The following is a 40802-nucleotide window of genomic DNA, read 5'->3' on the forward strand; positions in this document are numbered from 1 at the left end:
TATGATAAATGGGGGATTTTAAATTGGAAGTTTCATCTGATATAGCTCCTTCATCAACAGATAAATCTTGGGGGATTTGGATTTATCAAGATTTTGATAACTTATTATAAATCATAAATTATAGAAATTTAATTTAGTAGATGTTTCAGTCTTAAACAATAGGCTCGTTTCTTACACAGCACAGCTTCCAGCAAAAGGGAGGTTGCTCTCGTGCCCGTTTAAATAAAAAAGACATGAGAATGATCTCTCGTATCTTTTATATCTTTCCTAAACAATCGCGCTCTATAGCTTAAGATTATTAACCAAGTTTTATTGAAACTTTTTAGGATTTTCGACCTTCATTGAAGTTACTTCACCACATTTTTTACATATGGTAAGTATTAAGCGCGAACTTCCTAAAACCTTATTGGCAGGAGTAATACTTGTAAAACCATTACCCAATATTCCTTCAGAAAATGTATTATTTCCACAAACTTTACAATTTTTTGTTGTTGCCACTAATATCACCTCATTTTTTAATATTGTTTTTCAATCTAGTCAGCAACTGCGCCCGTTAGTTGAACACTTCCTAGTCTTTCATGGAGTAAGTTAACTAGTCTGTTTTAAGACTGTATTTTATAACTTCGTTTTTATCATTGAAGAAAAGAATCAACCATTCACTATCGATACTAATTAATCCTCTTTCATCTCCGAGATAGTACACAATGTTATTTTCTTCCTTAAAGTATTCAGTTTGGGTTGGATTTCCCAATAACTTATCTACCTCTTCACTCGTCATTCCATTTAACTTATAATGTTCTAACAAGTCATCTACCATATATACTCTTTCCTCGGGTTTATTTAACCATCTTTCAGTTGAAAAATTTGATTTATACTCATTTAAACCAAGCATAATACCACACCAAAGTGGTAAAATAGAACATAGTAAGGAAAGGGGTTTAAATTGAATTTTGGCCTTCTCTTTAATCTTAGTACGCTTATAAAGGAACAATTGAAACAACAACAAAAAAATGAATGGTAGAAGTATTGCTGATAAACTCACAATATTATATGTAGGACGAATCCAATAAATATATAAAAGATATCCCGAATAAAGAAATAAATACAAGACAATATACAAACTAAAAAACTTTCTAGCTACCATTCAACCACTCCTTATTACAACTAAAAAATTTGGTGCTTTTCTTCGAGATTGGGGCGCTAATCCTCCTTCTAGAAAAGCGCCCGTTTAGTGAAAATGTTAGAAATGACCAGATTGCTTAGTTGGAGATTTCAACGCAGAAAGCAGTTTGACGCACAAGCCTGCCAACAGTGAAAGTAATGTGTACAATATTAACCAAAACCAAAGAAGTGAATGCAGTATCGTTAGGTTTGCTATAATAGAAATTAGTGCTACCAAAATTGGCGCCAAATAAATATTTTTAAAGATAAAGTATCCGATTATTCCAATCAAAATTGAAGCCACTGGAAACGTAAACATAACTAATGTAATAAACAAACCCACTTTTATCCTCTCCCTTCACTACCTAAATTTATATACAGTAGCAAGAAATGCATTTTGTTAAATAATTGCATCCATTCTTGTTCAACAATCTGACCGTTTGTGTAATAAAAAGTATTATAAATTGAACTTTTAAACCAACTTTAATATACATTTAAATGGTTCACTCCCAAAAAGGTCATTCATTTATTTTTTATACTATATATGGTATTGGAACAGTGGAATAATTACTATATATTGTGTTTTTTGAATTCCCCTTTTTAGAAAACTTCCTTTTTGGGGACTAACCATTTAAATTAATTTTAATTCTACACGATAATTCGGGGACTTAAAATATAAATTATATAAATATGACTTCTCTTAGTCACGACTTAGCTTTCTATTCCGCATTTCATACTATTAGTAAAGTACTAGTTTTCTAATATTGCAAAGATGTGTTAATATAAGAGACAAGTAGGAAACGTTGCAAGGAGGGAAATCAAATGACTAGTAAAAATCCTTCAAAAGAAATCATTTCATCCATATTAAATTCGTCCAAAACAATTGCTGTCGTAGGACTTTCAAACAACCCAGAACGGACTTCTTATCAAATTTCTAAAGCAATGCAGGATGCAGGGTATAAAATCATTCCCGTTAATCCGAATGTCAACGAAGTTCTTGGAGAAAAATCTTATCCTTCTTTAAGTGACATTGAAGAAAAGATAGATATTATCAATGTCTTTAGACGATCTGAATTTTTACCGGCTATTGCTAAAGAAGCTACCAACATCGATTGTAATGTGTTTTGGGCGCAACAAGGCGTAACCAACGATGAGGCATATGAAATTTTGACAGAACGAGGATACACGGTAATTATGGATTTATGTATAAAAGTTGCACAAGCCGTCTTAGTATAAAATATAATCCAATTTGTTATGATAATGGGATGACATTTTTAGTCATCTCTTTTTATCGTGAAGAATGGAATTGACAAAAGTAATTGATTATTGATGATATAAGCGTATAATATTTTAGAAGATGAGAAAGTTGAATACTTTCTACCCGCTCACTAGCTACGAAGCTGGGGGTTTTGGAACTGAATGTTTTTCTCACCTCTAGATTTATTGGGCAGTTAATGAAAGTCACATCTTGTAGTTGTAAGTGCAAATTTAGTTCCGACTAAGGCTTGGGTGATGCCTTAGTTATCAAATACAAATGTATGATTGTTTTTTTATTGTTTTAATTAAAGGAGTCGATGATCGATTGGTTGATGCTTCATTAAATTACACAGAAGAGTCGATTCAAGTACTAGAAGGTCTTGAAGCGGTAAGGAAAAGACCTGCAATGTACATTGGTTCGACTGATATAAAAGGTCTACATCATTTAGCATATGAAATAATTGATAACGCAGTTGACGAAGCGCTTGCTGGATATGGAAATGAAATACATGTTAAATTACATAAAGATAATAGTATTTCTATTAGTGATAATGGGAGGGGTATCCCAACAGGAATTCATGAAACAGGAAAACCGACTACAGAAGTTATTTTTACGGTTCTCCATGCAGGTGGGAAGTTTGGACAAGGTGGATATAAAGCAAGTGGTGGATTACATGGTGTCGGTGCTGCAGTAGTTAATGCATTATCTGAATGGCTTGAAGTAACAACGTACCGTAATGGTGAAAAATATTACCAGCATTTTAAAGATGGCGGAAAACCTTCTACCACATTGGAAAAAAAAGGTGACACAAAAAAATCGGGTACAACTATTCGATTTAAACCTGATCCGAAAATTTTTTCGGTAACTGAATTTAAAACAGAAACAATTGCAGAAAGGTTGAGGGAATCAGCTTTCCTCTTTCAAGGATTAAAAATTACGTTAACGGATGAACGCACAAATAAAGAGGAAGTTTTTGACTTTGATGAAGGGTTAGTCTCTTTTATCCATTATTTAAACGAGGGAAAAGATGCATTCCATGATGTAATATCATTTAGTGGTGAGCAGAACGGAATTGAACTTGATTTTGCATTTCAATTTAGTGATAGTTATGTAGAAAATATGCACTCCTTCGTGAATCATGTCCGTACAAAAGATGGTGGTACCCATGAAGTAGGTGCCCGTGCAGCTATAACAAGGACATTTAATGAATATGCAAGAAGGAACGAATTTCTTAAAGAAAAAGATAAGAATTTAGACGGGAATGATATTCGTGAAGGCTTAACTGCTATTGTGTCTGTGAGAGTACCTGAAGAATTATTACAATTTGAAGGACAGACAAAAGGTAGACTTGGTACAACGGAGGTAAGATCCGTTGTAGATGCGATTGTCTCTGAAAAATTAGCATATTTTTTAGAGGAAAACGGTGATACTGCTAAGAAACTACTTGATAATGCTCTTCGGGCAAAAGATGCTCGTGAAGCCGCTCAAAAGGCTAGAGAAAATGCTAGAAATGGAAAGAAAAGAAAACGAAGCGAAACATTATTAAGCGGGAAATTAACACCCGCGCAATCACGTGATACGTCTAAAAATGAACTGTATTTAGTAGAGGGAGATTCAGCAGGTGGTTCTGCAAAACAAGGTAGAGACCGTGTGTTCCAAGCAATTCTTCCACTAAGGGGGAAAGTAATTAATACAGAAAAAGCAAAACTGGATGATGTCATGAAAAATGAAGAAATCTCTACAATTATTCATACCATTGGAGCTGGAGTAGGCGCTGACTTTAACGTAGAGGACGCTAGATATGATAAAGTGATTATTATGACAGATGCTGATACAGACGGTGCACATATTCAGGTATTATTACTGACGTTTTTTTACCGTTATATGCGTCCGCTTATTGAGGCGGGGAAAGTTTATATTGCATTACCACCACTATATAAAATTTCCAAAGGTAAAGGGAAAAAAGAACAAATTGTCTATGCCTGGGAAGAAAGTGAAATGGAAGAAGCAGTAAAGAAATTCAAAAATGGCTATACGATTCAACGTTATAAAGGACTAGGAGAAATGAATGCGGATCAGCTGTGGGACACAACAATGAACCCTGAAACGAGAACATTAATTCGAGTGACACTAGATAATGTTGCACAAGCAGAAAGAAGAGTAACAACATTAATGGGAGATAAAGTATCTCCGCGTAGAACTTGGATTGAAGAAAATGTAGAGTTTGGCTTAGAAGAAGATGAAAATATACTGGAAAAGTAAGACGAGAAGTTGTAAAGGAGAATTTTTATGTCTCAATTGAAGCAATATGTTGATTTACCGCTGGAGGACGTTATTGGTGATCGTTTTGGAAGATACAGTAAATATATTATCCAAGACCGAGCGATACCAGATGTACGAGATGGGCTTAAACCAGTACAACGTCGTATATTGTATGCAATGCACGTAGATAAAAATACACATGAAAATAATTTCAGAAAAGCAGCCAAAACCGTTGGAACCGTTATTGGTAACTATCACCCACATGGAGATACATCTGTTTATGATGCAATGGTACGCTTAAGTCAAGATTGGAAAATGCGTTACGAATTAGTAGAAATGCATGGAAATAACGGAAGTATTGATGGAGATCCTCCTGCAGCGATGCGTTATACTGAGGCAAGACTTTCAAAAATTACAGGTGAGTTACTTGACGACATCGAAAAGGATACAGTTGACTTTATTCCTAACTTTGATGATACAAATAAAGAGCCACTTGTTTTTCCAGCTAAACTTCCTAATCTCTTATTGAATGGTTCCACCGGTATATCTGCTGGCTATGCTACAAATATTCCACCACATAATATCCAGGAAGTTATCGATGCTGTTATTATGAAAATTGATAAACCAACCGTAACTTTAGATGATCTTATGACTAAAATTAAAGGACCAGACTTCCCTACAGGTGGAATTGTTCAAGGTCTTGATGGAATAAAACAAGCTTTTGAGACTGGAAAAGGTCGAGTAGTTGTTCGAGGTAGAGCAACAACTAAAAAAATGCGGGGCAATCGAGAACAGATTGTCATTGAAGAAATTCCTTATGAAGTAAATAAAGCAAATCTTGTCCGAAAAATAGATGAATTACATGCAGAACGAAAAGTGGAAGGGATTGCGGAAGTAAGGGACGAAACGGATCGTTCAGGCTTGCGTATTGTTATCGAGTTGAAAAAAGATGCTGATAGCAAGGGGATACTAAACTATTTATATAAAAATACGGACCTACAAATTATCTATCACTATAATATGGTAGCTATTCAGGATAAAACTCCGAAATTATTGCCGTTGACTGAAATTTTGGATGCATATATAACACACCAAAAAGAAGTAGTAACACGTCAAACAAGATACGATCTTAATAAAGCAAATGACCGTGTTCATATTGTAAATGGATTAATTAAAGCTATTTCTATTTTAGATGAACTTATCCAAACCATTCGTAACTCTAAAAATAAGGCTGATGCGAAACAAAATATCATTCGACAATATGAATTTTCGGATTCTCAAGCTGAAGCAATTTTAGCATTACAACTATACAGATTAACGAACACAGATATCACAATCCTTAAGGAAGAAAAAGTAGAATTAGAAGAAAAAATTAAAAAGTATGAAGAAGTTTTAGCAAAACCTAAAGTGTTGTTAAATGAAATAAAAAAAGAGTTGCGAAGAATTAAACGTACGTATGGGGATGAAAGAAGAACAACTATCGAAGAGGAAATTGAAGAAATTAAAATCAATATCGAAGTAACGGTACCGAGTGAAACTGTACTTGTTTCCATTACTAAAGAGGGGTATATTAAACGAACAAGTTTGCGATCATATGCCGCTTCAAACAAAGACGATTTAACAATTAAGTCATCTGATAATCTTGTAAGATTATTGGAAATGGATACAACCGACTATGTATTAATCTTTACGAATACGGGGAAATATATTTCAGTTCCAGTTCACGAATTACCTGATATAAGATGGAAAGATACCGGGGTACACTTATCCAATTTAACAACTTTTGGTTCAGATGAACGTATTGTTCAATGTATTCCTGTTCGCGAGTTTACAAACGATAAATATTTATTATTTTTAACAAAACAAGGAATGATTAAAAAGACAGAATTAGAGGTTTATCAATCACCCAGATACTCTAGAAGTTTAATTGCCCTAAATTTGAGAGAAGACGATGAAGTAGTCAATATATTTGAAACAAATGGAAAGCAAGATATCTTTATTGCGACAAATCGAGGGTATGGATTATGGTTTAATGAATCCGAAGTTTCACCGGTTGGTCAGAGGGCTTTAGGAGTAATTGCCATCCAATTAAAAGAGTCAGACTATGTTGTAAACGGACAAATCATCGATGAAACAATTTCTGATTTATTTCTTGTTACACAGCGTGGTGCATGTAAACGAATGAAAATTAATGCGTTTGAGAAAACTGCAAGAGCAAGGCGTGGTGTTCATATGCTACGAGAATTAAAAGCAAAGCCTCATCGGATTGTAGGATTTTATACGATTTCTCAGGAAGAGGAAATAAGTTTAGTAACAGATAAGGAAAAAAGGATCGAAGTAGTACCATATGGTTTACCAATCAGTGATCGAAACAGCAATGGCTCCTTTATAATCGATGCAGATGAAGAAGGAATCGTTCAATATACAATAATAGAAGCAGAATATGATATTCCATTTAACGAATAATAATAGGCTATTCTGAAAGTATGCCAAGAAAAGGTAGGGGAAGAATTAAAGAATATTTCATCTCTTACCTTTCATTTATTTCTTTAATGTTTATATGCATGACTGTGGAGTGATAATAGAGTTGTCCCTTTAAAATGCTAGATTGTGATTAATTTGTAAATGCGAACTTGTGATGGTTATTAAAATTACCAGTATCTAAAATAAAAAAGAATAAAGGTAAATAAAATAATCGGTGCCTACGTAAATAGGCTCTTTTTTATGTAATAAAAAGGGATTGAGAAACGACCTTTATTGATTAGAGCCGGTAGTTATTGGAAATACTTGTGATAAGATCACACGGAAATGAGTTGAGCAACTCCATGTCTTTTTTTAAAAAAAATAAAGGAATGCCGTCCTTTGTTAATAAAGGTATCAATCCCCTTTTTCCTTCGCTTGAGGATAACATTAAATATATATGTGAAGCTTTTAACAATACAGATGATTTAAAAATGAGGAAAGTGACTTTCCATGAAAAACAGGGAAAATTGTTCTATTTAGAGGCAATGACCGATCCAAAGATAATTGAACACAGCTTTCTAATTCCATTGACAGAGGCTGATGAGTGTGATGATCTAAGAAACGTTATTACAAATGTTGGATTTAATACATCGACCAACTTAAATGATGCAGTTTCTGCACTGTTAATGGGAAGCTGTGCCCTTGTATTAGAAGGGGAAAAAGAGACTTATTTATTCAACACACCTCAGATGAATACTCGTGCGCCCGATGAACCTGAAAATGAAAAAGTTGTGAGAGGTTCCCATTTAGGTTTTGTAGAAAGTCTCGATATTAATATGAATCTGATCAGGCAACGGGTTAAAAATCGCCAGCTCATGATTAAATATTATGAGTTAGGGATGGAATCAAATAGAAAAATGGCGATTGTTTACATGAATCAACTGGCGAATCCTTCATTGGTTGAGGAAATAGAAAAGAGAATCCTGTCCATTTCAATGGATTCAATTATCGCTCCTGGGTATATTGAAGAATGCATAGAAGAACATCCAATGTCACCGTTTCCGCAAAACCTCTATACCGAACGACCTGATCGTTTGGAGGCTCACTTGATGGAGGGAAGGGTAGCCATTATGACTGAGGGAAGTACGGATGCAATTATAATGCCTGTCACATTTTTTTCTTTTTTTCAGTCCCCGGATGATTTCAATAACAGATTTTACGAAGGTTCCGTTTTTCGCCTGTTAAGATTATTCAGTTTTTGGGGGACGCTTACCTTTCCACCTTTATACATCGCGGTGGTCGGTTTTCACTTTGAAATTATTCCGTATGATATGGTAGTCATTGTGAAAGGTTCGATAGAAAATGTCCCGTTTCCACCCTTTGTTGAAGCACTAGTCATGGTTATTACGATTGAATTAATACGCGAGGCGGGACTTAGGCTTCCAACACCGATAGGCCAGACGATCGGTATCGTCGGAGGTCTGATTATCGGTGAAGCAGTAGTCAACGCAGGTTTGGTATCGAACGTGATGGTTATTGTCATTGCTCTAACTGCGATCATGTCATTTACCATTCCTGCCTATGAGATGGGGAACACCATACGAATATTATTATTTCCAACCATGATTGCGGCAGCAACGCTCGGATTTGTCGGAATTGTAGTTTCTCTTATGTTCATTATCATCCATATGTGTAAATTGCAATCCTTTGGGACGCCATATATTACGCCTTTAGCCCCTTTGAATATAAAGGGGTTAAAGGATGCTTTAGTCCGTTTTCCAATCTGGTCAATGAACAAACATTCTAAAGATGTACATGCGCAGCTACCCCTTAAACAAAGATCATCAAGGGAGTGGGATAAGAATGATCGGTAATAAAGAAATCACCCAGTTTCAATTGCTATTTGTATTAATCCACTGCCAAATCGGAGTAGGTATTATTACTTTACCTAATGAAATATTTTTGAAGGCAAAGGGAGACAGTTGGATGTCAGTCTTGTTGGCGGGTATCATTATTCAAATTACAATCTTTATTTTCGGAGCCTTAATGAAGCGTTTTCCATCAAGTAATTTGTATGGCATCATCCAATTTCTTTTTGGAAAAGGCTTCGGAAAAATGATTGTCATTCTGTATAGTATATACTTTATGATTCTTGGAGGATTTTTCTTGGCAAAGTTTGCCGTTATTCTTAGGGCCTGGATGATGCCAACGACACCCAAATGGTTATTGGTCGGTCTGATAGTGATGATAGCGGTTTATATCGTTAAAGAAAATCTTCAGATAATGGCTCGTTTCTTATTTATTTCCTCTATTACTCTCATAGGTTTTATAGGGTTCTCTATATACTCCTTAAAAGAGGCAAACTTTACATATATATTACCAATTGGAAATACGGGGGTGGTGCCTATTATGAAGGGAATTCCAACTACTTTATTTTCATATCAAGGATTTGAATTTTTGCTTCTCATCTACCCTTTTGTTCAATCGGATCAAAAGGGATTGGTGAAAGTGGCAACGATAACCAATATTATTGTTACACTTTTTTACACATTCATAGTTATGATAAGCCTGCTTTTTTTTAGTCCGAACGAATTGAAAATTGTACCTGAACCAATGTTATACTTAGTCAAAGCATTCACTTTCAAAATCATTGAAAGACCGGACTTGCTTTTCACATCGATGTGGATTGTACTGGTGGCTACAACAATTATTATCGTACTTTACGCCTCCTCCCTTGGGTTATCATTCGTCATGAACTCAAATAAAAGGAGTATTTACGTTTTCATTGTCGCGGGAATAAGCTTTTTTTTGGCAATGAGCGTTTATGGGGTTTATGAGATTGATTCTGTATCCAGGATTTTTAATCCATTTATCATTCTTTTCGCTATTGGCTTCCCGATCTTACTTCTTCTCATTGCAATCATTTTCAACAAGAAGGAGGTGGAAAACAGCGGATGATTGGTCGATTACCTTTTATATGGGCTACTTTTTTAGCAGTAATACTCGCCGGATGCTGGGATGAGCGCTTATTAAAAGAACATAGTTTAGTCTTATCCATTGGATATGACTTGGGAACCGACGAAACAATAATTAAAACGGTTACCTTTCCACAAGAAAGTAGTGGAGACCCACAGCAAAATTCACCTGCAACTCAAAGTAATGTGATAACGACAACCGGCGACACGGTGAAAGATGCTGAAAATCAATTAGATCGGCTCATTCCTGAAAAATTTGACAGATCGAAAGCAAAAGTTATATTATTAGGTGAAAGTTTAGCGGCCAATGGAATATTTTCAACTTTGGATTCAATCTATCGTGATTTAAGAGGCCCATTAAATGCTTCGGTGGCTATCGTTAAAGGAACGGCAAAAGATGCCTCGAATTTAAAGGTAAATTACTCCCGTCCTATTAGTGATTTTTATTCAGAGCTTCTCATTAGTGCCGGGGAAAGCGGTCTTACAAAGAATGAAAATGTACAATCAATTTGCCCGATTATTTTATCGGATGTTAAAGATATAGTGGTGCCTTACATCCGTGTTACAGAAAATAGTAACATGGCAATAGTGGATGGAGTGGCATTATTTTCCGGTGATAAAATGACTGGAAAATTAAATATAAAGGAAAGTTCCATGTTACTTATTTTAGCCGATCAAACGGCAAAAGGAACAAAAATGAATTTGAAAGTCAGTAGCGATAAGGAAAAACACGATAAAAATTTTGTGGACTTTGTTATACGAAAAACGAAAAGAAAACTCAACGTATACACAGATAACGATGAGATTAAAGCGAATATAGACTTGACCCTCCAAGTGGAAATTGATGAATTTTCAAGTGATCAGTTGTATAGTGAAAAAAAAGCGAAAGCCTTATCCAAAGAAATAGAAAAAAAGCTAAATGAACTTGCAGTAAAGACAATAGCAAGCATACAAGAGGCAAACAATGATTCACTCGGTTTGGGCGAGAAAGTGAAAGCTTATCATCATTCCATATGGGAAAAAATTGACTGGGGTGAATCTTATCCGAAGGTTCCTATTGAAACAACATTTAATGTTGAAATCCTGAAGCATGGTATTCTTAATTAGAAAATACAATTCAGGCCTTAAATAAGCCGATGTATGTAGGCGAACTGTTAGGTCATTTTTTCTTTAGTAAAAGTTCAGATTATGATTATCTGAACTTTTTTGGCAGGTAGGAAAGTATAAAACTTTCTTGACTCGCATAAGTGCAACTAAGGCTTGGCGATAAGCCAAGTTTTCTAATCTTCTTTTGTTATTTCCTCGATAATTTTTCGTCATATATATAAATACTTTTACTTTATCATATAGTAAAGAAGTTGGAGGGAAAAAGTACCATATTATAAATAAGATCACAAGATTTCCTATTTGTTATGTATTTCATTATGTTTCGCGCTGGGGCGCTATTCAACCCCTCTTAACTTAATTGCTTTATTTACTTCTCTTTTTAAAATCTAATAAACTTCTTCTTATTCTCGTTCTCGATTTACATCGTTTTTGAAAAAGACTTAACGAGTTGATGGCAACTCAATGTAAGCACTTTTTTATATGATGAAAATATGATACGCTAAATTTATAGATTTAGTTCTTAAATGTTTTTCATACAAAAATATATTATTTTTGTGAAATGATGTAACTTAAATTTTAATGAATAATGTCTAAGGAGTGATAATGTGAATTTTGAACTTTCAAAAGAACAAGAAATGATCCGAAATATGGTGAGAGATTTTGCAGAAAACGTAATTAAACCACGAGCAATTGAAATTGATACGGAAGCCAAATTTCCGGAAGACATTTTTAAGCAAATGGGAGAACTAGGTTTAATGGGTATTCCCTTTCCTGAAAAGTATGGTGGAGCGGGCGGAGATACGATTTCTTATGCACTTGCTGCAGAAGAAATTGCCAGAGTCTGTGGCAGTACTGGTTTAAGTTATGCTGCAGCTGTTTCACTGGGGGCAAGTCCACTTTATATGTTCGGTACCGAAGAACAAAAACAACAATATTTGGTACCTCTTGCAGAAGGTCGTGCACTTGGAGCCTTTGGTCTTACAGAACCTAATGCTGGATCAGATGCCGGTGGTACAATGACTACTGCAGTAGAAGATGGAGATTATTATGTTATTAATGGGGAAAAATGCTTCATCACAAATGCAAGCTTTGCTAAAAACTTAATTATTACAGCTGTAACAGGTAAAAATGAAAAAGGACGTTCTATTATATCCTCTATCATCGTTCCGACAAACACGGAAGGTGTTACGATAACTAGTAATTATGACAAAATGGGGGTTCGAGGATCTGATACGGCTGAAATTGTATTAGACAATGTTCGGGTACCAAAAACAAATCTATTAGGTGATCCAAAAGATGGATTCAAACAATTTTTATCAACCTTGGATGGGGGACGCATTTCTATCGGTGCTCTTGGTGTTGGAATTGCCCAAGCATCATTAGATAAAGCGTTAAATTATGCAAAAGAAAGAAAACAATTTGGTAAACCAATCTCTTCCTTTCAAGCAATTCAATTTAAATTGGCTGATATGGCAATGGAAGTGGAACTCTCCAGAAACATGGTATTAAAAGCAGCTTGGTTAAAAGATAATAATAAACCGTTTTCTAAAGAAGCGGCTTATGCTAAATTATTTGCCACAGAAACAGCCGTTCGTGCGGCGGATCAAGCGATTCAAATTCATGGTGGTTACGGATATATGCGCGAATATGAAGTTGAACGATATTTACGTGATGCCAAATTACTTGTTATCGGTGAAGGAACATCCGAAATCCAACGATTAGTAATTGCTAGGCACTTAGGCTGTTAATTTTTATTTGAAGAGGTTGGGATATTTATAATACGATCAACTTTGGCTACGTAAGTGATGTCGATTTCCAAAGCGCATGCTAGGTACTTGCTATAAGTGCGTGTTCAAAATGGACCAAGAAGTTCGAGGCGGCGCAGTTTCGAGCAGCGGAATGTATGCATTTAGATACATAAGTAGCGGAGAAACAAGCATTCGTGCGAAATTCGCGGTGTCATTTTTACCGGATTTTTTGAACATCCTCTATAATCAAATTTCTTAGATAAATACATTTATCCCACCTCTTAATTATTATTGTTAAATATTAGGAACAGGAGAGCGTATATGATAAAGAAAATACTCATTGCAAATCGGGGAGAAATTGCTGCTCGAATTATCCGGACATGTAAAAAAATGGCCATAGCGACTGTTGCTATATATTCAGAAGCGGATGAATTTGCTCCATATGTAAAAATGGCAGATGAAGGATATCTGATAGGTCCTCCACGTGTTAATGAAAGTTATATGAATATGGAAAAAATAATACAAATAGCTAAAGAAGCTGATGTCTGTGCGATTCATCCTGGTTATGGACTTTTGAGTGAAAATAGTGAGTTTGCAAGAAAGTGTAAGGAAGCAAATATTATTTTTATCGGACCATCTGCGAACATTATAGAGAAAATGGGCGATAAAATTACAGCAAGGAAATTGATGAAACCAGCTGGTGTCCCTGTGATCCCTGGAACAGAAGGAGCTGTAAAAACAGTTGCAGAAGCAAAGGAAGCCGTTAAACATATAGGGTATCCTGTAATGTTAAAGGCTTCAGCAGGTGGTGGCGGGGTAGGGCTTCAAACCGTTTCAAATGAAGAAGAGCTAGAAAAGACGTTTGAGAATAATTCAAAACGTGCGGAATCACTTTTTGGCGATGGTTCCATGTTTATCGAAAAACAACTTGAGAATGCTCGTCATATAGAGGTGCAAGTTTTAGCCGATGAACACGGCAATACAGTTCATCTGTTTGAACGAGAATGCTCCATTCAACGAAGAAACCAGAAAGTTATTGAAGAAGCTCCTGCCACAATTTTATCTGAAAAAACTCGCAACTTAATGGGTGAAGTTTCTGTTAAGGCGGTCAAAGAATTAGGATATACAAATGCTGGGACGATAGAGTTCTTGGTAGATTCAGAAGAACAGTTTTACTTTTTGGAAATGAATACTAGAATTCAAGTAGAACATCCTATAACAGAAGAAATTACCGGTATTGATCTCATCGAACAGCAAATTAATATCGCAAGTGGTAAAATACTAGATATGAATCAATCTGACATTATCCATAATGGTCATGCAATTGAAGCGAGAATTTATGCTGAAGATCCTAAAAACTTTTTCCCATCACCTGGTAAAATCACACAATACGAAGAGCCAGTGGAAAAATATATTCGCATAGAATCTTCCGTAAGAAACGAAAGTAATGTCACGCCATTTTATGACCCAATGATAAGTAAATTAATTGTTACTGGTGAGTCTAGAGAAGAAGCTATCTTGCGCTTGAAAGAAGCATTGGGAAACTATAAAATTGAAGGTATTAAAACAAATATACCTATGCTTATTAGAGTAGTAAATCATGAACAATTTAAATCCGGTAATACACCGACTAATTTCGTACAAAATTTTTTAGCAGATAAGAAAGTATAAAACTTTCCTACTGCATAAGTGCTTTCGCCAAGGCTTGGCGATAAGCCAAGTTTTCTAATAATTATTGATGGAGGCGTTATAAATGTCTGAAATAAAAGCTAGTATGGCTGGAAATATGTGGAAAATTGTAGTTAAAGAAGGGGATAAAGTAGAGGCTGGTGATGATGTCGCAATTTTAGAATCAATGAAGATGGAAATTCCTATATCTACGGAACAATCCGGAATTATAAAAGAGATTAAAGTAAGGGAAGGGGATTTTATCAACGAAGGAGATGTTATCGCAGTTATTGAATAGTAGTGAAGGAGGGGAATTAACGATGTCTACTCTCATTTCCTTTAAGATAGAAAACGAACATATTGGTATTATCACGTTAAATCGATTAGAAGCGGCAAATGCGTTATCGCTACAATTATTAAATGAATTGAATGAAATTATTAGAAAAATAGAAAATAATAATTCCATTCGTTGTGTAATAATTACTGGAGCAGGTAATAAAGCTTTTTGTGCCGGTGCAGATTTAAAAGAGCGTAGAGGAATGACTGAAGACGAGGTTATTAAAACTGTTACATACATAGGTGAGACAATATCAAATGTAGAAAAGTTGCACATGCCTGTCATTGCAGCTATAAACGGTGTTGCATTTGGAGGCGGGCTTGAGCTTGCCTTAGCTTGTGACATCAGAATTGTTGCAAGTCACGTAAAAATGGGATTAACAGAAACATCTTTAGCCATTATTCCCGGTGCAGGAGGTACCCAGCGGCTTCCTAGACTTATCGGTACTGGACAAGCTAAACGGTTAATTTATACAGCGATGTCAATTGAAGCAGATGAAGCATATAAAATTGGTCTGGTGGAGCTGGTAGTGAAGCCTGAAAATTTACTGCAAGAAGCGAAGCAACTTGCAGTAAAAATCGCTTCAAATGGACCGATTGCTGTTAAATTGGCTAAAGAAGCAATCAATAAGGGAATCGAAACAGATCTAAATTCTGGTTTAAATATTGAGCATCAATGCTATAAACAAACAATCCCAACGGAAGATAGATTAGAAGGTTTACAAGCTTTTAGAGAAAAAAGAAAACCTAATTATAAAGGGATATAAATTAGGAGGAGTCCTATGTCTTATATAAATGAATTTCAAAAAAGAACAGATAAAATAAAACAAGGTGGAAATGAAAAATACCATAAAGCCAACAGTGAGAAAGGTAAACTATTTGTTCGAAGACGATTAGAACTTTTATTTGATGAAGATATAGAAATAGAAGATGGATTTTTTGCTAATTGCATGGAGGATGACCTACCATCCGATGGTGTAGTTACTGGAATAGGTAAAATATATGGACAATCAGTCTGTGTAATGGCAAATGATTCGACAGTTAAAGCGGGCTCATGGGGTTGGCGTACAGTTGAAAAGATTATCCGAATCCAAGAAACAGCATTAAATCTAGAAATTCCAATGCTTTATTTAGTTGATTCCGCTGGTGCTAGAATTACGGATCAAATAGAAATGTTTCCGAGTCGTCGCGGAGCAGGACGTATTTTTCATAACCAAATCAAACTTTCTGGTCGCGTACCGCAAATTTGTTTACTGTTTGGCCCTTCAGCTGCAGGTGGAGCATACATCCCAGCATTTTGTGATATTGTTGTCATGGTGGAAGGGAATGCTTCGATGTATTTAGGATCGCCACGTATGGCTGAAATGGTAATCGGTGAAAAGGTAACATTAGAAGAAATGGGTGGAGCAAAAATGCATTGCTCCGTATCTGGTTGTGGTGATGTTTTGGTAAAATCCGAAGAAGAAGCAATTTCCTATGCACGCAAATATTTAAACTATTTCCCACAAAATTACAAATTGAAGCCTAAAACAATCGCTACTAAAGAAGCAAAACAGTTTGAGAAATCGATTAAAGATATTATTCCAGAAAATCAAAATGCTGCGTTTAATATGTATGATCTAATTGATCGTTTTATAGATGAGGATAGTTTCTTAGAGATTAAGAAATTATTTGCTCCAGAATTAATTACGGGTCTAGCAAGAATTGAAGGAAGAGTTGTAGGAATCATCGCTAACCAACCAAGAATGAAAGGTGGCGTTTTATTCCCGGATTCTGCTGATAAAGCTGCAAAATTTATTCAGTTATGCGATGCATTTAATATTTCATTATTGTTCTTAATGGATGTTCCCGGTTTCATGATCGGAACAAAGGTAGAACAGCAAGGAATTATAAGGCATGGAGCAAAAATGCTTGCAATGATGAGTGAGGCTACTGTACCAAAAATTTCTGTTGTAGTTAGAAAAGCATATGGTGCTGGTTTATATGCAATGGCAGGACCGGCTTTTGAACCAGATGCAACACTTGCATTTCCATCAGCACAAATCGCTGTCATGGGGCCAGAGGCTGCGATTAATGCAGTCTATGCAAATAAAATAGCTTCTCTACCAGAGGAAGAACGTGCCGCTTTTGTGAAAGAAAAACAACAGGAGTACAAGAATGATATCGATATTTACCGTTTAGCATCTGAAATGGTAGTTGATGCGATTATTGATCCAGATAAAATTCGAAAAGAACTTTCTACTAGATTCAGAATGTATGAATCAAAACAAGTAAATTTTACACATAGAAAACATGGGGTATATCCTGTTTAAATCGAAAGTTAATTATAGGGGTGTTTAACAAGTCAATAAGTGGAAAAGGTCTCTACACTTATTAACTGCTTAAGCACCCTATTTACATAATAAATTAACGATAATTTTATTATGTAAACTAACAAGCAAAAAAATGTTAAATAATCGTAAACAATGTTATTCTTATAGCAATGCTGAGGATAGAAGGGTGAGAGTTTGAATGGATGAGCGTTTATTTCGTGACGCAATGGGAAAGTTTGCAACAGGTATAACAATTGTGTCGATAAATGACAACAATGAATATAAAGGGATGACCGTTAATGCATTTATGTCAATCTCGTTAAATCCAAAATTAATCGCAGTATCAATAGATGAAGATGCCAGAATGTACGCTGAATTGAAAAACACGACTAAATTTGGTGTGAGTATATTGAAAGAAGAGCAAAGAGAGTTATCGATGATTTTTGCAAGACAAAAAGAGCAGGATCGTGAAATTGAATTTATTGAACAAGATGAAGTCCCAGTCATTAAAGATGCACTTGCGACATTGTCCTGTGAAGTTGATCAAACAGTTAAAGCTGGAGATCATTTAATTTTAATAGCCAAAGTAACTGATATTACAATTCAAGACGGGGAACCAATTCTTTATTATGGTGGTAAATACCGAACGATTAACCCAGATGATAATTTAGAAAATAGAAAATAAAGTATTTATCATACAACATCCGAACAAATACCATTTTTTTAATTCTGTATTTGTTCGGATTTCTTATTTTCCACTCTGAACCGTTGCTTTCCGCAGGCACGGCGGTCTACCTCCGACATCCTCGCGGAAAAACCGCCGCTATGGAGTCTTCAGATTGGCACATTTTTTCCGAAAACGGCACATCTTCCTTCAGATCGGCACATTATTTCTGAAAACCGGCACATTTCGCTTCAGATTGGCACATTATTTCTGAAAACGGCACATCTCGCTTTAGATCGGCACATTATTTCCGAAAACGGCACATTTCGCTTCAGATTGGCACATTATTTCTGAAAACGGCACATCTCGCTTCAGATTGGCACATTATTTCTGAAAACGGCACATCTCGCTTCAGATTGGCACATTATTTCCGAAAACGGCACATCTTGCTTTAGATCGGCACATTTTTTCCGAAAACGGCACATCTTGCTTCAGATCGGCACATTATTTCTGAAAACCGGCACATTTCGCTTCAGATTGGCACATTATTTCTGAAAACGGCACATCTCGCTTTAGATCGGCACATTATTTCCGAAAACGGCACATTTCGCTTCAGATTGGCACATTATTTCTGAAAACGGCACATCTCCTAATATCCTTTAAATATTCATCTAGAGTTTAGTTATGTTCAGCCACCATATTTATTTAGACTAGAAAAAGGGATGTTCTTCTCGTATAATGATAGATAGAAAGATATACAAAAGGGGAATGTTACGTTGAAAGTGGCACAGAAAAATATAACGACTATGAATGAAAGCCATTTTGCTTCACTTTATGATACGATGAAAAAAAATGGTGACCAAAAAAATGCTGAAAAAATAGTTGATTTATTTGAGAAAAAAGCAGAAAACCAATTTAATATTAGTTTTGCCGGACATTTTTCTGCGGGAAAATCTTCGATGATCAATTATTTATTAAGTAAAGATGTTTTACCTAAAAGCCCAATCCCAACCAGTGCAAACATTGTGAAAATCACATCTGGAGAAGGGGTAGCACGTGTTTTTTTTACAGAAGCAATTCCGGTTGAATACGATGAACCTTATGATATCGATATGATAAAAGATTATGCAATGGATAAGGATACAATTAAGCGGATCGAGATAAGTACAGCAGATAATATTTTACCCGAAAATTGTTCCCTTCTTGATACTCCGGGTATCGATGCAGCAGATGATGCGGATCGATTAATGACAGAATCTGCCCTCCATCTTGTGGATGTTTTATATTATGTGATGGACTACAACCATGTTCAATCCGAAGTAAATCTGTATTTCTTACAAGAAGTACAGAACAAACAAATTCCTTTTTACATTATTATAAACCAAGTCGACAAACATAATGAAAAGGAACTCTCTTTTGAACAGTTTGATTTTAATGTTAAACAAACGTTTGATCAATGGAACATTTACCCTGAAAAAATAAATTACTCTTCTGTTATTAATGAAAAGGCTCCACATAATCAAATTAAAGAAATTAAAACAGAATTGTTTACTCTATTAACAAATAACCTAACGGAATCAGGACGTTTGAACATAGCCATAAATGAAATAATTGAAGAACATAAAAAATTTCTTAAAGAACAATATGAAGATGCATTATCAGAACTAGTTCTTCCTCAAAAAAATGGATTCGATTTTAATACATTAAAAGAACTGGACAATAAAATTAGTGAAATTGATAACTTAATCAGTCGTTTTCGTAAAGAGTTTGAGGATGAAGTTAATCAAACCCTTAAAAATGCTTATTTGATGCCTGCTAAATTAAGAGATCAAGCAGAACTATATTTAGAATCACAACAAAAAGATTTTAAAATTGGCTTTTTTAATGCTAAAAAGAAAACAGAAGAGGAAAGACAACAACGGCTAAATAATTTTTTACACCCTTTACAAAAAACAATTGAAACGACAATTCAATGGAAATTAAGAGATAAATTCATTCAAATGCTTCGTGATTACCAGATTAATGATGAAGATCTGATGCAGAAAGCACAGCAAATTGGGCTAACCTATACACGTGCTGATTTACATGCCTTTATTAAAGCTGGTGCAACAATTAACGGAAATTATATATTAAATTATACAAACGATATTAGCAATGATATTAAAAATAAATTTAGACAGCAGGCAAATAGTTTACTTGCCCAAATAGAAAAAGTAACGGCAGATAAGTGGAATAAAGAAAAAGCAAAGTATATAGAAGAAAAACAAAAATATGAGGCTATGCAGCTTGTATCTGATAAAAAACTAAATTTAGATAAACAATTAGAGAAAAAGTTGGCTCGTATTGATGACCAGTTAGAAAATCCATCTAGTAATAAAGTTGATGAAATAGTTGGTGCACTTAAAGAAAGAAAAATTGTCATAAAAGAAAAAACACCGTCAATGAAACAAAATGACGAATCGAAAGATCAACGAGTTGAAACAATTCAGCCAGTTGAAGAAAAACAACATGTAACGAATATTTCTATTGATTCTATTATTGAAATAATAGAAAAAGTAACGAATGAAATTGAACATGTTGACGGATTTTCAACTATTATAACTGATCTAGAAGATAAAAAAGAACGTTTATACAACAGAGAATTGACGATTGCATTATTTGGTGCATTCAGTGCTGGAAAATCATCGTTTTCAAACGCATTATTTGGTGAACAAATTTTACCAGTCTCACCAAATCCAACTACTGCCGTAATTAGTCGTATTTCACCAGTTACTGATGAAAACAAGCATGGTACGGTCATCATAACATTAAAGGATGAGAAAACATTAGTCGATGATTTACGAGCCATTACAAAAGAGTTACAACCGGAAGGTAATAGCTTTAATGAGCTAATTGGATGGATTAAAGACAATCAACTATATGAACATCCTGAATTAACCAAAACCTATCAATCTTATTTACTTGCAGTTTTAAATGGATATGTCGAACGTAAAAATCAATTAGGTAAGACTGTACAAATCTCATTAGAGGAGTTTCCGGCTTTTGTAACTGATGAAACAAAAGCTTGTTATATTGAAGCAGTTGATCTTTACTATGATTGTGATTTAACTAGAAAAGGGATAACTTTAGTAGATACGCCTGGTGCGGATTCAGTCAATGCGCGACATACAAATGTAGCATTTGATTACATTAAGCAAGCTGATGCGATTCTATATGTCACTTATTATAATCATGCAATCACTAGTGCAGACAGAGATTTCCTCATCCAATTAGGTCGTGTTAAAGAAGCATTTGAACTGGATAAAATGTTTTTTATCGTAAATGCTTCTGATTTAGCGCAAGATGAGTCAGAATTAAAATTAGTATTAGATTATGTAGAGGGCCAACTTCTCCAATTTGGAATTAGGCATCCAAAAATTTTCCCTGTATCCAGTAAATTGTCATTGGAAGAAAAGGTTAATCAGATTAATCTAAATAATGAAATGAAACATTTTGAAAAAGATTTTTATACATTTATTGAAGAAGATTTAGCAGCTCTCACTATTCAAGCTGCAATGTGGGATATTAATCGTACAAAATTAACATTAGAGGGTTTTATAAATTCTGCAAATCTTGATCAAAATGTAAGAAAGCAACGTATTGACCAATTAAACGAACAACGACAAAAGATTAAAAACGTAATTGCGAATACAAATATTGATATTTCAAATGAAAGAATTATGGAACGAATCGAAAGACAATTACATTTTGTCTTAGAAAGGCTATATATTCGTTTTCATGATATGTTTTCAGAGCACTTTAATCCAACGACAATTACAAAGTCCGGAAGACAGGCAATTATCGAGCTTGAACATAATCGTAATGCATTTATTGATTATGTCGGTTATGAATTGCTGCAAGAGGTGCGAGCAGTGTCATTACGAATCGAAGCATATATGAAAGAATTATTAAAGAATACGTACGCACAGATTCAAGATGAAATTGAATCAATTGATCAAACACTCATTATTCCGAGCATATTAGATACTAATTTAGAAACTCCAGAATATAAGCAAGCGTTCATTGATACTGACATGAATATTTTCAATCAAGCACTTAAAACTTTTAAAAATACGAGATTGTTTTTCGAACAAAATGAGCGTGAAAAAATGAAAGATGCATTTTACGAACGATTACAACCTCTTGCAAAAGAGTATTTGGAACTGCAACAAAAAATAATGGAAAATGCTTATCAATCACAATGGGTTAATGAAGTAAATATGTTAAAACAACGGATTGAATTAGAACTTAATTCAATTTTAGATCAAAACATTAACGTATTAACAGACGTTGTAAATGTAAAAGAGTTAGAAGTTAAGCACAAAAACATTGGTTCATTATTAAATTCATTACAATAAGGAATGACAAGGTTGAAAAAAAATATTTTATTAGTTGATGGAATGGCATTACTTTTTCGTGGTTATTATGCAACTGCATATAGCGGCAACTTTATGAAGACAGCTGATGGTGTACCAACAAATGGGGTATATCAATTCTTACGCTATTTCTTAGATGGGATTAAAACATTTAATCCTAGTCATGTTATTTGTTGTTGGGATATGGGAAGTAAAACATTCCGGACAGAATTATATAGTGATTATAAAGCAAATCGGAGTAAACCTCCAGAAGAATTAGTACCACAATTTGATTTGGTAAAAGAAGTTGTTGAAGCATTTAAGTTACCAAATATCGGACTAGTCAACTACGAAGCTGATGATATTATTGGTTCAATTGCTAATCAGCATCATTCCAAACACAATATAGTTATTCAAACCGGAGATTTCGATATGCTTCAATTAGTCCAAGAAAACACTAAAGTAGCCATTATGAAAAAAGGAATCGGAAATTATGAAATATATGATCAAGATAATTTCTATGATAAAAGAGGTCTACACCCGCACCAAATTGTTGATTTTAAAGGATTTACTGGTGATTCAGCAGATAACTATCCTGGTGTAAAAGGAATCGGAGAAAAAACAGCACGTAAACTTTTACAAACGTATGGAGCAGCCGAAAGCATATTGGAAAATATCGCTCATTTATCTCAAGGTATACAAAATAAGTTGAATGAAAACATCGATATGTTTCATTTGTCAAAACAATTAGCAGAAATTAAATGTGATGTACCCATTGAATGTTATTTAGAAGATGCTTCTATAGATTTTAATGTAGAAGCAATTGAAACAAAAGTAAATCAATTAGGCATCAAATTCCATTCAATTGCTGATTATATTGCTTAAAGTGCGTGTTCAAAAGGAGGATAAAAAGGACCAAGAAGTTCGAGGCGGCGCAGTTCCCGTCAGCGGAATGTATGCATTTAGATACATGAGTAGCGGAGAAACAAGCATTCGTGCGAAATTCGCAGTGTCATTTTTACCGGACTTTTTGAACATCCTCTTAAAGTTTTATAACTGGAAATAAAAAGACTTATCCATTAAAATAATAACTATGCTATTTTTTAATGGGGGTTCAAGTATGATAACACTATATAAAAATCAAATTTCGAATGAGGATCTAGAACAGAAGTTAGAAAAAAATGCTACTGTTATTCTCGATGTTCGTGAAACGGAAGAGTATGCTCAGGGTCATATTCCTGGTTCTGTCCTTATTCCGTTAGGTCAACTGGAAAATCGTTGTGATGAATTAAATAAAGAACAAGAAATTTTTATTATTTGTCAATCTGGTGGCCGAAGTAATCAAGCATGTTTTATTCTAGAAGCAAATGGTTTTGAAGAAGTGTATAATGTCCTGCCAGGTATGGTCGGCTGGACTGGACCAATCGATTCAAATTTTTAATAACATAAAAGTTTTAAGTGTCTATTGATACTTAAAACTTTTTTTGTTTTTATTAGTGCGTATTCAAAAAGGAGGATAAAAAGGACCAAGAAGTTCGAGGCGACGCAGTTTCAATGTATGCATTTAGATACATGAGTAGCGGAGAAACAAGCATTCGTGCGAAATTCGCAGTGTCATTTTTACCGGACTTTTTGAACATTCTCTATTGAACAATTGAGAAGTTTTTTATTCTAATAATCCGAGCAATAAGTATTCACGGAACGAAATCACCCCATTTACGGATAAATTATGTTGTTTTTGAAACGTTCTAACTGCCTCTTCGGTCTTTACCCCATATATGCCGTTAATATCACCGTTATATAAACCAAGACCTTTTAATCGTCCTTGTACAAGTTGAACTAAGTTACCTTTAGATCCAACTGATAAATTTTTATATTCTCCTTCTCCAACGCCGGTGACTGGACCTTCAATACGAACCTCAGTCCCTATATCGATTATTTCAAATAGTTCTTCAACATCTTTGTTTTGCATACGAATACAGCCACTACTGACATTTTCGCCTATTAAATGAGGTTTATTTGTACCATGAATACCATAAACACCCCAAGGGACATTTAATCCTAACCATCTAGATCCAAAACCACCTCCCCAAGACTTTGACTTTTCAGTTATAATATATGTACCAATTGGGGAAGGGGACAGATCAGAACCAATAGCAATTGGATACCTTTTTATTACTTTATTGTTTTTATATACATCTAATTGCTTTTCTAATAAATCAATCTTCAAACTGTATTCAAACTTCTCTTCCGCATTTATTACGAATTGTGGTGAAATGATAAACCATTGTAAAAAAAGAAGGAAAATAATAATTTTTTTCATTTGTTTCCAGCCTTTTTCTGAAGTTAATTGTAGATTTCCATATAGTGTTGATTTTATGCATGTATGTTCACAACCAAGCTAAGCAAATTACGTCATTTTGAGCGATATGAGGAGGAGCATACATATCGACACTATAAGTATTATTGGATTCTTTGCATTTATAGCATGGTTTTTCGGTGCAATCTTCAAAAATATTTTTTTACAGAAACATGAAAGGGTTGTTAATGTTATAAAGGCACCATGTTTAGTGTATGCTCCCTAGAAAATGTACGTAAACTTGAGTAGATTAGTATAGAACTTAATCTGTCAAAGGTTCAGTTTATCAGGATGTCTCTAATAACGATGAAATTCATACTAGAACCAGAACCCTCCAAGTCTTGCACACACCGGGGCACACGTTAGGACATATTTTTCTCTGTACGAACCTGAAGAAGAAGTCCTTATTAGTGGAGATCTCTTGCACAGAAACGATATCGGTTGGTTAAACATCTTTCGTGAGGGTGTATCATCCATCCAACGATTTTTAGAAAGCATAGACCGACTGTCCTCACTCTGAATCAGAAAAGCATATTCAGGACATGGACCTGGAATAGATGATCCACTCGGTTCCATTGAGCTAGCAAGAAAACGGTTTAACAAGTGGCTAAAGAAGCCGGAAAAGTATATTGGCATGCTTGAAGAATTTTTGCATTATACTAATCATCAAAAATGGTTTGCGAAAAGAAGAAATTGATAATTATCTATTGAATTGTTGATGGTCTTAAGATTTCTCACGCAACGCTTTTTAGTTACAGCCAGAAGATTTTATTCAAGTTTTTAATTAATGAAATGATTCGTTCCGGAGCAGCGCACTAGCGCAATAATCACTTACTTGCGACCACTTAATACCATGTACCACAAAAGGAATGGATGGAGAAGAATATTAATTCCAAAAGATTGGATGGCTAAAATGTAGGGAATACATCCTGCATTTTGGTTTTAAATTAATATCTATTAAAGAAATTTTTATACAGGTCATTGATAAAAATAAAATCACTTAAAAAAATTAAAGAAATTAGTTTACAAAAGGAGTTTAAAGTTGAAAATAAAAGACTTTAGTATCACTACAATTTTTTTATCCATTATTTTACTACTTGCTTTTACACCGTTAGGATTTATCCATTTAGGTGTAATCAAAGCAACTATTATTCATATTCCAATCATTATCGCTTCTATAATTTTAGGGCCGAAAATAGGCGCTTTTTTAGGATTTATGTTTGGATTAACTAGTATCGCAATAAACACAATTACTCCAACACTGTTATCGTTTGCATTTTCACCGGCTATACCAGTACTAGGCACAAGTCAAGGGAGTTTTTGGGCGTTATTTATTGCAATTGTTCCGAGGATCATCATTGGATTTATTCCTTACTATATTTTTAAAGTTATTCGTAATGTGATAACAAAGAAAAAGACCAATAAAAAAGCTGCTTTGTTTTTAACTGGTTTACTAACAACTTTTATTCATACATTTCTAGTCATGGGGTTTATTTCTTTAATATTTCAAGACGCCTATGCTGAAGCTATTAATGCCAGCAGTACAAATGCAATTTATAAGGCCATTTTAACTGTATTTTTTACAAATGGACTTGCTGAAGCCATCCTTGCAGGTATTGTTACTATGACAGTGACACCAACATTATTGCAAGTATCGAAAAAGGAATAAAAGGATTAGAGCTTAAGTAAATTGGTAAAGACAATTAAAGGGTAAGCGGGAGACATCATTCTATTTAAACGGATATGCAAAAAAGAAGATGTTGAAATGTTTACTAAAGCATTCATGGATGAAGAGGATCACCATACGAATCCCGATGAATTGGGGAGACTGGTAGTTCAAGGATTGTTAACTGCTACATTACCGACAAAAGTTGGTGGAGATCAAAATGTACTTTGCTCGTACAATGAATTTTGAATTTTTTAGGCTATTTATTAATGAAGATAAAATAAGTTGTGAAGTCAGAATAGAAAAACTAAATAAGAAAGATAATAATAGACTTTATATCTTAGCAACTTTTTTATGCAAAAATCAAAACGAAAAACAAGTATTGGGCGGAAACTTTGATGGAATCATATTAACATAGCATTAGATGGTTAAAGTTAATTAAAAACTTAATGTTCTTAATGTGCGTGTTCAAAAAGGATAAAAAGGACCAAGAAGTTCGTGGTGGCGCAGCTCCTGTCAGCGGAATGTATACTTTTAAATACATGAGCAAAGATCTGGCACGCTGTAAAAGTGATCTTCTTTTCCAAGGAAACGCTTCTAGCACGCAGAAAAAGTGCTTTCCTTTTTCAAGGAGCGGAAAAGCAAGCCAACGAAGAAATTCGCAGTGTCATTTTTACCGGACTTTTTGAACATCCTCTCAATGTTAATGTAAGAGCAGAAAGATATTCGACAAACAAATTGTTGCTCTCAAACTTAAAATTACTAAATAGAGATTGATGGCTATGGAGATTATCTTCGAAATGAAAGGGAAATTAATTCAGTTTGGAGGAGGCAACCTTAAATGCGTGTAGCTACTATTTACGATATTCATGCAAATTATTCGGCATTAAAAGCAGTTTTAGAAGAAATCAGGAAAGCTAAAGTTGATCAAATCGTGGTAGGTGGAGATTTAGCTTGGGGACCTGAACCACGCCAGGTTATGGAGCTATTAATGGAATATAAAGATGAATTTATTTTTATTAGAGGGAACGTTGATCGTGAAGTTTCTTATCGTCATGGGAAAGAACAAGGATTAGATGACTTCACAGCTGAATTAAATCACTGGTGTGCAGATCAATTAACAGAAGAACACTTACGATTTCTCAAGAATTTGCCCAAAAAGAAGACGTTAAACATTGATGGTTTGGGTGAAGTATTATTCGTGCACGGATCACCTCGCAGCGATGAAGAGGCGATTCGAATAAACACTAATGAAAACGAAATTCGACCAATGATTGAAAATGTATCACAAGATATTATTGTTTGTGGACATACTCACATCCAGTTCGATCGCATGGTTGATGATAAACGTATTATAAATCCTGGAAGTGTTGGATTACAAAGCCGAGCTAACGGAGCTTGTTGGGCTATACTCGGTCCTGAAGTTGAATTAAAGGTAACACCATATGATACAAAAAGCGCTTCTGAAAGAATTCTTAAAACTAACACGCCTTACAAAGAAGATTTCGCTGAACATTACTTAAATCCACCTTATGAGGGACCTTGAACAACAATTAATGGCTTGGTAAAGGCTTGATTAAACAAGAAGTATCGTTTATTCAAGAACTGGGTGCCATTCTTGTATAGCACCTGAAAAATAATCAAGCAAAAAATAATAAAAATGATGTTTGTTGCTTTTAAATAAAGTTTGATAAAATGTTATAAATACGTGGGATTGTGAAGGACTGTACTAATACTAAAACGGGACTGTTTGTGTAATAAATCTGAAGTTTTTATGAAAAGGAGAATTAATATGATACACCAAATGGGTTTGTACGGTCAATATTTTAAAGCAATTATTGAGGGTAAAAAGAAAATTGAGGTTCGCTTGAACGATGAAAAAAGAAGAAAAATAAAAGTTGGTGATATTATTGAATTTATTAAAATTCCTGAACAAGACGATACTTTGCAAGTACAAGTAACCGAACTTAGAACATATGATACATTTAAGGAAATGTATGAAGATATTCCTTTTAAAGAGTTCGATTGCCCAGATTGGACAATAAAAGAAATGATAGATGGAACGTATGATATATATACTCCAGAACAAGAAAGGGAATGGGGAGCCTTAGCTATTACAATTAAATATTAAAACGTTTTCAAATCTAAGATAGTGTATCAAAAGCTAAAATATTCTATCATAGGCGGAGGATTGTATGAGTAAATTTTATGTCGCATCGAGCTTTAAGAACAAAGAAACAGTTCGTTATGTTAGCCAGCATTTGAAAGATAAGGGTTTCACACATACATATGATTGGACTCAAAATGAAAGAGCATCTACTCTTGAGAACCTAGAAAAGATTGGAGATCAAGAAAGAAATGCTGTATTAGAATCAGATTTTGTAATTGTTATTTTACCAGCAGGAAAAGGAAGTCATATTGAGCTTGGGATTGCTCTAGGACAAGGAAAAAAGATTTATCTATATTCACCTGATGGGGAAGTGAATAACTGTGATACGACAAGCACATTTTATCATCTACCTGAAGTAAGTAAATGTGTTGGAACCATTAAAAACTTATTAGAGAAAATCACGGCAATTGAATATGTTTTTAACTAAATCGGAGCTAAGAAAGGAGAGGTATATTAAGTACCTTATCTATGACGCCACCCCAAATAAAAAAATTATATGGTATAGCAAAACTTTACAGTGATGTATTTGGTGGTAACGCTGAAGAATTGCTATCGAAAATGAAGATAAACCCAAAATATTGCTTAATATTGCATTATACGATCAAAAAGTCGTTGGATTTAAGATTAGATATGAACTTGATAACAAAAAATTCTATAGTTGGTTAGTCAGAGTGGATCCTGATTATAGAAAACGTGGAATTTCTCTAACTTTAATCGAACTACAACAAACAATAATCAATCTTAATTTTAAAGGTACAATGTATTTTATTTAATGATGATTGATTTCTAGTTTAGACTTTCTTGTCTTTGAACATTAGTCTTATTAAGCATACAAACCATCTATATTTTCCTGAAATATTCTAGTTTACATAATATATATTATAAGAAGTAAATGAAGAGTTAAAAAGATGTACCTGAAATTGGCACATCTTAATAGTTTCATATTTTCATAGTTAGTTTCCATAATATGGTCCAATTCCATTTTGGTCTAATAACGGAATTAGTTCAGATACAGTTACAAATTCATATCCTTGATCTGTTAAAGAATCCAAAATTAACGGTAAAGCATCTGCAGTTTGTTTATGTATGTCATGAAATAGAATGATTGAACCTGGTCGAACTTGATTTATCGTAGTATTATAAATTGATTTTACATTTTTTGATTTCCAATCCAAAGAATCTATAGACCATAAAATCACTGACTGATTTGTTTTTTCGGAAAGATTGATTACTACTTGGTTTTGTTCGCCATAAGGTGGCCTGAATAATTGTGGTTCGATCCCAGTAGCTTCTTTGATTTGCTGCTTTGATTCTATTATTTCGGTTTTTATTCTATTATTGTTAACTGCATTCAAATTAACATGGGTAATACCGTGATTACCTATCTCATGCCCTGCTTTTGCTACTTCTTTAGCGATATCTGGATAAAACTCTACATTTTTACTTAACATAAAAAAAGTTGCTTTTGCATCGTAATCTTTTAAAGTTTTTAAAACTTGAATTGTATTCGTTTCATGCGGGCCATCATCAAAAGTCAGTGCAATATATTTTCCATTTGGATCTAGTTTTCTATTTTTATTATTTTTCTGTTCTTCTATTGCTTTTATTTCCTTCGCTATTTTTTTAGAGATTAAGATTTCTTTATAATCTTCATTTAGATAACTATGTAATTCAACTAATTGGATTTTTAATGATTTAATTTCATTATTTAATTCCCCTTCATCTGGGTTAATATAAAGGTTAAATTCATCATCGTGGATTTCCCAATTCAAGTCATAAAGGTTATTTAGAACTTCTTTTGTTATTTCCTTATCATCATCTTTTATTTTTTCTGTTAGAAATTTTATTAATTTATCCGTATCGGTAAACATATCAGGTATGTTTATAAAAGATTTATTTTCTAAATCGACCATATAGGTTTTAACATATGTATTTTTCATTTCATTATGAATAAATTGCTCTACCGTAATAACGAAATTATATATATTCTCATCAAGTTTATGGATATCAGTTTGATAATTTAAATGTGCAGGTATTTTTTCACCTTCCGATACCCCTATTTTTTTTAACTCTTCTGTAAAATTTTTTTCTTGATCCCTTGCCCATTTTTGTATTGGTTTATCAATTGCCTCAATATTTAAAAAAGGGATCATTTTATATGTGGTTGTTAATTCTGTCTCTTTCGTTTCAGTTTGAATTTTGATCCCTTTATTAATTTCATCATTTAAAATTTGTGAAGACACTTTCTCTTCGTCTGAGGTTTTTACGGCACCTGAATTACTTGTAAAAACAAAAGCTAAAGAAATGCAAACTAAAATAACGAAGGATAAAATGACCCTTTTTTTTGCGATTAACATTATCCATATTCCCCTTGTTGAAAAATAAATTAGTGAAATCTGTCTTTTTTTGTCTAAATTAATTATATCAAACAGATTGCAAATAACAACGAGAAATATATGGATATGTTTGGTTTATAACACTAATTTCTTCAATGGTTTTACTGCTGGTCCATTCAAAATGTCGCCTGTATACGTATAGCGTGAGCCATGACATGGACAATCCCATGTATTTTCTGCATTATTCCATTGAACTTCACACCCCATATGAGTACATGTCGTATCAACAGCATGTAATCTACCATCAGCATCTTTGTATACACCTGCACGTTCACCTTTAACAATTGTCACACAAGCTTCGTTTGGTTCCAGTGTTTCGATATCTTCCTCTGGTCTTTCCATTTTTCCTTTTATTAAATGTTTCGCAACATCTGTATTATAACTAATTATTTTTCGGATAGATGGATCAGCCTTAATATCTCTTCCAGGTGAAAATAATTCTTTAAATGGATTATCTTGTTCAGTGATTAAATCAGCAATCAGAAGTGCAGCATTTGTACTATTCGTCATCCCCCACTTTCTAAAACCAGTCGCTACAAATACATTTGACTGTGCCTTAGTAACAGGACCAACATATGGTATCTTGTCCAATGTAACCAAATCTTGTGCTGACCAGCGATATACTATTTCCTGTAATCCGAAATTCTTTTCAGCAAATTGTTGGAGTGCTTCATAATGAGAGATCATTGGGTCATTACTTTGACCTGTTTTATGCGCATCTCCTCCAATAAGTAATAAATCCTCATTATTTATTTCAATTGGTCGTATTGATCTTGTTGGTGTCTCAGCATTTATATACATCCCATTATTTACTGTTTTGTTCGTTTTACAAGCTATAATATATGAACGATCTGCATACATTCTAGCTGGATAAAAGCCGGTTCCATCATAAAATGGATAATGTGATGCTTGAATTACATAACGGCAAAAGATTCGGTGATCATCCTCGGTAATGATTGTAGAATGTTTATTATGCTCTACATTTAAAGCCCTTGTTTCTTCATAAATTTTTACACCGTTCTCTTTACATGCTTGAAGTAATGCTTTTAGATATTCTAACGGATGAAAATGTGCCTGTTCACTCATTTTCAAAGCTTTTTTTATTGGAAAAGGTAGATCGACAGTATCTATAAGTTCTCCTTTAATATTTAGTTTTTCATAAGCTTTATATTCATTTTCTAGTTTTGTTATATAATTCTCTGATTCTGTATAAAGATATGCATCTTCTGTCGTATAATGACAGTTTATCTTGTTTTCATTAATGATATTTTCAATAAAATTTTTAGCTTGAATATTTGCTTCATAATAAAGTTTTGTATTTTCTTCTCCAAAGTGACTGATAAACTCATCATAAATCATTCCATGTTGTGCGGTTATTTTGGCGGTAGTATGACCAGTAGTTCCATTTAGGATTAAGCCCGCATCGATAAGACATACCTTTAGTCCTTGTTTTGAAAGTAAATATGCAGCAGTAATACCAGTCATTCCTGTTCCTACAATACCAACGTCAACTTTTATTGTCTCTTTTAATTTATCAAATCTTGGTAAATCAACGGAATCGTGCCAATAACTTGTAGATTGCTTAGGTAAAGGATTTTTCATCTTAAGTAACTCCTTTTAGTCAATATTAATTGTTAATATTCCCATAATAAATAGTAAATATGTGTAAGAATAAATAAAAAAAAGTCTAAATTCAGTATAGACTGAACTTAGACTATTGAAATCTAATTAACATATTATTTAATTTACTTCAAAATATTCTTTATAATAACCGGCGACTCGATTACTGTTATCAATAATGAAAATAAATTCATCTGTTTCATTGATGACATCATATTCTTTCCCTTTTGTTAACATAGTATTTACTTTATATTTTTTGGCATCTGAATGAATACATTTTACTCGCTTGATTGGTTGCTTGTTTTCCCAATTTAAATGAATCATATTTATCTCCTCTTTATTAGTTAACATAATATAATTATTGTAACCTATTTAAATAAATATAGATATTTTTCATATCCTTCTTTTTCCATATCTTCTTTTTTAATGAAACGAAGTGCTGCAGAGTTAATGCAATATCGTAGTCCTCCATGTTCTTTAGGACCATCTTCAAAAACATGTCCTAAATGAGAATCAGCTTCTTTACTCCTTACCTCCGTTCGCATCATGCCACGTGAAGTATCAAGGTGTTCGGTAACTTGCTGATTAACAACCGGTTTTGTAAAGCTTGGCCAGCCACATTGGGCATCAAATTTATCTGTAGAGGAAAATAGTACTTCTCCAGAAACGATATCAACGTAAATTCCTTCTTCTTCATGATTATAGTATTCGTTATGAAATGGTTGTTCTGTTCCATCCTCTTGTGTAACAAAGTATTGCATTGGAGTTAAATTATTTTTTAATTCTTCTTTGTCATATTTTTTCGTCCAGTTGTCTTTAATAAACTGTTCTCTACCGGATCCTTTTTTATATGTTTTATAGTGAAACTGATTTTTCTTATAGTAATATTGATGTTCATCTTCGGCCGGATAAAAAGTTTTCGCCGGAAGTATTTTAGTTACAATTGGCTTATTAAACTTTTTACTTGCTTCTAAGTCCTGCTTGGATTTTTCTGCGGTTTTCTTTTGCTCTTCATTATTGTAAAATATCGCTGTTTTATAAGAGTCCCCGCGATCGTGAAATTGACCTCCAGCATCAGTCGGATCGATTTGTTGCCAAAACAATTCAACAAGTTCCTCATATGAAACAATAGATGGATCAAACGTGATTTGTACTGCTTCTACGTGTCCAGTTGTATTGGAACAAACTTGTTCATATGTTGGATTCTCTACTGTACCGCCAGTATAACCAGAAATTACTTTCTCGATTCCAGGTCTCTCATCAAACGGCTCAACCATACACCAAAAACAACCACCTGCAAATATTGCTGTTTCTAATTTTTTAGTCATATACTATTTCCTCCTGTCAAATATGGATTGATTTAGATAAATAATCGTGGTGGAGGGCCATCATAAGTAACTTCATCATTTTTAAATTTATTATTTCTATCTAAAGTTCCTCCATCTTTTATCTCATTAAATGCTTTAACCAAATGATACATCTTTGGTACTTCTTGTAGGACTGGTCCGTATTTATCAAAGAATGGTGTACTTGACTCGATCATTCGAATAATGTATTGAATATAGGCTAGTGCTCTTGCAACATATTCATTCACTTTACCATAAATTTGAGTCCGAACATTTTCGGGTCGTACGATAGTATTTCCTTGTGGGAAATAATTAACAGGATTATTTCTCACCGGTTGAAAGACTAACGTATGATAATTATGATTTACCATGTTTCTCACCCTTTTGTTTAAATTCTACATTATTGTATGTAAGTATATGGTGAGATGTAACTTTTATCTTAACAATAATCTCTTTAAAAATCTATGAAAAAAGCCTTCCCATGACATATTACGGGAAAGGCTTTAATTTCCTTATTTTTTATCCATTTGATTGTTCATTGCACGCATCATTTGATTAATTTTTTTCTGTGATGGCTTTTGCCCCATCTGCATCATTAACGTACGTAAATGGCTTTATATCAACGTTTGTGGCTATCTGATTAAAGTTAAATCCACCTTTTTATAGCTAAGAAAAGTTTAGCAAATAAGTGTAAATTTTGCAAGCTATTTAACTGGATATTATACAAAATTGGTTAATTAGTCATTCGATTTCTGACAATTTAACTCAGACAACATTTCCATATTAAAATTAACCAAAACAAAAAAGGGTACACGATCAAAAATGACCGCATACCCATAATTAAGGTGTCACAAATTTGCGACTCGAATAACCTGATCCTCAACTTTGAGGAGACCAAAATTTCGTCCCCCTTGTTTTAGCGCCAAATCCTCCTGCGTCAAATTCGCAACTCGAATAATCGCATTCCCCAAAGTTGGGGTTGTGGTCGCTCTCACCGACCACCAACTTGTTTTACTTAACCCTCACATACTTGCTTGCAGCAGTAATATAATAAACATGCCCCTTACTGTTTTTAACTTTGTATTGTGATCCTTTACCAACTTTAATTTTACTCACAATCGTAGGGAAACCAATACCTTTATTAACATGTCCTACAACGTCTTTATCAGCCCATGATGGCTTGTTGTAGAATCTTAATCCATTTACTTTTGACTCAACTCGCTTACCTTTGTACGAGCTTGTAGTAGCTTGTGGCTTATTAGTTCTCAATTTACCATTCTTTTTATAGTCCTTTTTAATTAAATCTAACAATTGTAAGTTTAAGGAAGCTTGTCCTTGATAATTTTTCACTCCATAATAAGAAGCCAGTTTTTTCCTATGTGCTAGTGAATATGGCTGCCCAATACTCTGTAAAAATTCTACAATCGATTTAGTGTTATAGTTAGGTTTTCCTTTACTTTTAGGCTTGCTAGTAGGCTTGTTTGTAGGCTTACTAGAATGTTTTGTAGTTGTAGTAGATGTATTAGTTAACCATCGTTTAATAAGCCGCTTAAAATTAAAAAATAAAAATTAAAATGTAACCATCAAAAACCGGAAAATAATAAGCATGAGCTCCTTCACGTTCTAAAACAGTATCCGCTAAATAACCGTATGATTTTCTAATCTCGTTTGCCTCCGCTAGCAAATCTTCAACAAAATAAACTTCTTTGATATTATCAATTTTTAAATCTTCTTAAATAAATCAATATGATTTTTGACCTTATCAATTAGGTAATTTTTAACTTGTGCTTCTATTTCATAATTAATAACTATATTCATCTTCCTGCCCCCTTTGTTTAATTTATTGCCATTTTGCTGTAAGAAATGAAAACTGTCAAACTATTATATATTACCGATCATTCAACCCAAACAAAAACCCCACATTTTAATGTGAGGTTTTATTACACGTCAATCAATTCTTTTGTGTTTAATACCATTATGTAATATTCTTCTTTTGGATGAACATAGATAAAATCGTACTTTTCGTAAAACTGTACCACATCTTCTGTTGCCTCTAGTACAATCAAAGTACAACCTGAAATCCTAGCGACATTGATACAGTTAGTTATTATTGAAGCCATTAGATCGTTGCCATACCCTTTCCCCATATGTTTGTCATCAATACCTAGAAAGTGAAGTCTAATTGAGGGAATATCTTGTACTCCGTGGGGAAGTTTTATATCAAGCTGTTTTCTTTTATGTTTATTTAATTTTATAGTGTCATTAAACAATGAATAGAACCCAATTAAACTTCGATTTTTATCGAAGAACAATCGAGTTCTAACTAAGTTCTGACTCATTAAGTCCAATGCCTGCTCTTGTAAAAATTTTTGAACATGATTGTCTCCATTTTGATTTACACATCTAAATTCACGAATTTGGTTGATGTGGATAGAGTCCAACCATTCTTCGGTAAGATGTGATAATTTATTCACTATTTATCTCTACTCTGCTTTCTATACTCTTTTATTAATTCCTTAACACGTTTACTCGGAGCAGGCGGATTCTTAATATAATCTACAAAGTCATCATACTGCTTATCTGAATCAAAATTTATCTCCAATGACTTAACAGGTTTAGGTTCTACAACTGTATTCATATCTTCATCCCCTTTTTTATTCTTGTCTTTTGAATTGTCTTTTAGTCTGTCATTTTTAGAATCCACTACACATCACACCTTTATACTGTTTACAATTAGTAATATGTAGTGTACCCTTTATTTACCACAATTATAGCATATTATTTGCGCTTTTAATACAGTTAGTTTGCTTTTTTACACATTAAGCAATCAACTCACTAATCCCAAACTCTACTAAATCATGCTGTAATCTAATTCTATTAATCAATTCTTTTTCCTTATCTGTGAGTTGAATATCTTGATATGTGACGTTGTTGACAATGTTTTGTATCGTTGTATAGCTACGATACAAACGCTCACTAAAGTAGTTAAAAAACGTATTCTGCGCATATTCTCCTTTTACTTTAAGGATCTCTTTTATTAAGCGTAAGTAACGCACATCATCATTGCTCAATCGCTCACCTTGACCCATTCTAGAACGTACAATATCACAAAACTGATCTTTATGTTCAATTAATTCTAAATTATGTATTGAATTATTTTCCTTATTTAAGTCGATATGGTTAACAGTGAGTGGTTTCCATGATTCTGGAGATTTATTGAGGTGTGCTGACATAATAACCGTATGTATTGAAATTGGTATTGCAGTACCATTGTTATTCTTTAAAGTACTATAAACATAACCAAATCTCTTATTAGCCTTAGGATTAAGCCATTTATTACTAATCAAACTATAAATCCTACCTCTATGCAAATCAGCCTTATAATGACTAAAATTGGGGATATCCGTTAATTCATGCACTCCATTCTCGTCCTCTATCGCATACAATTTCCACTTACCATTAACTTTCTCGAAATGTTTAATTGTTCCATCTTTTTCTTCAACTTCTAAACCTTCTGCATCATTAGTTAAATATCCAATAAATAAATCCTCTAGTTTTAAATCATATTGTTCATACTCCTATTACCCCTTAATTTATTAGTTTTTTTATTTTTCTAGTATTTTTCGCACCAAAAAAGCGACTCGACTTTAATTAGTCAAATCGCTTTACTTTGTTTTATGTATTTATTTTTCAAAATTGGAAAGCAAAATAGTCCAGTCCTCGTAAAGAACATAAGCTTGATCATTGTATGAAATGTCCGCTAATCTACTGCAGATAAACCATCCAACTATAACTCCTATTACAATTCTCGCTGTCTAATCGTCTACATTTGGTATCATCAATATGTAAAAAATAATCGCTATAATAATCATTAAAATTGTAAGTTTATTATCTTTAATTTTATCGATCATCTTCCTACCCTTTCTTTTTGTTTAAATATTCTCTAAATAAAAATAAATTTTACCCTCATCATAACTATCTACATGTTGATTAGTTTTCGATGTACCAGTCTCCCAAACCATTTGATCATCTGCTTGATAAAATTTAAATATCATATCCTGGGCGCTCTTATCAAAATTACTTCTATCAAATTTATCCAAGTGATCATAGTAAAAATGAATTCTAATAGGCTTGTTAAAATCCACACCTAACTCTTTTTTACTCGGCATTGTCCATCCATAAGGAAAATTTGCTTTCCATTTTTGGAACGCCGGTGTATCTGTAAGATAAGGTTCACCATCGTCTGATATTTTCGCCTGTTATGAGGAATTAATGCTAAAGGGATGATAATTAATCGCGTGGTATTTATCAATTGCTGGAGGTTTAATAGATTGATATTCTTCCTGCAATTCTTTATGTTGCTTATTTATTTCACGTAATCTAGCACCGTATGAGTGATTACGGATTTTATCAATATCCTTAGCAACTCCAACCAACAATTCTTCAATTTTTACTACAAAAGCTATATCAGTACCGTAACCCTCTTTTTTATCATCTAGTACTCGCTCAACATGCCTCAAAGCTGTTACTTTATCATCAGCTTTCCAATTCTTTATGTACTCTTTAATATCTTCATAAACAGTAAACACATTCTCTTTACCGTCAATCGTTGCTTCTTCTAGTTGTTTTCTTCTGCGTTGTGGTGTCGATAATAGTAACTTCTTATCCAACTTGTCAGCTTGCTCATCTGTAATATCAGATGAAATGTAACCACCATCTTTACGAATAGTAGGTAACACTTCTGATGTAACCCATTTTCTAAATGCTCTGGCTTCTTTCTTTTTACTTTTGAAAATTAATGCGTACAATCCTGATTCATTTATGATAGTAATATCTCTGTTTTGACCTGCTACACACATTTGTGTAATAGCTTTTTCATCACTATCTAAGCTTCTTGTTGCTGTATAAGCATCCCTAAACCCTAAAATATCTGAAACATCTTTAGCAACAAACCAACCTTCACCATCTTTTACTACTGTTCTTACCTCTTGACCTTCAAAAATAAAACTTTGTAAACCTTCCATTCCTAATCATCTCCATTAATTTATTTAGTGTGTGTTTTCCATCTCACACACTTTGTGCGATTTCCATTCTTTTTAGCAATAATAAAATGAGCTACTAGTCAATTAAGACTAATAGCTCTGCACACTAAAAAGGGTAATGGAGACCCCGCAAAATGTATGAAATTATCGGTACATTCAACCTCTCTGACAATAGATAGATATTATTAGTTTTTGCCACTTTTGGCAACGGTGGTAAATAATTTGTGATGTCACCAGATGCATAGCGAACTCACTACCCTTTAAATCAATAACATCAACATAATTTTTAAATCGTTTTCTGTTTCTTTGGTATTATTGGTTGGACTTTTTTGTCTGACCATTAGTCAATTAATAAACACAAAAGGAACAGCCAAAACAAAGGGGGAATGTCTCAGCTGCCTAACTCTATTTACAGGGGAAAAATTTTAACAAGCAAATCCGGGGAAATGTTGTTGATCGCTTGCTAAAATGGGGAAATAAAAATGCAAATTACTGAAAAGGAAGAGAAAATAGTGTGTACTATCCCCTTCCCCCTCCTATTGTTAAATCATAAAAACTTAACCATTTTTTATGTAAATTTGACCTTAACTAACTTTAACTATTATATTATTAAACTAACCCAACAAATCGATCAATTCATCATAATCATTTGTCTTATTCTGATTTAATTTCTCATTGTTTCGTACAGCAAAATTATCTACAGCTACATCTAAAAATTGATTAATATTACCTTCTACACTTTCTAAATACTTGTAGAACGCTCCTACAATCGCTTTAGAGAATCTTTCGCTTTGTCGTTTAGTAAATACCTTATCTTCATCCAATCCTCTCACATGAGCGTCTAATACATTTGTAACAAGTTCATACTGTGACCTCATAATATAATCACTTATTACATCGATAACAGATAAACTCACATCAATCTTATTGCTCTGCATAAATTTATAATTGTAATCAAAATCTCTTTTAGTGCTATTATCTTTTATAAAATTAACTATATACGTAAAGTAATCAAATGTATTACCAGTATCAACTTCAATGATCTTGTCGAACTGCTCTAAGAATGTTTTAACAGTTTTTGTAGTATCAATCTCATTACTATCATTCATGATCTCCGCTGTTCTCCAAGATAGATAACTCTTTTTGAGTCGTTTATCAGCTTGCGTTATTGTCTTACTTACATTCGCTTCTGTTACTCCTAACTTGTTAGCTACCTCTCGCTGTGACATGATATTGGACATTGTAACTACATCAAATTGATTCTCTGTGAGCACATTCTTTAAGCCGCCAATTGCCTCGATAAATTTACTGTAAGAAGTGCTATATTCAATTTCAATCCAATTACTATAATCTGCTTGCTCATAGAGTGAATAAGCTCTATCATCGTCACTAAAATCTGCCCCATCTTTTTCAAGCGGATTAGTCATATCCTCAGTTATGACATTCTCACTAAAATGCAGCTCATTCTTAAAGTAAGTCTTAATGTGTCCAAAGAATGCTTTCTGTACATAAAATGCAATCTCGTTAGCACTCTTGGTAACATCTGCATTATCGAATACATTGTTTATTGCTAAAAAGTCAATTACAGCATCTTCAATGTCTTCTCGTGATATTATTTTATGGTATTCCTTTTTTATTTCCGTTAGCCAGTTATTCATTAATTTATCATTAAATCTGAGATGTCTGATATCGTGCTTGTTGCCTTCTTGGATAATCTGCTCAACTACTGGATAATAAATCAGATCATCAATAAGTCTCTGCTTGTCGTTGTGATTTTGATATTCAATTATATAATCCTTAATGTACATTTCCTCTTGATTCTCGATTTTAGTTTGATTAGTTTCATTTTGATTAA

At 33.6% G+C, this 40802-nt stretch carries 36 protein-coding genes and 3 pseudogenes; 22 read left to right on the plus strand and 17 right to left on the minus strand.

All coding sequences use genetic code 11. The annotated features are described in order from the left end of the window. Positions 1 to 309 precede the first annotated feature (309 nt). The 3 genes from SPD89_RS15555 to SPD89_RS23145 all read right to left on the minus strand — a co-directional run bounded on the left by SPD89_RS15555 (position 310) and on the right by SPD89_RS23145 (position 1480). On the minus strand, positions 310 to 498 hold the full coding sequence (locus SPD89_RS15555) for a hypothetical protein (protein WP_336262869.1): 189 nt from the start codon (positions 496 to 498) through the stop codon (positions 310 to 312). Between the two features lie 94 nt (positions 499 to 592). Beyond that, complete coding sequence (locus SPD89_RS15560; RefSeq protein WP_336262870.1) at positions 593 to 1144, minus strand: hypothetical protein; 552 nt, start codon at positions 1142 to 1144, stop codon at positions 593 to 595. A 96-nt stretch (positions 1145 to 1240) separates the two neighbouring features. After that, positions 1241 to 1480: a DUF2651 family protein gene (locus SPD89_RS23145; RefSeq protein WP_442961182.1), complete on the minus strand. Its 240-nt coding sequence runs from the start codon at positions 1478 to 1480 to the stop codon at positions 1241 to 1243. A gap of 503 nt (positions 1481 to 1983) precedes the next feature. Here SPD89_RS23145 and SPD89_RS15565 point away from each other — a divergent pair. From SPD89_RS15565 to SPD89_RS15635, 15 genes are all read left to right on the plus strand, one after another. Next, a complete protein-coding gene (locus SPD89_RS15565) occupies positions 1984 to 2397 on the plus strand; it encodes a CoA-binding protein (protein WP_336262871.1) in 414 nt (137 codons plus the stop codon). A 298-nt stretch (positions 2398 to 2695) separates the two neighbouring features. Further along, positions 2696 to 4681, plus strand: a complete 1986-nt coding sequence (gene parE, locus SPD89_RS15570) for a DNA topoisomerase IV subunit B (protein WP_442961181.1) — start codon at positions 2696 to 2698, stop codon at positions 4679 to 4681. A 27-nt stretch (positions 4682 to 4708) separates the two neighbouring features. After that, on the plus strand, positions 4709 to 7147 hold the full coding sequence (gene parC / locus SPD89_RS15575) for a DNA topoisomerase IV subunit A (RefSeq protein WP_336262874.1): 2439 nt from the start codon (positions 4709 to 4711) through the stop codon (positions 7145 to 7147). 359 nt (positions 7148 to 7506) lie between these two features. Continuing rightward, positions 7507 to 9018: a spore germination protein gene (locus SPD89_RS15580; protein ID WP_336262875.1), complete on the plus strand. Its 1512-nt coding sequence runs from the start codon at positions 7507 to 7509 to the stop codon at positions 9016 to 9018. Next, on the plus strand, positions 9008 to 10102 hold the full coding sequence (locus tag SPD89_RS15585) for a GerAB/ArcD/ProY family transporter (protein ID WP_336262876.1): 1095 nt from the start codon (positions 9008 to 9010) through the stop codon (positions 10100 to 10102). The genes SPD89_RS15580 and SPD89_RS15585 overlap by 11 nt, the downstream gene beginning before the upstream one ends. After that, entirely contained in the window at positions 10099 to 11226 is a 1128-nt protein-coding gene (locus SPD89_RS15590; RefSeq protein ID WP_336262877.1) for a Ger(x)C family spore germination protein, read from the plus strand. The genes SPD89_RS15585 and SPD89_RS15590 overlap by 4 nt, the downstream gene beginning before the upstream one ends. Before the next feature lie 605 nt (positions 11227 to 11831). Beyond that, positions 11832 to 12974 (plus strand): acyl-CoA dehydrogenase, encoded by a 1143-nt coding sequence (locus SPD89_RS15595; RefSeq protein ID WP_336262878.1) that lies wholly within the window; start codon positions 11832 to 11834, stop codon positions 12972 to 12974. A 321-nt stretch (positions 12975 to 13295) separates the two neighbouring features. After that, positions 13296 to 14645 (plus strand): acetyl-CoA carboxylase biotin carboxylase subunit, encoded by a 1350-nt coding sequence (locus SPD89_RS15600; protein WP_336262879.1) that lies wholly within the window; start codon positions 13296 to 13298, stop codon positions 14643 to 14645. Positions 14646 to 14727: 82 nt separating this feature from the next. After that, complete coding sequence (locus tag SPD89_RS15605) at positions 14728 to 14940, plus strand: acetyl-CoA carboxylase biotin carboxyl carrier protein subunit (RefSeq protein WP_336262880.1); 213 nt, start codon at positions 14728 to 14730, stop codon at positions 14938 to 14940. 22 nt (positions 14941 to 14962) lie between these two features. Beyond that, positions 14963 to 15745, plus strand: coding sequence for an enoyl-CoA hydratase (locus SPD89_RS15610; protein ID WP_336262881.1), 783 nt, complete (start codon positions 14963 to 14965; stop codon positions 15743 to 15745). Positions 15746 to 15760: 15 nt separating this feature from the next. Continuing rightward, on the plus strand, positions 15761 to 17290 hold the full coding sequence (locus SPD89_RS15615) for an acyl-CoA carboxylase subunit beta (RefSeq protein ID WP_336262882.1): 1530 nt from the start codon (positions 15761 to 15763) through the stop codon (positions 17288 to 17290). 199 nt (positions 17291 to 17489) lie between these two features. After that, positions 17490 to 17975, plus strand: coding sequence for a flavin reductase family protein (locus tag SPD89_RS15620; RefSeq protein ID WP_336262883.1), 486 nt, complete (start codon positions 17490 to 17492; stop codon positions 17973 to 17975). 761 nt (positions 17976 to 18736) lie between these two features. Then, a complete protein-coding gene (locus SPD89_RS15625) occupies positions 18737 to 22351 on the plus strand; it encodes a dynamin family protein (protein WP_336262902.1) in 3615 nt (1204 codons plus the stop codon). 3 nt (positions 22352 to 22354) lie between these two features. After that, the gene (locus tag SPD89_RS15630; RefSeq protein ID WP_336262884.1) at positions 22355 to 23233 is read left to right on the plus strand and encodes a 5'-3' exonuclease; all 879 of its coding nucleotides are present in this window, start codon (positions 22355 to 22357) and stop codon (positions 23231 to 23233) included. A 235-nt stretch (positions 23234 to 23468) separates the two neighbouring features. Next, positions 23469 to 23789 (plus strand): rhodanese-like domain-containing protein, encoded by a 321-nt coding sequence (locus SPD89_RS15635; RefSeq protein ID WP_336262885.1) that lies wholly within the window; start codon positions 23469 to 23471, stop codon positions 23787 to 23789. A gap of 225 nt (positions 23790 to 24014) precedes the next feature. Here the strand turns inward: SPD89_RS15635 and SPD89_RS15640 are convergent, their stop codons facing one another. Further along, entirely contained in the window at positions 24015 to 24671 is a 657-nt protein-coding gene (locus SPD89_RS15640) for a L,D-transpeptidase family protein (RefSeq protein ID WP_336262886.1), read from the minus strand. Between the two features lie 415 nt (positions 24672 to 25086). On the opposite strand from SPD89_RS15640, the gene SPD89_RS15645 reads away from it, so the two are divergent. The 7 genes and pseudogenes from SPD89_RS15645 to SPD89_RS15675 all read left to right on the plus strand — a co-directional run bounded on the left by SPD89_RS15645 (position 25087) and on the right by SPD89_RS15675 (position 29316). After that, the gene (locus tag SPD89_RS15645) at positions 25087 to 25227 is read left to right on the plus strand and encodes a hypothetical protein (protein ID WP_336262903.1); all 141 of its coding nucleotides are present in this window, start codon (positions 25087 to 25089) and stop codon (positions 25225 to 25227) included. A gap of 522 nt (positions 25228 to 25749) precedes the next feature. Next, a complete protein-coding gene (locus SPD89_RS15650) occupies positions 25750 to 26376 on the plus strand; it encodes an ECF transporter S component (protein WP_336262887.1) in 627 nt (208 codons plus the stop codon). Positions 26377 to 26430: 54 nt separating this feature from the next. Further along, positions 26431 to 26791 (plus strand): annotated as a pseudogene (locus SPD89_RS15655) (enoyl-CoA hydratase). A gap of 423 nt (positions 26792 to 27214) precedes the next feature. Next, the gene (locus SPD89_RS15660) at positions 27215 to 27919 is read left to right on the plus strand and encodes a metallophosphoesterase family protein (RefSeq protein WP_336262888.1); all 705 of its coding nucleotides are present in this window, start codon (positions 27215 to 27217) and stop codon (positions 27917 to 27919) included. Between the two features lie 246 nt (positions 27920 to 28165). Next, positions 28166 to 28504: an ASCH domain-containing protein gene (locus SPD89_RS15665; RefSeq protein ID WP_336262889.1), complete on the plus strand. Its 339-nt coding sequence runs from the start codon at positions 28166 to 28168 to the stop codon at positions 28502 to 28504. A 64-nt stretch (positions 28505 to 28568) separates the two neighbouring features. Next, positions 28569 to 28970, plus strand: a complete 402-nt coding sequence (locus SPD89_RS15670) for a nucleoside 2-deoxyribosyltransferase (protein ID WP_336262890.1) — start codon at positions 28569 to 28571, stop codon at positions 28968 to 28970. Between the two features lie 148 nt (positions 28971 to 29118). Beyond that, positions 29119 to 29316 (plus strand): GNAT family N-acetyltransferase, encoded by a 198-nt coding sequence (locus tag SPD89_RS15675; RefSeq protein WP_336262904.1) that lies wholly within the window; start codon positions 29119 to 29121, stop codon positions 29314 to 29316. Positions 29317 to 29496: 180 nt separating this feature from the next. Here SPD89_RS15675 and SPD89_RS15680 read toward each other — a convergent pair whose 3' ends face one another. From SPD89_RS15680 to SPD89_RS15740, 13 genes and pseudogenes are all read right to left on the minus strand, one after another. After that, entirely contained in the window at positions 29497 to 30900 is a 1404-nt protein-coding gene (locus SPD89_RS15680; RefSeq protein WP_336262891.1) for a polysaccharide deacetylase family protein, read from the minus strand. A 114-nt stretch (positions 30901 to 31014) separates the two neighbouring features. Continuing rightward, entirely contained in the window at positions 31015 to 32541 is a 1527-nt protein-coding gene (locus tag SPD89_RS15685; protein WP_336262892.1) for an FAD-dependent oxidoreductase, read from the minus strand. Between the two features lie 138 nt (positions 32542 to 32679). Continuing rightward, on the minus strand, positions 32680 to 32883 hold the full coding sequence (locus tag SPD89_RS15690; RefSeq protein ID WP_336262893.1) for a DUF6501 family protein: 204 nt from the start codon (positions 32881 to 32883) through the stop codon (positions 32680 to 32682). Positions 32884 to 32927: 44 nt separating this feature from the next. Then, complete coding sequence (gene msrA / locus SPD89_RS15695; RefSeq protein WP_336262894.1) at positions 32928 to 33887, minus strand: peptide-methionine (S)-S-oxide reductase MsrA; 960 nt, start codon at positions 33885 to 33887, stop codon at positions 32928 to 32930. Positions 33888 to 33919: 32 nt separating this feature from the next. Continuing rightward, a complete protein-coding gene (locus tag SPD89_RS15700; RefSeq protein WP_336262895.1) occupies positions 33920 to 34276 on the minus strand; it encodes a hypothetical protein in 357 nt (118 codons plus the stop codon). A 141-nt stretch (positions 34277 to 34417) separates the two neighbouring features. Further along, positions 34418 to 34513, minus strand: a pseudogene (locus SPD89_RS15705) (YneF family protein); the annotation flags it as partial. A gap of 403 nt (positions 34514 to 34916) precedes the next feature. Then, positions 34917 to 35120, minus strand: a pseudogene (locus tag SPD89_RS15710) (N-acetylmuramoyl-L-alanine amidase family protein); the annotation flags it as partial. 725 nt (positions 35121 to 35845) lie between these two features. Beyond that, a complete protein-coding gene (locus SPD89_RS15715; RefSeq protein WP_336262896.1) occupies positions 35846 to 36379 on the minus strand; it encodes an N-acetyltransferase in 534 nt (177 codons plus the stop codon). After that, positions 36379 to 36609, minus strand: a complete 231-nt coding sequence (locus SPD89_RS15720) for a hypothetical protein (RefSeq protein ID WP_336262897.1) — start codon at positions 36607 to 36609, stop codon at positions 36379 to 36381. The genes SPD89_RS15715 and SPD89_RS15720 overlap by 1 nt, the downstream gene beginning before the upstream one ends. A gap of 115 nt (positions 36610 to 36724) precedes the next feature. Further along, on the minus strand, positions 36725 to 37324 hold the full coding sequence (locus tag SPD89_RS15725; RefSeq protein WP_336262898.1) for a hypothetical protein: 600 nt from the start codon (positions 37322 to 37324) through the stop codon (positions 36725 to 36727). A 513-nt stretch (positions 37325 to 37837) separates the two neighbouring features. Beyond that, a complete protein-coding gene (locus SPD89_RS15730) occupies positions 37838 to 38074 on the minus strand; it encodes a hypothetical protein (protein WP_336262899.1) in 237 nt (78 codons plus the stop codon). A 90-nt stretch (positions 38075 to 38164) separates the two neighbouring features. Next, positions 38165 to 38929 (minus strand): BRO-N domain-containing protein, encoded by a 765-nt coding sequence (locus SPD89_RS15735; RefSeq protein ID WP_336262900.1) that lies wholly within the window; start codon positions 38927 to 38929, stop codon positions 38165 to 38167. A gap of 632 nt (positions 38930 to 39561) precedes the next feature. Next, positions 39562 to 40802, minus strand: a 1241-nt coding sequence (locus SPD89_RS15740) for a sigma-70 region 4 domain-containing protein (RefSeq protein WP_336262901.1), incomplete at its 5' end; no start/stop codon positions are given.

The organism is Pseudogracilibacillus sp. SO30301A (assembly GCF_037072025.1).
Taxonomy (GTDB): Bacteria; Bacillota; Bacilli; order Bacillales; family Amphibacillaceae; genus Pseudogracilibacillus.

What these genes read in the sequence shown, in the direction of transcription:
- SPD89_RS15560 (WP_336262870.1), bottom strand. Translation starts at nt 1,144, where the DNA reads ATGGTAGCTAGAAAGTTTTTTAGTTTGTATATTGTCTTGTATTTATTT.
- SPD89_RS23145 (WP_442961182.1), bottom strand. Translation starts at nt 1,480, where the DNA reads ATGTTTACGTTTCCAGTGGCTTCAATTTTGATTGGAATAATCGGATAC.
- SPD89_RS15565 (WP_336262871.1), top strand. Translation starts at nt 1,984, where the DNA reads ATGACTAGTAAAAATCCTTCAAAAGAAATCATTTCATCCATATTAAAT.
- parE (WP_442961181.1), top strand. Translation starts at nt 2,696, where the DNA reads ATGTATGATTGTTTTTTTATTGTTTTAATTAAAGGAGTCGATGATCGA.
- parC (WP_336262874.1), top strand. Translation starts at nt 4,709, where the DNA reads ATGTCTCAATTGAAGCAATATGTTGATTTACCGCTGGAGGACGTTATT.
- SPD89_RS15580 (WP_336262875.1), top strand. Translation starts at nt 7,507, where the DNA reads ATGTCTTTTTTTAAAAAAAATAAAGGAATGCCGTCCTTTGTTAATAAA.
- SPD89_RS15585 (WP_336262876.1), top strand. Translation starts at nt 9,008, where the DNA reads ATGATCGGTAATAAAGAAATCACCCAGTTTCAATTGCTATTTGTATTA.
- SPD89_RS15590 (WP_336262877.1), top strand. Translation starts at nt 10,099, where the DNA reads ATGATTGGTCGATTACCTTTTATATGGGCTACTTTTTTAGCAGTAATA.
- SPD89_RS15600 (WP_336262879.1), top strand. Translation starts at nt 13,296, where the DNA reads ATGATAAAGAAAATACTCATTGCAAATCGGGGAGAAATTGCTGCTCGA.
- SPD89_RS15605 (WP_336262880.1), top strand. Translation starts at nt 14,728, where the DNA reads ATGTCTGAAATAAAAGCTAGTATGGCTGGAAATATGTGGAAAATTGTA.
- SPD89_RS15610 (WP_336262881.1), top strand. Translation starts at nt 14,963, where the DNA reads ATGTCTACTCTCATTTCCTTTAAGATAGAAAACGAACATATTGGTATT.
- SPD89_RS15615 (WP_336262882.1), top strand. Translation starts at nt 15,761, where the DNA reads ATGTCTTATATAAATGAATTTCAAAAAAGAACAGATAAAATAAAACAA.
- SPD89_RS15620 (WP_336262883.1), top strand. Translation starts at nt 17,490, where the DNA reads ATGGATGAGCGTTTATTTCGTGACGCAATGGGAAAGTTTGCAACAGGT.
- SPD89_RS15630 (WP_336262884.1), top strand. Translation starts at nt 22,355, where the DNA reads ATGACAAGGTTGAAAAAAAATATTTTATTAGTTGATGGAATGGCATTA.
- SPD89_RS15635 (WP_336262885.1), top strand. Translation starts at nt 23,469, where the DNA reads ATGATAACACTATATAAAAATCAAATTTCGAATGAGGATCTAGAACAG.
- SPD89_RS15640 (WP_336262886.1), bottom strand. Translation starts at nt 24,671, where the DNA reads ATGAAAAAAATTATTATTTTCCTTCTTTTTTTACAATGGTTTATCATT.
- SPD89_RS15660 (WP_336262888.1), top strand. Translation starts at nt 27,215, where the DNA reads ATGCGTGTAGCTACTATTTACGATATTCATGCAAATTATTCGGCATTA.
- SPD89_RS15665 (WP_336262889.1), top strand. Translation starts at nt 28,166, where the DNA reads ATGATACACCAAATGGGTTTGTACGGTCAATATTTTAAAGCAATTATT.
- SPD89_RS15670 (WP_336262890.1), top strand. Translation starts at nt 28,569, where the DNA reads ATGAGTAAATTTTATGTCGCATCGAGCTTTAAGAACAAAGAAACAGTT.
- SPD89_RS15680 (WP_336262891.1), bottom strand. Translation starts at nt 30,900, where the DNA reads ATGTTAATCGCAAAAAAAAGGGTCATTTTATCCTTCGTTATTTTAGTT.
- SPD89_RS15685 (WP_336262892.1), bottom strand. Translation starts at nt 32,541, where the DNA reads ATGAAAAATCCTTTACCTAAGCAATCTACAAGTTATTGGCACGATTCC.
- SPD89_RS15690 (WP_336262893.1), bottom strand. Translation starts at nt 32,883, where the DNA reads ATGATTCATTTAAATTGGGAAAACAAGCAACCAATCAAGCGAGTAAAA.
- msrA (WP_336262894.1), bottom strand. Translation starts at nt 33,887, where the DNA reads ATGACTAAAAAATTAGAAACAGCAATATTTGCAGGTGGTTGTTTTTGG.
- SPD89_RS15700 (WP_336262895.1), bottom strand. Translation starts at nt 34,276, where the DNA reads ATGGTAAATCATAATTATCATACGTTAGTCTTTCAACCGGTGAGAAAT.
- SPD89_RS15730 (WP_336262899.1), bottom strand. Translation starts at nt 38,074, where the DNA reads ATGCCGAGTAAAAAAGAGTTAGGTGTGGATTTTAACAAGCCTATTAGA.
- SPD89_RS15735 (WP_336262900.1), bottom strand. Translation starts at nt 38,929, where the DNA reads ATGGAAGGTTTACAAAGTTTTATTTTTGAAGGTCAAGAGGTAAGAACA.